This is a genomic window from Psychromonas saccharinae (assembly GCF_051201515.1).
Lineage (GTDB): Bacteria > Pseudomonadota > Gammaproteobacteria > Enterobacterales > Psychromonadaceae > Psychromonas.
On the sequence record NZ_CP195153.1, the window covers coordinates 57672 to 115342 of the forward strand.

56 protein-coding genes and 1 pseudogene (2 of these 57 cut by a window edge) are annotated in these 57671 nt (G+C 37.7%); 22 read left to right on the forward strand and 35 right to left on the reverse strand.

All coding sequences use genetic code 11. The features are described 5' to 3' along the window. A protein-coding gene (locus ACR30L_RS00260) for a beta-galactosidase (protein WP_435236058.1) crosses the window boundary here: on the reverse strand, positions 1 to 2844 show its 5' portion. 243 nt of this gene lie to the left of the window's left edge; the window shows 2844 of its 3087 coding nt (coding positions 1-2844); it begins with the start codon at positions 2842 to 2844; the stop codon falls past the left edge of the window. A 321-nt stretch (positions 2845 to 3165) separates the two neighbouring features. On the opposite strand from ACR30L_RS00260, the gene ACR30L_RS00265 reads away from it, so the two are divergent. Both ACR30L_RS00265 and melB read left to right on the forward strand, forming a co-directional pair. Beyond that, complete coding sequence (locus ACR30L_RS00265) at positions 3166 to 5280, forward strand: alpha-galactosidase (protein ID WP_435236059.1); 2115 nt, start codon at positions 3166 to 3168, stop codon at positions 5278 to 5280. 709 nt (positions 5281 to 5989) lie between these two features. Beyond that, positions 5990 to 7354 (forward strand): melibiose:sodium transporter MelB, encoded by a 1365-nt coding sequence (gene melB / locus ACR30L_RS00270; protein ID WP_435236060.1) that lies wholly within the window; start codon positions 5990 to 5992, stop codon positions 7352 to 7354. A gap of 90 nt (positions 7355 to 7444) precedes the next feature. Here the strand turns inward: melB and ACR30L_RS00275 are convergent, their stop codons facing one another. From ACR30L_RS00275 to ACR30L_RS00315, 9 genes are all read right to left on the reverse strand, one after another. Then, the gene (locus ACR30L_RS00275) at positions 7445 to 7984 is read right to left on the reverse strand and encodes an SPOR domain-containing protein (RefSeq protein ID WP_435236061.1); all 540 of its coding nucleotides are present in this window, start codon (positions 7982 to 7984) and stop codon (positions 7445 to 7447) included. A gap of 2 nt (positions 7985 to 7986) precedes the next feature. Further along, positions 7987 to 9735, reverse strand: a complete 1749-nt coding sequence (gene argS, locus ACR30L_RS00280) for an arginine--tRNA ligase (RefSeq protein ID WP_435236062.1) — start codon at positions 9733 to 9735, stop codon at positions 7987 to 7989. 176 nt (positions 9736 to 9911) lie between these two features. Then, positions 9912 to 11246, reverse strand: a complete 1335-nt coding sequence (locus tag ACR30L_RS00285; protein WP_435236063.1) for a sodium-dependent transporter — start codon at positions 11244 to 11246, stop codon at positions 9912 to 9914. A gap of 268 nt (positions 11247 to 11514) precedes the next feature. Then, the gene (locus tag ACR30L_RS00290; protein ID WP_435236064.1) at positions 11515 to 11970 is read right to left on the reverse strand and encodes a hypothetical protein; all 456 of its coding nucleotides are present in this window, start codon (positions 11968 to 11970) and stop codon (positions 11515 to 11517) included. A 188-nt stretch (positions 11971 to 12158) separates the two neighbouring features. Beyond that, the gene (locus ACR30L_RS00295) at positions 12159 to 13007 is read right to left on the reverse strand and encodes a YitT family protein (RefSeq protein WP_435236065.1); all 849 of its coding nucleotides are present in this window, start codon (positions 13005 to 13007) and stop codon (positions 12159 to 12161) included. A gap of 75 nt (positions 13008 to 13082) precedes the next feature. Then, the gene (locus tag ACR30L_RS00300) at positions 13083 to 14276 is read right to left on the reverse strand and encodes an aromatic amino acid transaminase (RefSeq protein WP_435236066.1); all 1194 of its coding nucleotides are present in this window, start codon (positions 14274 to 14276) and stop codon (positions 13083 to 13085) included. Positions 14277 to 14290: 14 nt separating this feature from the next. Beyond that, positions 14291 to 14914, reverse strand: a complete 624-nt coding sequence (locus ACR30L_RS00305; protein WP_435236067.1) for a YitT family protein — start codon at positions 14912 to 14914, stop codon at positions 14291 to 14293. 182 nt (positions 14915 to 15096) lie between these two features. After that, on the reverse strand, positions 15097 to 15552 hold the full coding sequence (locus ACR30L_RS00310; protein ID WP_435236068.1) for an Lrp/AsnC family transcriptional regulator: 456 nt from the start codon (positions 15550 to 15552) through the stop codon (positions 15097 to 15099). Positions 15553 to 15672: 120 nt separating this feature from the next. Then, positions 15673 to 16062 carry a tautomerase family protein gene (locus tag ACR30L_RS00315; RefSeq protein WP_435236069.1) on the reverse strand — a complete coding sequence of 130 codons (390 nt, stop codon included), beginning with the start codon at positions 16060 to 16062 and terminating at the stop codon, positions 15673 to 15675. 111 nt (positions 16063 to 16173) lie between these two features. Here ACR30L_RS00315 and ACR30L_RS00320 point away from each other — a divergent pair, with 111 nt between their 5' ends. Beyond that, positions 16174 to 17094: a LysR family transcriptional regulator gene (locus tag ACR30L_RS00320; RefSeq protein ID WP_435236070.1), complete on the forward strand. Its 921-nt coding sequence runs from the start codon at positions 16174 to 16176 to the stop codon at positions 17092 to 17094. Here ACR30L_RS00320 and ACR30L_RS00325 read toward each other — a convergent pair. After that, entirely contained in the window at positions 17084 to 17995 is a 912-nt protein-coding gene (locus ACR30L_RS00325) for a LysR family transcriptional regulator (RefSeq protein WP_435236071.1), read from the reverse strand. The genes ACR30L_RS00320 and ACR30L_RS00325 overlap by 11 nt on opposite strands. A 118-nt stretch (positions 17996 to 18113) precedes the next feature. On the opposite strand from ACR30L_RS00325, the gene ACR30L_RS00330 reads away from it, so the two are divergent. Beyond that, positions 18114 to 19472, forward strand: a complete 1359-nt coding sequence (locus tag ACR30L_RS00330) for an aspartate aminotransferase family protein (protein WP_435236072.1) — start codon at positions 18114 to 18116, stop codon at positions 19470 to 19472. An 87-nt stretch (positions 19473 to 19559) separates the two neighbouring features. Here ACR30L_RS00330 and ACR30L_RS00335 read toward each other — a convergent pair whose 3' ends face one another. The 3 genes and pseudogenes from ACR30L_RS00335 to ACR30L_RS00345 all read right to left on the reverse strand — a co-directional run. Continuing rightward, positions 19560 to 20465, reverse strand: a complete 906-nt coding sequence (locus ACR30L_RS00335; protein WP_435236073.1) for a tetratricopeptide repeat protein — start codon at positions 20463 to 20465, stop codon at positions 19560 to 19562. Further along, complete coding sequence (locus ACR30L_RS00340) at positions 20413 to 20952, reverse strand: tetratricopeptide repeat protein (RefSeq protein ID WP_435236074.1); 540 nt, start codon at positions 20950 to 20952, stop codon at positions 20413 to 20415. Before ACR30L_RS00340 ends, ACR30L_RS00335 begins: the two co-directional genes overlap by 53 nt. Before the next feature lie 78 nt (positions 20953 to 21030). Then, positions 21031 to 21144: pseudogene (locus tag ACR30L_RS00345) on the reverse strand (hypothetical protein); the annotation flags it as partial. A gap of 143 nt (positions 21145 to 21287) precedes the next feature. Between ACR30L_RS00345 and ACR30L_RS00350 the strand changes: the two are divergent. Next, the gene (locus tag ACR30L_RS00350; protein ID WP_435235549.1) at positions 21288 to 22898 is read left to right on the forward strand and encodes an IS1634 family transposase; all 1611 of its coding nucleotides are present in this window, start codon (positions 21288 to 21290) and stop codon (positions 22896 to 22898) included. Positions 22899 to 22913: 15 nt separating this feature from the next. Here ACR30L_RS00350 and ACR30L_RS00355 read toward each other — a convergent pair whose 3' ends face one another. Beyond that, positions 22914 to 23159 (reverse strand): hypothetical protein, encoded by a 246-nt coding sequence (locus tag ACR30L_RS00355; protein WP_435236075.1) that lies wholly within the window; start codon positions 23157 to 23159, stop codon positions 22914 to 22916. 339 nt (positions 23160 to 23498) lie between these two features. Between ACR30L_RS00355 and ACR30L_RS00360 the strand changes: the two genes are divergently transcribed. The 4 genes from ACR30L_RS00360 to ACR30L_RS00375 all read left to right on the forward strand — a co-directional run bounded on the left by ACR30L_RS00360 (position 23499) and on the right by ACR30L_RS00375 (position 26399). Further along, positions 23499 to 24416: a cache domain-containing protein gene (locus ACR30L_RS00360; protein WP_435236076.1), complete on the forward strand. Its 918-nt coding sequence runs from the start codon at positions 23499 to 23501 to the stop codon at positions 24414 to 24416. A gap of 133 nt (positions 24417 to 24549) precedes the next feature. Then, complete coding sequence (locus ACR30L_RS00365) at positions 24550 to 25548, forward strand: acyltransferase family protein (protein WP_435236077.1); 999 nt, start codon at positions 24550 to 24552, stop codon at positions 25546 to 25548. A 271-nt stretch (positions 25549 to 25819) separates the two neighbouring features. Then, complete coding sequence (locus tag ACR30L_RS00370) at positions 25820 to 26119, forward strand: type II toxin-antitoxin system RelE/ParE family toxin (RefSeq protein WP_435236078.1); 300 nt, start codon at positions 25820 to 25822, stop codon at positions 26117 to 26119. 1 nt (position 26120) lies between these two features. Next, on the forward strand, positions 26121 to 26399 hold the full coding sequence (locus ACR30L_RS00375; protein ID WP_435236079.1) for an addiction module antidote protein: 279 nt from the start codon (positions 26121 to 26123) through the stop codon (positions 26397 to 26399). A gap of 213 nt (positions 26400 to 26612) precedes the next feature. Here ACR30L_RS00375 and ACR30L_RS00380 read toward each other — a convergent pair whose 3' ends face one another. From ACR30L_RS00380 to ACR30L_RS00415, 8 genes are all read right to left on the reverse strand, one after another. Beyond that, entirely contained in the window at positions 26613 to 28199 is a 1587-nt protein-coding gene (locus tag ACR30L_RS00380; protein WP_435236080.1) for a 3'-5' exonuclease, read from the reverse strand. A 644-nt stretch (positions 28200 to 28843) separates the two neighbouring features. After that, positions 28844 to 29323, reverse strand: coding sequence for a hypothetical protein (locus ACR30L_RS00385; RefSeq protein ID WP_435236081.1), 480 nt, complete (start codon positions 29321 to 29323; stop codon positions 28844 to 28846). A 407-nt stretch (positions 29324 to 29730) separates the two neighbouring features. After that, positions 29731 to 31902, reverse strand: coding sequence for a DNA helicase II (gene uvrD / locus ACR30L_RS00390; protein WP_435236082.1), 2172 nt, complete (start codon positions 31900 to 31902; stop codon positions 29731 to 29733). Between the two features lie 17 nt (positions 31903 to 31919). Beyond that, a complete protein-coding gene (locus tag ACR30L_RS00395; protein ID WP_435236083.1) occupies positions 31920 to 32645 on the reverse strand; it encodes an HAD-IA family hydrolase in 726 nt (241 codons plus the stop codon). Positions 32646 to 32666: 21 nt separating this feature from the next. After that, positions 32667 to 33566 (reverse strand): tyrosine recombinase XerC, encoded by a 900-nt coding sequence (xerC, locus tag ACR30L_RS00400; RefSeq protein WP_435236084.1) that lies wholly within the window; start codon positions 33564 to 33566, stop codon positions 32667 to 32669. A gap of 83 nt (positions 33567 to 33649) precedes the next feature. Beyond that, positions 33650 to 34477 (reverse strand): diaminopimelate epimerase, encoded by an 828-nt coding sequence (gene dapF, locus ACR30L_RS00405; RefSeq protein WP_435236085.1) that lies wholly within the window; start codon positions 34475 to 34477, stop codon positions 33650 to 33652. A gap of 80 nt (positions 34478 to 34557) precedes the next feature. After that, positions 34558 to 35820 carry a diaminopimelate decarboxylase gene (gene lysA, locus ACR30L_RS00410; protein ID WP_435236086.1) on the reverse strand — a complete coding sequence of 421 codons (1263 nt, stop codon included), beginning with the start codon at positions 35818 to 35820 and terminating at the stop codon, positions 34558 to 34560. 50 nt (positions 35821 to 35870) lie between these two features. Next, complete coding sequence (locus tag ACR30L_RS00415; RefSeq protein ID WP_435236087.1) at positions 35871 to 36629, reverse strand: SPOR domain-containing protein; 759 nt, start codon at positions 36627 to 36629, stop codon at positions 35871 to 35873. Positions 36630 to 36844: 215 nt separating this feature from the next. Between ACR30L_RS00415 and cyaY the strand changes: the two genes are divergently transcribed. The 3 genes from cyaY (at position 36845) to coaD (ending at position 38283) form a co-directional block, all read left to right on the forward strand. Further along, positions 36845 to 37159 (forward strand): iron donor protein CyaY, encoded by a 315-nt coding sequence (gene cyaY, locus ACR30L_RS00420; protein ID WP_435236088.1) that lies wholly within the window; start codon positions 36845 to 36847, stop codon positions 37157 to 37159. Between the two features lie 413 nt (positions 37160 to 37572). Then, a complete protein-coding gene (locus ACR30L_RS00425; RefSeq protein ID WP_435236089.1) occupies positions 37573 to 37806 on the forward strand; it encodes a hypothetical protein in 234 nt (77 codons plus the stop codon). Continuing rightward, positions 37807 to 38283, forward strand: coding sequence for a pantetheine-phosphate adenylyltransferase (coaD, locus tag ACR30L_RS00430; protein WP_435236090.1), 477 nt, complete (start codon positions 37807 to 37809; stop codon positions 38281 to 38283). It begins immediately after the preceding gene. A gap of 26 nt (positions 38284 to 38309) precedes the next feature. Here coaD and ACR30L_RS00435 read toward each other — a convergent pair whose 3' ends face one another. After that, entirely contained in the window at positions 38310 to 39794 is a 1485-nt protein-coding gene (locus tag ACR30L_RS00435; protein WP_435236091.1) for a PLP-dependent aminotransferase family protein, read from the reverse strand. Positions 39795 to 39963: 169 nt separating this feature from the next. On the opposite strand from ACR30L_RS00435, the gene ACR30L_RS00440 reads away from it, so the two are divergent. The 3 genes from ACR30L_RS00440 to cobU all read left to right on the forward strand — a co-directional run bounded on the left by ACR30L_RS00440 (position 39964) and on the right by cobU (position 43035). After that, a complete protein-coding gene (locus tag ACR30L_RS00440) occupies positions 39964 to 41334 on the forward strand; it encodes an aspartate aminotransferase family protein (RefSeq protein ID WP_435236092.1) in 1371 nt (456 codons plus the stop codon). Between the two features lie 150 nt (positions 41335 to 41484). Next, positions 41485 to 42516, forward strand: coding sequence for a threonine-phosphate decarboxylase CobD (gene cobD, locus ACR30L_RS00445; RefSeq protein WP_435236093.1), 1032 nt, complete (start codon positions 41485 to 41487; stop codon positions 42514 to 42516). Next, complete coding sequence (gene cobU / locus ACR30L_RS00450; protein WP_435236094.1) at positions 42517 to 43035, forward strand: bifunctional adenosylcobinamide kinase/adenosylcobinamide-phosphate guanylyltransferase; 519 nt, start codon at positions 42517 to 42519, stop codon at positions 43033 to 43035. 12 nt (positions 43036 to 43047) lie between these two features. Here the strand turns inward: cobU and ACR30L_RS00455 are convergent, their stop codons facing one another. The 7 genes from ACR30L_RS00455 to radC all read right to left on the reverse strand — a co-directional run bounded on the left by ACR30L_RS00455 (position 43048) and on the right by radC (position 47944). Further along, positions 43048 to 44433 carry a cobyric acid synthase gene (locus ACR30L_RS00455; RefSeq protein ID WP_435236095.1) on the reverse strand — a complete coding sequence of 462 codons (1386 nt, stop codon included), beginning with the start codon at positions 44431 to 44433 and terminating at the stop codon, positions 43048 to 43050. A gap of 112 nt (positions 44434 to 44545) precedes the next feature. Continuing rightward, positions 44546 to 45193 carry a LysE family translocator gene (locus ACR30L_RS00460; protein WP_435236096.1) on the reverse strand — a complete coding sequence of 216 codons (648 nt, stop codon included), beginning with the start codon at positions 45191 to 45193 and terminating at the stop codon, positions 44546 to 44548. 61 nt (positions 45194 to 45254) lie between these two features. Then, positions 45255 to 46067, reverse strand: a complete 813-nt coding sequence (mutM, locus tag ACR30L_RS00465; protein WP_435236097.1) for a bifunctional DNA-formamidopyrimidine glycosylase/DNA-(apurinic or apyrimidinic site) lyase — start codon at positions 46065 to 46067, stop codon at positions 45255 to 45257. A gap of 144 nt (positions 46068 to 46211) precedes the next feature. Beyond that, on the reverse strand, positions 46212 to 46661 hold the full coding sequence (locus ACR30L_RS00470; protein ID WP_435236098.1) for a hypothetical protein: 450 nt from the start codon (positions 46659 to 46661) through the stop codon (positions 46212 to 46214). Between the two features lie 65 nt (positions 46662 to 46726). Beyond that, positions 46727 to 46882 carry a 50S ribosomal protein L33 gene (gene rpmG, locus ACR30L_RS00475; RefSeq protein WP_435236099.1) on the reverse strand — a complete coding sequence of 52 codons (156 nt, stop codon included), beginning with the start codon at positions 46880 to 46882 and terminating at the stop codon, positions 46727 to 46729. A 12-nt stretch (positions 46883 to 46894) separates the two neighbouring features. Next, on the reverse strand, positions 46895 to 47131 hold the full coding sequence (gene rpmB, locus ACR30L_RS00480; protein ID WP_435236100.1) for a 50S ribosomal protein L28: 237 nt from the start codon (positions 47129 to 47131) through the stop codon (positions 46895 to 46897). 135 nt (positions 47132 to 47266) lie between these two features. After that, complete coding sequence (gene radC, locus ACR30L_RS00485) at positions 47267 to 47944, reverse strand: RadC family protein (protein ID WP_435236101.1); 678 nt, start codon at positions 47942 to 47944, stop codon at positions 47267 to 47269. Positions 47945 to 48146: 202 nt separating this feature from the next. Between radC and coaBC the strand changes: the two genes are divergently transcribed. The 4 genes from coaBC (at position 48147) to mscS (ending at position 51413) form a co-directional block, all read left to right on the forward strand. Next, positions 48147 to 49361: a bifunctional phosphopantothenoylcysteine decarboxylase/phosphopantothenate--cysteine ligase CoaBC gene (gene coaBC, locus ACR30L_RS00490; RefSeq protein ID WP_435236102.1), complete on the forward strand. Its 1215-nt coding sequence runs from the start codon at positions 48147 to 48149 to the stop codon at positions 49359 to 49361. Between the two features lie 71 nt (positions 49362 to 49432). Further along, positions 49433 to 49888 carry a dUTP diphosphatase gene (gene dut / locus ACR30L_RS00495; RefSeq protein WP_435236103.1) on the forward strand — a complete coding sequence of 152 codons (456 nt, stop codon included), beginning with the start codon at positions 49433 to 49435 and terminating at the stop codon, positions 49886 to 49888. A 26-nt stretch (positions 49889 to 49914) separates the two neighbouring features. Then, positions 49915 to 50520, forward strand: coding sequence for a nucleoid occlusion factor SlmA (gene slmA / locus ACR30L_RS00500; protein WP_435236104.1), 606 nt, complete (start codon positions 49915 to 49917; stop codon positions 50518 to 50520). 2 nt (positions 50521 to 50522) lie between these two features. Beyond that, positions 50523 to 51413, forward strand: a complete 891-nt coding sequence (mscS, locus tag ACR30L_RS00505; protein ID WP_435236105.1) for a small-conductance mechanosensitive channel MscS — start codon at positions 50523 to 50525, stop codon at positions 51411 to 51413. Positions 51414 to 51481: 68 nt separating this feature from the next. Here mscS and metJ read toward each other — a convergent pair whose 3' ends face one another. Then, a complete protein-coding gene (gene metJ, locus ACR30L_RS00510) occupies positions 51482 to 51745 on the reverse strand; it encodes a met regulon transcriptional regulator MetJ (protein WP_435236106.1) in 264 nt (87 codons plus the stop codon). Between the two features lie 219 nt (positions 51746 to 51964). Here metJ and metF point away from each other — a divergent pair, with 219 nt between their 5' ends. Continuing rightward, positions 51965 to 52882, forward strand: coding sequence for a methylenetetrahydrofolate reductase (gene metF, locus ACR30L_RS00515; RefSeq protein WP_435236107.1), 918 nt, complete (start codon positions 51965 to 51967; stop codon positions 52880 to 52882). A 20-nt stretch (positions 52883 to 52902) separates the two neighbouring features. Here the strand turns inward: metF and ACR30L_RS00520 are convergent, their stop codons facing one another. Together ACR30L_RS00520 and ygfZ are read right to left on the reverse strand one after the other, a co-directional pair. Further along, positions 52903 to 55386, reverse strand: a complete 2484-nt coding sequence (locus ACR30L_RS00520; protein WP_435236108.1) for a class I adenylate cyclase — start codon at positions 55384 to 55386, stop codon at positions 52903 to 52905. 163 nt (positions 55387 to 55549) lie between these two features. After that, on the reverse strand, positions 55550 to 56521 hold the full coding sequence (gene ygfZ, locus ACR30L_RS00525) for a tRNA-modifying protein YgfZ (protein WP_435236109.1): 972 nt from the start codon (positions 56519 to 56521) through the stop codon (positions 55550 to 55552). 290 nt (positions 56522 to 56811) lie between these two features. Between ygfZ and ACR30L_RS00530 the strand changes: the two genes are divergently transcribed. Together ACR30L_RS00530 and ACR30L_RS00535 are read left to right on the forward strand one after the other, a co-directional pair. Then, the gene (locus ACR30L_RS00530; protein ID WP_435236110.1) at positions 56812 to 57063 is read left to right on the forward strand and encodes a succinate dehydrogenase assembly factor 2; all 252 of its coding nucleotides are present in this window, start codon (positions 56812 to 56814) and stop codon (positions 57061 to 57063) included. After that, positions 57035 to 57478 carry a hypothetical protein gene (locus ACR30L_RS00535; protein WP_435236111.1) on the forward strand — a complete coding sequence of 148 codons (444 nt, stop codon included), beginning with the start codon at positions 57035 to 57037 and terminating at the stop codon, positions 57476 to 57478. Before ACR30L_RS00530 ends, ACR30L_RS00535 begins: the two co-directional genes overlap by 29 nt. A gap of 10 nt (positions 57479 to 57488) precedes the next feature. On the opposite strand, the gene nadB is transcribed toward ACR30L_RS00535, so the two are convergent. Then, positions 57489 to 57671 carry the end of an L-aspartate oxidase gene (gene nadB, locus ACR30L_RS00540; protein ID WP_435236112.1) on the reverse strand. It continues 1443 nt past the right edge of the window, so the window shows 183 of its 1626 coding nt (coding positions 1444-1626); its start codon lies off the right edge, out of view; its stop codon occupies positions 57489 to 57491.

Consider the following 57671-nt stretch of genomic DNA (forward strand, 5'->3'; position numbering starts at 1 on the left):
TTTATGTGTACCACAGCGAAGGCCGTTATCCGTTGGAAAAATATAAGGTGTATAAAGATCGGTTAATGAATGGGTATATTGACCATATCGAGCAGCAGTGAGTCGATCTGGATAGTTTTCAAAGGGACCTAACCCTACCCAATTAATTTGTTCTGAATTATTGAGTTTAGGTAATATTAATTCAACTCCAATACGTGGCATTGGTGGCAAACTATCGGCTAATTTTACACAAATTTCGAGTTGTAACTGCCCTGAGCTATCAACGGTATGCGCCCACTCTGTTATTGCTTGGATGGTACTATTATAACGATAAGCAAAGGTTGATGTGACCTTGATAGTATTGCTTAGTGTGTCGGTTTTACATGCGATACATTCACGTTGCCATTGACCGATACCGGCTGCATCCCAACGACAAGACCAAGCACTTGGATCGATTAAATCGACTTCACTAATACCAATATCGTTATCTAATGGCGCGCGATAAAAATTATCTAATGGCGGGGAGAGTAATTGTTTTTGACCTGACACTGTCCATTCGATAAGCAAACCTGTTTTACTATCCCAGCGCCATTGATTTATTTTATCTTGGCTAATGATTTGTATCTCATCTTGTGCGATGACTAATTCAGGTGCTTTTTTACTATTCATTATTGGTAACGAAAGTGAGCTTGTATTGCAAAGAGAAAATTGTTCAGTCGCAATAATATGCCCTGCATCAGCCCAGGGAGTTTCATTCATTAAAACAATATCAGTATTTAAATGATAAATTGCATCGACTTTAGGTTGCCATTGCATTTCTATATTAATTGTTTGGTGTTCATTTGGTTTGATATCTAAGACTATATAGCCTGAATCAATAATTTTTCCATTTTCCAATAACGTCCAGTTAAGTTGTTCATTATCGGTATGCCTAAATAGATTTTCATTGTGTAATGTTAGTGTGCATTGTTGATTGCTTTGTTTAACGAGTAATGCAGTGATCATTCGTTGACAGTATTTCGCTTCCTCGATAGTTGGGTGAGGCGTGCGATCTGGAAACATTAAGCCATTAATACAGAATTGACGATCGTTAATATGATCTTCAAAATCACCGCCATAGGCCCAAAAATGTTGGTTATTCTGATCGGTTTTACTTAATCCTTGATCAACCCAATCCCAAATAAACCCACCTTGAAGACGAGGGTATTCTCTAAATGCATCCCAATATTCATTAAAGCTACCAAGACTATTTCCCATCGCATGTGCATATTCACATAATATAAGCGGACGTTGCTCATTGATTAGCGATACCCATTTTTTAATGGGCCATTTGGGTACGGCTTCATCTTCAATAACAGTATTTACACGTGCGTACATCGGGCAAATAATATCGGTTGCCGTTGTATTCGCACCTCCGCCTTCATATTGTACTGGACGGGAAGGATCAAATTGCTTTGACCAAGCATGCATTGCATTATGAGTACTGCCATGTCCAGATTCATTACCGAGGGACCAAATAATAATAGATGGATGGTTTTTATCACGTTGTACCATTTGAGTGTAACGACTCATATAAGCGTGTGACCATTGCGGATCCGCCGATAAGCGACTCATCGGCATCATGCCATGGGTTTCTATATTCGCTTCATCGCAAACATATAAACCGTATTGATCACATAATTCATACCAGCGAGGATGATTAGGATAGTGTGCCGTACGGACCGCATTAAAATTGTATTGTTTCATCAAACAAATATCGCGGATCATGTTTTCTTCTGTCATCACATGACCGAGTTCAGGATGGTGTTCGTGACGATTTACACCGCGAATAAGCAATGGCTTACCATTTAAACATAATTGCCCATCAATAATAGCGACCTTGCGAAAACCTATTTGATAAGATTCGCTTTCTATATGCGCTCCGTTTTCATCTAATAAAGAGATTACGCAGCGATAAAGGTTAGGGGTTTCTACTGTCCATTTTTTAGGTTCGCGTAATGATAATGTTTGAAATACCACATCATTATAACTGCCGCGATCATCTATTTTTCGATTATTGGGGTTCGCGATGGCAGGCTCTGTTACAGATTCCTCGTCATCGAATAACTGAACACGTACTTGATAGGTTTCTGGTGCAGATATTTTAGTAACAATAGATAAACTACCATCGCGATAGCAAGCATCGAGATCCGGTGTAATAAATACATCTTCAATGCATTGTTTAGGTTTAGATAATAAAGTGACATCACGGAAAATACCGCTCATCCACCACATATCTTGATCTTCTAAGTAACTACCGTCACTCCAACGGATAACCATGACCGTAATAGTATTGTCACCAGCGTGTACATAGTTGGAAAGATCAAATTCAGCGGGGAGGCGACTATCTTGACTATAACCTACCCATATTCCATTACACCAAAGGTGGAATGCTGAATTAACGCCATCAAAAATGATTCGTTGTGTTTCTGCCAATGCAGCTTCGGTTAGCGTGATATGAGTACGGTAACAACCGGTCGGATTTTCTTTAGGTACAAACGGCGGATTAACGGGAAAAGGATATTTTACGTTGGTATAGATTGGCTTATCGTAACCTTGTAACTGCCAATTAGAGGGAACGGTAATATTATCCCATTGATTATCGTTGAAAGTTGGATTAATAAAATCATCTTCAACCTGTTCTGGAGATGGAAATAATTTAAATTTCCACTGCCCATTTAACGAGGTGTGTTGTGCTTTAATGTTTTGCTGAGCATGAGCAATTTTTCGGTAACTTGCTAGTGGACTGTGGCCATTAAGGCAATGGATATTTACGGATTGCGGATTTTCCCAGTCGCGTCGTTTTATAATTTCTGAAATCGCCATTTGCTTGCCTTCCTCGTTAATGTATTAGTGCTAGTCCCAATTTTATATAAATAATAATGAATGACAGGAAACGTTTCCATGACTGGTGACTGATATTTTTAGTATTTCTATATATTTTTATTTTTGTGTGATCATTGTCTATGTTTAGCTTGTGCAGGTTTTAAGGTGTATTGGGTGTATTAGATATCAGAAATTCAATATGGATTAATCACCAGCTTAATTATTTAATTGGGAAACGTTTCCATGTTATTGAGTTGATCACAGAAACTTTTATGTTTTTCGTTAATATGCACTTAAATAAAATAATAGAGGCTGTCAAATATGGTAGATAACACATTGATTAACCTGATAGGGCATCAAACTCAACTCTTGGTTGAAATGGGAAGCTTTGCTGAAATATTACATTGGGGGCAGGCAATAGAAGGTGACTTAGCCTCTTTTAGACAAGCTCTCCATCGTCCAGTTCCCTATGGTCGATTAGATACTGATATTGCAATGACATTAAGCCCTGAATTAGGTCGTGGAGTATTTAGTAGCCCTGGCATCGAAGGGCATCGTAATGGGTTGGATTGGAGTCCTGTTTTTATTATTAAAGAAATCAATACAGATAAACAAGCCGTTAAAATTACCAGCGAAGATAAACAGGCCGGATTACAATTAATCACAGAGTTATCTATTAACAATAATGATGTTATTCAAACTCGCCATACCTTAACGAATACGAAACAAGACGTTTATCATGTAAATCGGTTTGCAAATACATTACCGCTCCCAGCCCGAGTTAATGAATTAATGACTTACTATGGTCGTTGGGTTAATGAGTTTCAAACGCAACGACAATCATTAATTCAAGGGGGATATCAGCAGGAAAATCGCCGAGGGCGAACCTCTCATGAGCATTTCCCTGCATTAGTTGCTGGGACTGCACACTTTGGTGAACTTGATGGTGATGTGTGGGGATTTCATTTTGCTTGGAGTGGTAATCATCGATTGCGTGTTGATGTTAAAGCCGACGGACGGCGTTTTATGCAGGCAGAAGTGATTTATTTACCCGGTGAAGTGATGTTAAGCCAAGGTGAAAGTATCACGACACCTTGGTTATATGGCAGCTACAGTAACCAAGGCTTAAATGGGATGAGTCAGCAATTTCATGCCTATGTACGAAATTCGATATTGCCTAGTGGGTTTGCCAAACAACCGAGGCCTATTCATCTTAATACTTGGGAAGGCATCTACTTTGACCATGATCCAAAATATATAATGGATATGGCAACGCAGTCCGCAGAAATGGGTGTTGAGCGCTTTATTATTGATGATGGTTGGTTTACGGGACGGAATAATGATAAAGGTGGATTGGGTGATTGGTTTTTAGATGAAAAAAAATATCCAGACGGGCTAAAACCGGTGGTTGATCATGTTAATGCACTCGGCATGGAGTTTGGCTTATGGTTTGAGCCTGAAATGATTAATAAACAATCGCATTTATATCGTCAACACCCTGATTGGTTATTGGCCATCGAAGGGTATGAACAACCGACGGGTAGAAATCAATATGTTATTGATTTACAGAATAAAGATGCTTTTACTTATCTGTTTGAGCGATTAGATTATTTTCTTAGTCAGTACAATATCGCTTATATAAAATGGGATATGAACCGAGAGATCGTACAACCAGGACATTCAGGTTATGCGGCGGCGGCGAAGCAGGTTGAGTTGTATTATCAATTACTTGATATGGTGAGAGAGAAACATCCTAAATTAGAGATTGAGTCCTGTGCTGCTGGTGGCGGGCGAATAGATTTTGAAGTATTAAAGCGTACGCATCGGTTTTGGGCATCTGATAATAACGATGCACTAGCACGGCAATCTATTCAGCGGGGAATGAGTTACTTTTTCCCACCAGAAGTGATGGGGAGTCATATTGGTGCTAGCTATTGCCATAGTACACGACGTCGACATAGCGTTGAATTTAGAGGATTAACCGCCTTATTTGGTCATATGGGGGTAGAGCTTGATCCTGTAAAAGAAAACAAAGAAGAAAAACAAGGGTTTGAACGTTATATTCAATTACATAAAACATATCGAACACTTTTACATAATGGACACACCTGGCGTATTCCCTGTGATGATAAAGCGCAGCAAGTTCATGCAGTTATTTCCGATGATCAATCTGAAGCACTTGTTTTGATTTCACAGTTAGCAATGCCGACATATGCGCTCAGTGGAATGTTACGCATCCCTGGATTGAATGATTTGGCGCTATATCGTATCTCTGTTATTGATAAACCTGGAAATTATAATGATATTGTGAATTATCAACCTCCTTGGACACTGCATGAAAGTCAATTGTCAGGAGTATGGTGTAGGGAAATAGGGTTAACGATGCCTATTTTGGATCCTGAAAGTGCAATACTTATTAGGTTACAACGAATTTAAAATATTATATCTTTCATTATTTTTTACTGTATAGGGTTGTTTTTACTGGAATAAAGTATGAGCAACCTATTTTACTCATCCCTCTTTAATTTCCTTTATTAACCTTTTATACCCGTTACCATTCAATATGCAGAAATCAGCAAGACGAGAGGTGAACAGATTCTAGGCATAAAGGTGAAGATCTAACGGGTTAAATCGAGACTTTATAACAACGAAGATGTTTGCCTCTCGTCTTGCCCTGCGGGTCACTAGCTCGTTTCTTATAAACCATGGCAATACTGCGTTATAACATTCGATAAGGACTAGCCATTAAAGATGTAAAGTCTTGTTTTTACATCTACCGATAGAGGATTAACGCAGTTAATCGCTCGAAAGGTCTTCATGTTACGCCTTGCCTTGGTATCCGAGCTAGTGACTGATAAACGCAATCTTGATTGGTAACGGGTATATACGGCGATGGAATCGTTTTCACTTAAAATCATTAAAAAACATACTTTTCAATCAAAAAACAGGTGTTTTTTATCTTGAAAGTACTTTTGTTGTGATCGCTATCAGTTTTTTAATGTTATTTGTGGAAACGTTTACACAAATGGTTGTTGATCACAGAACTATTTTTATTCAGCACGTAATATTCAATGCATAAATTAATCAATCAAGTGAGACCTACTGATTCTAATTCGAGAACTGTAACTTGCTAGAAGGAAAATACATGTCTGATAATATTACGCTAAAAACCAAAATGTCCTATGGTGTTGGTGCGTTAGGCAAAGACTTTGCTTGCGCACCTATCTATATCTTTTTAATGTTTTATTTTACCGACGTCGCAGGTCTACCAGCGGCATTTGTAGGTACTATTTTTCTGGCTGCGCGTATTATTGATGCAGTTACCGATCCTATGATGGGAGTTATCGTTGATAATACACGTTCTAAACTAGGTAAGTTTCGACCTTGGATATTAATTGGTACATTTTTAAATGCCGGTGTCTTAGTTGCGCTCTTTTGTACGCATTACTTTGAAGGCACTGCGTTATATATCTATGCAACTGCAATGTATATTCTATGGGGATTGACCTATACGATTATGGATATTCCATATTGGTCATTAATTCCTGCATTATCGAGTTCTCGTGCTGAACGTGAAAAATTGGTTGTTTGGCCACGTCTTTTCGCTAGCTTAGCGTGGTTTATTACCGGTTCATACGGCTTATATATCGTTGGTGTGTTAGGTGATGGCGATCAAGGTGAAGGTTTCTTTAAAGTATCAATGATCATTGCGGTGTTATTTATTTTAAGTGCATTATTAATTGCACGTAATGTAAAAGAAAAAACCGCAGAAGTGACTGCGAAACCAGCACAAAAATTTGGTTTTAAAGATGTATTAACCATTATTGGTAAAAACGACCAATTAAAAGCATTAATTGGTACCATTATGTCTTTCCAAGTGGCTAACTTATTAGTTGGTGGTTTTGCTATTTATTATTTTTCCTACGCATTAGGTAACCCTGAGTTATTCCCAATTTACATGATGGTTGCCGGGGCAGCTGAAGTTTCTGGGGTCTTTTTATTCCCACGTTTAGCGGCATTTCTTCCGCGTAAAAACCTGTGGTTAATCGCCTGTGGTTTCCCTATCTTATCTTGCTTCGTTTTGCTTGCAATGGGTATTATCACCCCTGGAAATGTGTTTTTAATTGGGTTGTCGGGCGCTGCTATCAAATTTGGTATTGGGATTGCCAATGCGTTACAAACCGTTATGTTAGCTGATGTTGTTGATTATGGAGAACATAAAACAGGGCATCGCAGTGAGAGTGTTATTTTCTCTGTGCAAACAATGCTGGTTAAATTTGCCGGTGCTGCTGGTGCGTTTATTGTAGGTGTTGGTTTGTCTATGGTGGGTTATATTCCGAATGTAGAGCAGTCTAGTGATACGATTATGGGAATTGAAGTGATGATGATTGGTTTGCCGATTATACTTATGACGTTAAGCGCAATCATTTATAAACGTTACTACCGTCTACACGAAGGTTTTAATAAAGAAGAAGAGATAGTATTTGAAGGGACGTTAGCGAAAGCATAGGGATTATACCCATGACCACTCGGTTTATTATGAATGGTCATGGATAAATAAAAGCAGCTTTTACTATTAGTAATAGCTGCTTTTATATTGTTAACGCCAATACCAAATTTGGCAGCCATTAATTTTAGCGCGTTGTAATTGATGACGTTGTTTTTCCGCTAATCTTTTTCGTTCGTAAGGACCCAAAATAACGCGGTACCAGTTACCAGTATGTTTCACAATACTATTTAAACCTTGAAAAGCAATTTTTGCCTTTAAGGATTCAGCATCATCTTTATTACGAAATGAACCACATTGCATTTGATAAGGACGAGTCGATTTTTTTTCCTCTGGAATATCAACAACAACCTCTTTCGTTTTGAGCATACTTTCGTATTCCCATTTTGGCTGAGGCTTTTCTGGTAATTCATCTTCTGATTTTACAGGCGTCTGTTTTGTGGCAACAACAGGTGTTTCTTCTGGTTTATCAACGGCAAACATAAAGTAACCGATAAAACCCATTAATAAAATAGCGCCAAAAACAGCTAAAAAAGGAAATCCCTTTTTAGGTTGATTACGTTTACCTGCTTGGCTTCTACGTGCAGGCTTTCTTTTCGTAGTGGTTGGTTTTCGTTTATTAACAGGTGCCATGTTTACATGCGTTCCAATGTATTAATACCAAGTAGTGATAAGCCTTGTTTGAGTGTTTTTGCTGTTAATGCAGCTAATTTTAAGCGGCTTAGCTTTTGTGACTCTGTCTCTGCACTTAAGATTGGGCAAGCTTCATAGAAACTAGAAAATAGACCAGCAAGTTCAAATAGATATGAACATAAGACATGTGGCATGCCTTGTTTAGCAACTTGGCTAATAATTTCATTAAATTGAATGAGTTTATTAGCTAGGTCGATCTCTTTTTCTTCCGTTAAAGAGACGGGTGCGGTAATACTGTCAATTTCAATACCCGCTTTATTAAATATACTGCTAACACGTGTGTAAGCATATAATAAATAAGGTGCTGTATTGCCTTCGAAACTTAACATGCTATTGAAACTAAAAGTGTAATCACTTGTACGATTTTTAGAAAGGTCAGCATATTTAACGGAAGAGATACCAACCACAGAGGCAATATGACGAAGCTCACCTTCGGACATGTCTTGGTTTTTCTCTTTTACCAATTCATAGGCGCGTTCTTCAGCTTCCGTTAATAAATCCGATAATTTAGGTGTTGAACCTGCACGGGTTTTAAACGGTTTACCGTCTTCCCCCATAACGGTACCAAAGGGCATATGTTCAAGTGACGTTTCTGGTTTTACGAAGCCAGCTATACGTGCTACTTCAAATACCTGTTGGAAATGTAATCCTTGACGAGCATCGACGAAATACAGGACGCGATCGGCACCTAACGTATTTTGACGGTAACGCATGGCGGCAAGATCTGATGTTGCATATAAGAAACCACCATCTTTCTTTTGAATAATAACGGGTAATGGTTCGCCGTCTTTATTTTTAAAGCTGTCTAAGAATACACACTTCGCACCTTGGCTTTCTTTCAATAATCCTTTGGCATCTAAATCACTGACCACAACTGCTAAGTCTTTATTATATGCGCTTTCGCCGCGTACATCGTCGACGGTTAAGCTAACACCTAAACGCTCATAAGCTGCTTGGCAATGTGCAATACTGATATCTTTAAATTCTTTCCACAATGTTAAACATTGTTGATCACCACTTTGTAATGCAACCACTAAGTCACGGGCACGGTTTGCAAAGGTTTCTGATTCATCAAAACGACCCTTTGCAGCGCGGTAAAAAACTTCAAGATTAGCAAGGTTTTTATTAATCTCTTCGCCTTTTGCTCGTAGCTCTTCCATATAGGCGAGTAGCATGCCAAATTGCGTTCCCCAATCGCCAACATGATTTTGACGAATAACGCGATGTCCTTGAAACTCTAGGGTTCGCGTAACGGAATCACCAATAATTGTTGAACGAAGGTGTCCAACATGCATTTCTTTTGCAAGGTTAGGTGATGAATAATCAATCACAACGGTTTGTGGTGTTGCTGTTAATTCAACATTTAAACGCGTATCCGAAAAAGCATTATCTATTTGTTTTTCCAAGAAATTTGGATTAATAAAAAAGTTAATAAAACCAGGGCCTGCAATTTCAGTTTTACTCACTAAGTCAGAGGCTGGTAAGTGTTGAGTAATCAACTCTGCTAATGCACGTGGATTTTGTTTCGCTGGTTTCGCAAGCATTAATGCAAGGTTGTTGGCAAAATCGCCGTGAGATTTATCTTTAGTGCGATCAATAACAATGCGCGGTTGAATATCTTCAGGAAGTATATTTTGAGATTGTAGAGAAACAATTGCTTGTTCAAGTAGTTGCTGAATATGCGCTTTCATAGATAAATCACCAATAGGGACAGACGAATAAATATGCGCAATTCTACAGTTTATAAGCGGGGAAGACTAGTTTCGTGATAATAAAAAAATGTAAATTGATTTTCTGTTTAGCGTGGAAAGAAATTCTGATAAAAGGGGAAGTTGGTCATGGATTACATAACCAACCTTATTGATTTTTATGCAAAAAATACTAATAACATGAAAATAGGGCAAACAACACGAACGTAAACAGGCCAAATTTTCCAGAATAAACTCGTTTCTAGTTCAGGGTAGCCTTGCTTAATTTCTTCCAGTAATTTATTACGATTCCAGACCCAGCCAACCAATAAGGCTAAAAATAGACCTAAAATAGGTTGCCCGTATACCGTGGTAACCTTAATGACTAAGCCAAATAAAGCACCAAAATTAAACACAATAATAGCGGCGATAAGTGTAATCAGACCACCGATAGACAAAACGGCAGTAGTACGTTTACATTTAAATGCTTCGATTGCACTGGCAACCGGTACCTCTAACATAGATATTGAAGAGGTTAATGCTGCAATGACCATTAATAGAAAGAATATTAAACTAACGACTAATCCCGTTTCTCCCATTGTATCGAACATAGCTGGCAATACAGTAAAGACTAAGGTATCTGAACTGAGTAATTCGCCTGCCTCTGAGAATATTTGTACACCGTGCTCCTTCGCAACGAACATTGCAGGTAAAATTAATAAACCGGCACCAATTGCAACAACCGTATCAATCGCAGCCACTTGCGCCGCTGTTTTGGGAATATTGATGTCTTTACTTAAATAAGAGCCGTATACCATAATGGTGCCGCAACCTAGAGATAACGAGAAGAAGGCTTGTCCCATTGCGCTGACGAACAATTCAGGGCTGAAATGCGCAAAGTTAGGAACAAGGTACATTTCTAAACCTTGCATTGCCCCATTCTGAGTGAATATATAAATAATCAACACGAAAAATAGCAAAAATAATACCGGCATTAGGCGTGTCGACCAACGTTCAATACCATCATGGACACCATTTTTAACCACGTGCATGGTGGTTAACATGAAAATAACCATCAGCAATAAATTGCGAGTCAATCCAAAGCTATTCACCCATTCTGCGGTTTTTTGTAATCCTACAATTTCAAATGCACTGCCTGCAAAGGCGCCCACTAACCACCCTGCAACAATAGCGTAAAAACTTAGAATAAACGAAGCCGTAAGCATTGCGGCAAGACCAAGTAATACGGCACCTTTTTTACCTTTAGGCCAAATTGCTTTGATTGAACCAATAGGATCCGATTGACCATAACGGCCAATGGTTAATTCTGCTACTAACATCGGAAAAGCCAGCAAACACACCATGGCGATGTAAACAAATAAAAATACAGCACCACCATTACTCGCTGCTTGCGTTGGGAAGCCCCAAATATTGCCTAATCCAACGGCAGATCCTGCTGCTGCCATGATAAAGCCGAATTTGGATGAGAATTGGGCTCTCGAAGTGCTCGTCATTATAAGTATTCCATTGATTGGTTTTAAAAGTAGTTATGCGAAATATATAGAGAAAATTAAAATATATTGGTTATCTCGAGTGATAGCGCCTATAGGTAATTATCCCGTAAAAATAAAGTTTGCTAGTATATATTTTGTAATATAAAAAGTATGGAAAAGATCAATGAAAGGAAGGTTTTTTCTGTTTTTTTAGATCAAAAACGCTGGTCGGATGAATTTTTGATAATGAAGCCTTAGTTGAGTGATAACAAAGGCTAATGATAAGCATTTACATGTATTCAAACTCACTACGTGCCATGATGACTTGATGCAATGTTTGTTGTTCTTGTGTCGTTATACTTTGTAATGCTTGCTGGGATGCTACCGTTGGTGATTTATAGGCAGAATCTTGAAGTAATTCAATTAATTGTGAGTCAAAGGTCATGGCTAATCCGATGACATCATCGATGCTTATATTGGCTTGCAGTCGAAGTTGTTGGCAACGTAATGGAAAACTTTTATCAAAAATATTGTCGACCCAAGTTTCAAGGATATAAGGGGGCGCTTGTTGTACGTAATCATGGATATATTGATAGGATAATTGTTCTTTATTCTCTAAAAAATAAAGTAGTAATCTAACCTTGTCGTCGTTAGATTCCACACTTAGGCGTTTGTATAGCTCAACGAGTGCGATGTGGCATTCTTCTATGTAACCTAAAAATTCACGAATTGATTTAAAGTGCATAATAGACTCCTTGGCATATTCATCCTCTATGTGGTTTAAGTTTAGCCAATATCAGAATAAATGCCTAAAAAAAGCGCTATTAGTTGTGTTTTATCATTATACTGTTAGATGTTGATTGCCATTCAGTCTGATGTAGCTAGAGCTTGAATGGCACTCTGGGCTTATATGGGCGTGATAATAATTATTTATTAATGTCCTCGTCCTAATATCTCAGAGGCTTCCATGACTAACAGAAAGGCTTGATCATCTGTTTGCTCGATAATTTCCTTTAGACGTGGGATCTTTTTAATATCCATAACCAAAAAGATAACTTTTTTTTCTTCCTTATTTTTAAGTCCTTCTCCTCTTAAAATGGTGCCTTTTTCTTCTAAGTTATCAAAAATAGCAGCACTTAATTCTTCTGCGTTGTCGGTTGTGATATGAATGACTTTAGTGGTTAAGGTACCCGTTAAGATAATATCAATCGCTTTTGATGTAGCATAAATACTAATTATGCTCCAAAGCGCTTTTTCTACATCTTTAAAAATAAAAATAGAGCAAATGATAATTAACATATCAATAATTAGAATGACGTTGGCGGGCTTTATATTGGATGTTTTTTTAGCGACAATCGCTATAATGGTTGAGCCACCAGCACTCGAATTACCTTTGATTATTAAGCCTACACCGATCCCCATAAATACACCGCCAAATAACGACGCAAGCAATATATTTTGAGTGATAGCCAGATCAATAAAAATTTGACCGAAAAACTTAATAAATAAAGACATAAAAAGAATTGTAACAATTGTTTTTACCGCAAATCTTTTGCCAATGTATTTTGCTCCCCAAATTAACAGTGGCGCATTAATCACAATAACTAATGTACTAATTGATAACCCTGTTAAATGATGGAGGAGGATTGCCATACCCGGCGTTCCACCCGTTGTAAAATTATTGGGGAGAAAAAATAACACAACGGATAACGCGATGATTAAAGAGCCAATAATAAGGAAAAGATAATCTTTTAATTCATTCGATCGCAGTATTTTAGGCATAAATAATCCTATTGATATGATTTATAAAAAATAAAACCGCTTGCTGGAAAAGCGGTTTTGTAGAAAAGAGATATTTTATAGTGCAGCAAAAGCCTGGGCGACTTTATTAATGTTAGACGGGTTTAAACCGGCCAAACACATGCGGCCACTGGCAATTAAATATATACCGTGGTTTTCTCGAAGTTGATCGACCAGCTGGTGGCTAAAACCAGTGTAACTAAACATGCCTTTTTGCTCGATTAAAAAGTTAAAGTCTTTCTGCGGTGCTATGGATTTTAATTGTTGATGTAAGTGCTGACGCATTGAATCAATACGTGTTCGCATGGTTTCAACTTCACCTAACCACTGTTGATTTAAGGTGTCATCATTGAGAATGTTCGAAACTAAAGATGCTCCATATTTCGCGGGACTTGAATAATTGCGACGTACCGTTGCTTTAAGTTGTCCGAGTACACGTGTTGCGGTCTCGGCATCTTCGCATACGAGTGAAAGCCAGCCAACCCGTTCACCATAAAGCGAAAAGGTTTTTGAGAACGAATTACTGACTAAAAAAGTCATTGAAGTACGCTCAGCCAACGCCGTTATTACATAGGAATCACGCGCCAGATCATCACCAAAACCTTGATAAGCCATATCAAAAAATGGAATTAATTGGCGTTTTTCTAATAGTGCGATGACGGTGTCCCATTGTTCGGTGGTTAAATCAATTCCAGTGGGGTTATGGCAACAAGGATGAAGTAACACAATGTCTTTTTCTGGTAGAGAGTTTAGTTTTTCTAACATACCTTTAAAATTTAAGGTGCAATGGTTTGCGTCATAATAAGGGTAATGGTCTACGTCAAAACCCGCACCACCAAAAATTGCATTATGGTTTTCCCAAGTGGGATCGCTGACCCATACGGTTGAGCTTGGAAAGTAATGCTTTAAAAAGTCAGCCCCAATCATTAATGCACCGGAACCCCCTAATGTTTGAATTGTGGTTATTCTATGTTCAAGCAAGGCTGGGTGATGCTCTCCAAATACTAATGTTTGTACTGCTTGGCGAAAGGGGGCTGCACCTTCCATTGGAAGATATAGGCAAGGCTCGTGGGTGGTTTTACTGTATGTCTTCTCTGCTTGTTGAACACTTTTTAACGTCGGAATGTTACCTGCTTCATCATAGTATAAGCCGATGCTGAGATTGACTTTATCACTTCGGCTATCGGTTATAAATGTTTCCATTAAAGATAAAATAGGGTCGCCGGCATAGGGGGTTACATGGCTAAGCATGGTGTTTTCTCCAGTTAAACGGTATAGCGATCTTGTCGATGATTTAATGCAATTATAAGATTAAGTACTAAACCGCAAAAAATAGATAATATTAATTGATATGTGGATACAATTGATAATGAAATTAGCATGATAGTGATATCAACGCCCATTAATAACCATCCAGCTTTAATTGAAAATCGATCTTGTAAATATAACGCTAGAATATTAAAACCACCCAAGCTTGCTTTATGACGGAATAGAATAATAAAGCCGACACCAAAAATAAAGCCACCAAAAATAGCGGCGTAGAGTGGGTTAAGATCTTGAATGGTAATAAATTTATCATGTAATGATGAAAAGGTGGAGACTAAAAAAACAGCCGTAAAGGTTTTGATTGTAAAGGCCAAACCCATGCGACGAATAGCTAAGTAATAAAAAGGAAGGTTAATCAGAAAAAAGACAATACCGAAGGCAATACCATATTTATAATGTAGTAACAGTGATAATCCTGCTGTTCCACCAGTTAACAAACCTGCATGTTTTAAAAATAGCACCCCAAAAGAAACCAAACTGGTTCCCATTAATAATGCCATTGCATCTTCAAACCAACGGTGTTCCGTTTTCTTCTTTTCTTCCATGAATGTGACATCAGACATTGATTTTCTCTTTTCTTTTTTGGTGCGCAAGTTGTGCGTTATTTATATCACAGTGATGGTTTTGTGCAAGTTTGATGTTATTTTTAATTGGTTTGAGTGAAAGTGAGAGGTTGTTAATGGCGAATGAAACCTAAGTGGCCTTATTAATAGGGGCTATATAATAAAGGTCGAGTCATTTCGGTTTATATCGCGATTCCATTTTCTTTAATGCGATCAAGTACGATTGATGTTTTGATGTGAGAAATTAATTTTGTTTGGAATAAGCGTGAAATCAGATCATTTAAATGGGTTAAATCTTCGACAACCATTTTTAATGAGTAATCAGCCTCACCTGTTGTCTTATAAGCATCAATAATTGTTTGCTCATTGGCGATAAAGGAATGAAATTGAGATGAATTTTCGTCTTCATGACTGGTTAATTTAATTTCGATCATCGCCATTATTTCTTGTTTCAGTGCCTTGGGAGATAAACGGGCGTGATAGCCTAATATTAGTTGCTGTTGCTCTAAACTAATGCGGCGGCGTGAACATTGAGAAGGTGATAATCCGACAATATCACTGAGCTCTTGATTTGTTAAACGACCATTTTCTTGTAATAGCGTTAATATTTTTACATCGTATTCATCAATGTTGGCCATTGCTTTTTCCTTTTATTTTAGTGGCCGATAGTTTAACAAAGAAGGGGAATGAGTGCAGTAGAAGGGGTGATAAAAAGAGTTTGGAATGGTGATGAGTCACACCATTCCAATGAAATAAGCTTATAAAGTACCAGTATAATACTGTGCTTCACCAAAGCCGAAGCTCCAATCATTCCGAGTGTTCGAGAAAAAGGAGATCATCAAGTCATTACCTTTAATGCCACACTTTTCTTCTAATGCGGCAGCCAACTCCTTCATAAATAAAACTTTTTGCTCTTCGGGTCTTGGGCTAGTAAATACACGCAACATAATTAAATCTTTGGTACGAGAGAAACCTAATCCAGTATCTTCGAACACCATATGATTAGGTTTCTTTTCATTAACAATTTGGTAGCGATCACGCACTGGTACTTTAAATACATCTAACACAACTGCGTGGGCAGTATCTAGAACTTCTTTTAACTCTTCGTCTGTACGACCTTCAATAATATCAAACTGTAATAACGGCATAATAGTGCTCCCTGTAATAGTGATAGTTTATTCTTACATTTAAAAATAAAAACAAAAAGTGCTTAATTTAAACTTATTGTTTAATATATTAAACAATAAAGGAGAGATAAGATGGCTCAAAACCTCTGGACACATTTACACTGGTTAATGGTGTTGGATGAACAAAAAAGTTATACCCGTGCTGCCGAGCGTTTAGAAATAAGTAAATCAGCGATTAGTCAGAAAATTAAAGAGTTAGAAAACCGCGCTGGTATTGCTTTAGTGCAGAGAACAACGCGTAATGTCAGGTTAACTGAAGCGGGCAAGGAGTTAGTCAATAATTTAAAACAACCCTTTGAACAGATAGAACAAAGTTTTTTTTCAGTTTGCGATACCGATGGCCCCGTAAGAGGTCTCGTTCGTGTGACTGCGCCAGTTGCCTTTGGCCGTCAGCATTTAGTGCCTAAAATTAGTGAGTTTTTAAAAATTTACCCACAGGTGAGAATTCAACTCGAAGTGTCCGATAATATCGTTTCATTGGCGAGTGATGGCTTTGATCTGGCTATTCGACATAGTGATACCATTCCGGATACTTGTGTCGCTATTCCTCTGTGTACCACGCGAGTGTTATTAGTGGCATCGCCAGAATATCTAAACAAGCGGAGTGAACCGGTTAAACCTTCTGACTTAAATCAACATGATTGTATTTATTACCCAAGAGGGACTGACGTACCAAAATGGACGTTTCAAAAAAAGAAAATAGCAGAAGAGATAGAATCGGTCACCATTAATGGCATTTTTGCAGCTAACAATAGTGAAGCCATTCGAGATGCTGCAATTAATGATTTAGGTATTGCGATGCTGCCTGATTTTAGTGTGCAAGATGCGATACATTCTGGTGAACTGCGAGAAGTATTAAGTGATTGGCAAATCATGAATGAATTTGCCAATAATATCTCTATCGTTCGTCCCTACTCATTAAAAGTACCAAAAGCCGTCACCGAATTTTCGCGTTGGTTACGCGTTCAGTTTTCGTTATCAACTACTCGCTGATAAACGCTAAAAATTGATTAACCAGTTGATTATGTTTGATTCCCTTTTTGCAGACCAAATTAATATCCGAAGTAAAACTAAAGGTTTTAGGTAGCAATGGGCGCATTCTATTTTTGTTAATCCAGGACTTTGCATAGTGCTCGGGTAAAAATCCAATATAAGTTCCTGTCAGTATTAAAAAGGCAACGCCTTCATGGTCGGAAGCTGTGGCAGTACAACGTAGACGCTGGTGCATTTCTATCGCTTCGGGTGTCATTCGATGATTGGTTATAATTGTATTGGTTTCTTTTAAGTCATCGATAAGTACTTTTTTAGCAGAAAAAAATGGGTGGTCATTACTGCAATAAAGAAAATAAGGTTCGCTATAAAGTGGTTGGTATTCTAAACCTGAGCATCGATTGTAGGGAGGAATAGCCCCAAGGTGGAATCGACCGTCGACAATACCTTTTTCGATATCATTGGGTGTCGACATGGTGATATTAATATTAATTTTATCGCTAATTTGGCGTATTTTTCTGAGCGTATTAGTGATTAGCATTTCAGGTTGACTGACTAAGTTGTTAACTAATCCGATATTTAGTTCGCCTCGAAAGTCTTTATTTATCTCATTGACTTCATTACGAAATTCTTCAATCGACGATAATAATATTTCTGCCGATGCCAATACCGCAGTGCCTTCTTCAGTTAACGTTATACCGCCACGTCCTCGATGGCATAACTTCATTTTGAGGCGTTTTTCTAAGTCACTCATTTGCAATGAAATCGCAGATTTAGTGATGCCAAGTACGGATTCTGCCGCTGTATATCCACCACATTCGACAACGGTTTTGAATAACCGCAGAGATTTGATATCAAAGTCGGTAATTTGATTAACTAAAGGCTTCTTTTTTAAGTTTTGCATTTCTATAACCAAAGTAAAGTAAATTTGAATTTAACTTAACTTACACTCGTGAGATAAATGCTGTCAACGTAACTTTCGGCTTTTGTACGCCAGACTCAAATTAAAAGGAATGCCAACAATGAATAATGAAAATTTAGATGACTTAATGGAATTAGACTCAGCACATGTTTGGCATCATATGACGCAGCATGCGCATAAGAAACAAGCCCCGATGTTTGTAAAAGGTGAGGGGAGTTACCTCTGGGATTCAAATGGAAAACGTTTTCTTGATGGGACTTCTGGCGGTGTATGGTGTGTGAATGTCGGTTATGGTCGAGAAACCATTGCTGAAGCAGTTAAACAAAACCTCATTACGCTTAATTATTGTGCTGGCTCATCGGCAACTCCTGTATCGAGTAAATTTGCCGGTAAGTTATTGAGTTTAATGCCAGGCTTGAGTCGTGTTTACTTTTCAAATTCCGGATCTGAAGCCAATGAAAAAGCCTATAAAATGGTGCGTCAGATTTCGGCAAAAGTGTACGGTGCTAAAAAATCAAAAATTCTTTACCGTGATCGTGATTACCATGGCACATCAATTACTTGTTTAAGTTCTTCGGGTCAGGAAGAGCGTAAAAATCAATATGGTCCTTTTACTCCTGGGTTTGTTGAGTTTCCGCACTGTTGTGAGTACCGTAGTCAGTACGGTGAGGTTGATAACTACACCGAATTATCGCTTGAAGCACTTGAAAAAGTGATTTTAGCCGAAGATCCTGAAACGATTGGTGCGATTGTGGTTGAGCCCATTACAGCGGGTGGTGGTGTTATTGTGCCACCAGAAGGTTACTTTAAAGGTGTTGAAACACTATGCCGTAAATACAATATTCTTATGCATGTTGATGAAGTGGTATGCGGATTAGGTAGAACGGGTAAATGGTTTGGTTATCAGCATTTTGATGTACGCCCAGACATTGTCACCATGGCAAAAGGCGTTGCATCGGCTTATGCTGCGATTGCATGTACTGTTGTGACCGAAGATATCTTCGAAAAACTAAACGATCAGCCTGAAGAGCGCGAAAGTTACTTCCGTGATATTAGCACCTTTGGTGGTTGTACTTCAGGTCCTGCTGCTGCGCTGGAAAATCTCGCTATTATCGAAAAAGAAGGTTTAATTGAAAATGCAGAAAAAGTCGGTGGTTATCTGCAAGGTAAATTAGCCTTGTTGATGGATAAGCATGAAATTATCGGTGATGTGCGTGGTAAAGGTTTATTTCTTGGTTTAGAAATAGTTAAAGATAGGGTGACTAAAGAACCAATGGAAGAAACCTTTTTGATGAAGATTGTTGCTCATTGTGCGGAAAATGGCGTATTAATTGGTCGAACTAACCGTTCATTTAAAAAGTACAACAATACATTATGTTTAAGTCCTATGTTAACACTGACAACGGAACAGGCAGATGTGTTAGTCGCTGCGATTGATGATGCGTTAGCGAACGTTTGATTTAACGATAGCCAGATTAAATAACAATATCTGGCTAACATTAGTTAATCAATAATTTGAAAATAACTATGTGTAAATGCTGTTAAATTAATCGCATTTCACATAGTTAGATGCCAAGCAAGCTTTGCCGTCACTTTCTGCCTTTATTATTTGTTCCTGTGTCATTTGGGTTTCCATTATACCCAATGCCTTTTGAGTGTCGGTACCATTGAGTTTCGCGATATAAAACCACATGTAGGATGTTTCAAGATATTTCGGTACGCTTGTGTCTTTTAAAGAAAAAATACCCATTTTAATTTGTGCATCGGTATTACCTTGTACCGCTGATTTGTGGTACCAAATTAATGCTTGTTTCTCATCTACTTCTACACCTTCGCCTTGTTCATGCATTTCGCCTAAATTATATTGCGAGGCAGCATTACCTTGTTGTGCCGCTTTTTTATACCAGATTAGTGCTTGCTGAAAATCTTGCTCTGCACCCTTTCCACGTTTATACATATTACCTAAATTGGATTGTGCGGTAGCGTTATTTTGATCCGCTGATTTTTGATACCAATATGTAGCTTGTTTATAATCTTGAGCAGTTCCTCTGCCATACTCGTACATTACACCGAGGCTTACTTGTGTATTTGCATTGCCTTGGTTTGCACTTTTAATATTCCAATATAATGCTTTCTGATAGTCCTGTGCGACGCCTCTACCATAATTATATATAAGCCCTAGATTTCTTTGCGCTGCATCGTTGCCCTGTTCAGCCGATTTTTGATACCAATATATCGCTTGTTTATAATTTTGATCTACTCCTCTGCCATGATCATACATAAGGCCGAGATTGACCTGTGCATTTGGATCGCCTTGTTCAGCTGCTTTAGTATATAAACTCACTGCTTGTGAATCATTTTGCTCTACACCGATGCCTTCCTTGTACATATTTCCGAGTCTAAATAATGCAAGTGTATTGCCTTGTATTGCCTTGTATTGCAGCCTTTTCATACCATTGAGCTGCTTTCTGATTATCTCGTGATAATCCTCTGCCGTTACGGTACATCATGCCTAAATTAACTTGTCCATTTGCGAAATTTTGCTGGGCTGACTGTTGATACCAATTGACGGCTTCGAGGTCACTTTGAGCAACCCCCTCACCAGATAGGTACATTGAACCTAAACTGTTTTGTGCTTCAGCGTGGCCTTGCTCTGCTGCTTTTCGATACCAGTTTGCCGATAGCTGATCACTTTGCGTTACACCTGTACCATGTTGATACATTATTCCTAAATTGTTTTGTGCTGTTGCATTGCCTTGATTGGCCGCTTGAAGATACCAGTAGACAGCTTGTTCTTCGTCTTTAGTGATACCAATGCCATAATTATACATAAAGCCTAAATTGACCTGACCAAATGGACGCCCCTGTTCTGCCGCTTTTCGGTACCAATTAACAGCCATTTTCTGATCTTTTTCGATACCTTCGCCATAACGATACATTGTGCCAAGGTTTACCTGAGCTTGTGCAAAACCTTGTTCTGCTGCTTTTTGGTACCACTTTACAGCTTCGCTGTTATCTTCTTCTACACCTCTGCCGTGATCGTATTTTATCCCGAGTGTGAACTGTGCGTCGGGGTAGCCTTGTTGTGCTGACTTTTTATACCAAATCAGCGCGTTAGTAGTATCTGTTATTCCGCACCTGAATTTTTATTACTATTGGCTATGAAATGGCTATGAAATCGTGATCTGGCTAGCGAAACATCCAGATATTTCAAAAAATTGTTGACCGGGATCCTCAATTTTGATCTATTACTTTCTTTTCAAAGAGATAAATCATGACTTACCCATACACGAAATCACTTGAACACCATGGATTAGTTGCTGGATTTTGTAAGGAAATCAAGCTTGCCAATATCATCGATCAAGCACTTGGCACAAGTGAACAGCGGAAAATAAGTTTCGGTAACTTATTCATTGCTATGATAATCAATGGGTTGGGATTTACCGGCAGAACACTGCATATGTATCGCGAGTATTTTTCTGATAAACCATTAGACCGTCTGATTGCCCCTGAAGTAAAAGCTGAATACATCAATGATGATGCGTTAGGTCGTTGCCTTGATGCACTATACGAACATGGTGTTTCATCACTATACCAAGATATAGGTGAAGCTGTTATTAAACACTTAGGGCTACCATGCAACTCTGTTCATCTCGACTCAACAAGCTTTCACTACGATGGTATGGAAAAGTTATCCGATGATGAAGATGATCTTAACCCTATTCAAATTACCAAAGGCTATTCACGTGATCATCGTCCTGAACTTAATCAGGTCGTACTCAACCTGATTTGTGAGAACCAATCCGGGATCCCAGTTTATATGAAGCCAGCCAGTGGCAACATTAATGATATGGAAGGATTCAAGGAGATAGTCAAATCCCATATAAAAAGTCTAAAAGCCGCGCAGTCCTGCCGTTATTTAGTGGCAGATGCAGCCTTATATGTGCAAGATACCATTACTGAGTTGGATGAACTAAATCAGTTATTTATCACGCGTGTCCCACATAAATTGAGGGAAGCTAAAGTCCTTATTAATCAGGCTTCTGAACTTGATTTTAAAAATATGGGGAATGGTTACTCAGGAGCTTGGCACCAATCGACTTACAGCGATATAAAGCAGAGGTGGCTATTGATCCGCAGTGAACAAGCGAGAAAGCGTGAAACACATAGTTTAACAAAACGCATGCTGAAGAAAGCAGATGCGGAGCGTAAGACCTTTAAAAAACTCTCACAACAAAGGTTTGCCTGTCAACATGATGCAGAGCAAGCCGTTGAGTTGTGGAGAAAGAAACAAGTTTACTGTGATGTTATTGATGAAACCGTTGAGATCCCTATCTATGGCAAGAAAGGACAACCTAAAAAAGGGCAAGCTCCCGAGCGAGTTGAATACAAAATAACAGGGAATTTATTTACTCCTCTTGATAGAAGGGATAATGCACTTAAACAATTAGGTTTCTTTATTATTGCAACAAATGATCTTGATGAAAGCCTGACAATGGATAAGGTGCTTAAAACTTATAAAGAGCAGCAATCAGTTGAAAAAGGGTTCCGTTTTTTAAAAAGTCCGGATTTCTTAACAAGCTCAATTTTCATCAAAAAGCCAGAGCGAATAGAAGCGCTGTTAATGGTAATGACTTCCTGTTTGATGGTATACGCTTCCTTAGAGCATCTGATCCGCAAAAAGCTAAAGGAAAAAGACCTTTACTTCCCGGATCAAAAGAAAAAGCCTTCCCAGAATCCAACCGCTCGCTGGGTATTTCAATGCTTCCAAGGAGTTACGATAATCTACCTGGAAAGCCAGTCGCCTATGGTAGTAAATTGGCAAGAACGGCAACAAGTTATTGTTGATTGCCTGGGGGATAGATACAGGCAAATTTATTCTTAAAACCGGTGCGGAATATCAGGTAGTATCTTGTTGAATGCCTCGTCCTGTATCAAGCATCATGCCAAGGTAAAATTGTGCCTGAGGATTTCCTTGCTCTGCCGCTGCTAAAATAGACGCGTAATTCGTGATGGAAAATCCTGAATTATTAGCATTAAGGTTAAATTCTTCATGACTTCTATCGTAATTTGCAGAGGGTAAATTAGGTGAGGAGGTACAGGCCCCAAGAAATAATAAATTTATAAGAAGAATATGCTTTTTCATTAAACAGACACCAAAATATAAACATAATATCATATTTTGGGCGGGTTATACTTAACATTTTATAGTAACCTGTTATAACTAAAGTACAAAAATAAAGAACAAAAAGATTGATTTAAATATTTAATCACGCTTTCCTGAACCTACGTATTCATTTCTTGTGTTTTACGTATTGGTTCACCTTAAGCAAGTTGATATAGGGCTATACATAGCGTGTTTGATGGCTATGATTAAACTGCAGTGATGAACTTATGCTGCAGAAATTCAAAATTAAGGGTATTTAAAATTATAGATAAGAAGGCTTTATCATTATTTACACTTATTAATTACAGGAAAGCGATCATGCAAAACGAATACATTCTCCAAGAAATAGCTCAAAGGAAGGAGCCTTTCTTTTCAGTCGTTAGCAAAAAAAATGTGTTATTTAATAAGACGCAGTTTTTGCTGATAGGCATTTTTTTCTGCTTTTTTAACACTTTTTCGATTTCTGAAGCACATGGAGAAGAAAGTGGTCGTACGTTAAAAGAAAAAGCCTTAACGGCAATCGAATTTAAAAGAGAATATCTAGCGCATGTTATTGATCAGCAAGAGCGATTAGTTATGTCGTTAGTTGAAAGCCCGTTAATGAAGGAATACTTGTCTACCAATACCAAACTTAATAAAGATAATCTTGAACAATTATTTTTAACTGTTTCAGGTGTTAATAATGATTATATGCAAGTGCGTTTTATTGATGCATCAGGTAAAGAAAAAATACGAATTGATCATCCTAAAAGTGTAACGGTTCCGACGCTTATAAGCAAAGATGACCTACAAGATAAAAGTAATCGAGGATATTTTAAACAAGTTAAAAAGATAGTTAATGGCGGTCTTTGGCATTCGCCTCTTGATTTAAATGTAGAGCAAGGCGTTATTGAAGAAGTTATCAATCCTACATTCCGGGTTGCCTCACCGGTTTATTTGGATGGTAAATTTTCGGGTATGGTTATTATTAATTTAGAAATGAGTCCGGTGATAAGCCATTTGCTCAATTCAACTGACTTTAAGGTTTATTTAGTGGATGCAGATAATGAATTTCTTGTTCATCCTGATGCGAGTAAAGCGTGGAGTCGATATTTGCCAAAAAGAGGTAAATATCAAGAAACGGAAGACAATAATGCAGATGTTTACATGCATTCATTAGAAGATATTTTTAAAAATGGCGAAGAAATTCGTCTTATTCTAGAACCGATGTCAGAAACTGAGGAACCAACAGAATAGACCATTTATTGTTAGGCGAATGGTTACTTTGAGAAAGCCCTGTCACTGAATAGACAATGAGGATGATATAAAATAAGTGAAATTTAAAATTGACCTGATATATAATAGATCAATTTTATGTAAGATAAATGTAATGAATAAATTTCTGCACTCAATAAATTGGTTTAGAGGAATCGCAATTATTTTTGTGGTGCTTACTCACATGCCACCTTCAAACATGACCAGTAATTACTATATATACTGGCATGAATTTGTTCAAAATGGGACAGCCTTTTTTATTTTTATTGCGGGATATTTGTACTGGCATTTGATTGATAGATTTGATTATAGAAAGTATCTAAACAGTAAAATAAAAAATGTTATCATCCCCTACCTACTTATCCTTACCACCACATTAGCAATAATATATGTGCTTTCCTTATTTTGCGTAAATAGTAAGAATGATTATTATATCGTTGATTTTGAAGTCCCTTTTCAAGAATATGGATTCATATGGCATTACATTAAAGGGGGAGCTTTAAATTTTCCGCTGTGGTTTATACCTATGATTTCAGTTTTTTTTCTATTTTCAAATGTCATTAAAGGGATTGGCAATAATAAGTATTTTTATAGTTTTCTGATTGTCTTTTTATTAATCACATTCACAACGAAAAGAGGGGAATGGGCTCCACACCAATTTATTCATTATTTAGGTGTGTGGTTGTTTGGTATGTGTTGTAAAAAGAATGAGCATTACATCTATAAAAATGCAGTCACTATATCCGTAATAACATTTATTCCTTCATTAATATTTGTTCACTTTAAAGTCCATTATGGATCTTTTTTTATTAATTTTTCCGAAGTTCAAAAAATATTTTCAATACTCTTCTTTTTGTCCTTTTTTATGATGCTTGAAAGCAAAAATGTTAAAATTAAAGTATTAGATGTATTAGCTAAATATTCCTTTGGCGTATTTTTTATACACTATTATTTTTTACTCGCTTCAACAATTCTATTAAAAGAGTTACTAGGGCTTGATAGGATTATTTTATATATATCGACCCTGTTACTTTCTATTTTCGGTAGCCTATTTATCTGTTTTTTAATAAAAACATACCTGCCAAAATATTCTAGAACGTTATTGGGGATTTAGGCGCCATTGTGGGTCGTAAAATGAGCATTTTATGGTTAGGTTAAATGGCTGATTATGTAAAAATACGATCAATTAATTGATCGTATTTAGGAGTGCATGTAATGACGCTTATGTTAGATAGCCTATTATTCTCTCTAAATCGGCTTTCATAATCGAGCTATGAAAGTTTTTAAAAACTTCCCTCATGATTCACTTCCTCTAATAAATATCCTTTCAATTGTGGCTATGGAATAACTTTACACACCGTATCCTGTGGGCTACAATGTGAGTTATGAAATATTCAATTGAAAAAACATTACTTTTTGACAAGTGGTTATCCAAAATAAAGGATAGGGCAGCAAAAAAAGCTATATTAATGCGAATTATGAGGGCTGAAAATGGCAACTTTGGAGATATAAAAAGTGTCGGAACACCGGTACAAGAAATGCGGATTTTTGTTAGCAAAGGTTATCGAATCTATTTCACTGTACGTAATAATAAAATCATTCTTTTATTAAACGGTGGCCATAAAGGAACGCAACAACAAGATATTGAAAAAGCGCATAAACTACTAATAGAACTGGAGGGTTAATATGCCAAATAAAACAAGCCCATTTAATCCTTTTGATTACATGGACACTCAAGATGAAATCAATGATTTTTTACGTGAATGCTTAGAAGATGATGATCCAAATGTTTTTGTTTCAGCATTGGGGCATTTAGTTAAAAGCCATGGTGTTACTGATGTAGCAAAAGTTGCAGGAGTAAGTCGTGAAAGTTTATATAAAACATTCAACGGAAAGACTCAGCCTAAATGGAGCACCATATTTAAAGTAAGCCATGCGATAGGGCTTCATTTAGCAGTGGCTTAATTTCTACCATTTAAAAGTTACAGTGTAATTTTTAAGTCTTTATGTAAAAAAGGCTACCACAGGTAGCCTTTTAGAATGTCGCATAACGGGTGTTATGGTAAATACAGAGAGCCACGTCCATTTGTCGGAGTATTTCACATAACTTATTATTATGAGTTAGCCCATACAATATTTAAACTTGTTATGTGGAGCTACTAATTTTAGACATGTTTTTTATGGAAGAAGCTTGATAAAATAGACGTCAACCTTTGATGCATTTTTATCTGAATTAATAATTTTTACTTCTGCACGATAACCTTTCATTAAAATACCAAAGACTCTAGTCCATGCCTTAGTTACATTCAGCAATCTACCACAGTCTTCCTTTGCTTCATTCATAAATACAACATCACGATAATTAAAGTCCGCAGTGAAAGTCAAAGGGGATAGATATAACGTATCACCATCAGAGTATTTACGTTGGTATAACTTATCTTTAGTCAGAAACAAAGTATTACTATAGCGATTGCTATAATAATACTCCCTGAAAGTTAATCGTAATTTGCCATGCTTCGGTATCTTAGCATTCAATAATTCTTGATTAAAAGAATCTTTGTATGCTTTTATTTCTTGTTCGAATTCCTTTGAAGCTTCCGCTTCACTTTTGGTTATTACTTTAATAATAGGTATAGTGCAATTTCCCTCTAGAAAAAAATCAAAACTACCAAATTTATTTAGTTTATATTTTAATTCTTTACTTAATTCAGCTATTTTCCCACTGCCTCCTGCCGTGCCTTTTAAATACAAAGCCTGCCTTTCACTATCCGTAGATGACCAATACGGAATACTTTCATTTCGTTTGCATTCAATTAAATGCTTAAAATTTATATCTTCGAATTTAGGTAACCATTCTCCAGTGTTATTAACAATCAATTCTAGAAATTTGGTATACAGTCTTTGAAGCATATATGCGTCATTTATTGCGTTGTGTGCCGGTAGTTTTTCTACATCAAATTGCTTACATGCCTCTGTTAAAGAAAGTGGTTTATATAGCTTTAATTTTAACTTTATAGCTGCCATAAGGCATATACTATTTTTTTCTAATTCACTGAAAAAAAAGTTCATTGATGGAGTAGAAAATGTAAATTTTAGTGCTCTAAAATCAAAGTTAGTATTATATGTAACTACCCTTTTATTCTTTAAAATCGTTAAAATGGATTGCAGTTCTGTTTCTGCGGAAGGGCAATTAATTAAGTCATTTTTATTTATACCATGAGCCTTAAAAGCACTTTCATTGATTATATAAGTAGTAGCAAAGCGACTTGAATAAATTACATTTCCATTGAAGTCTACTATTGCTAATTCAATAATACTTGGTTCATCTAAACTAGTCGTTTCACAGTCTAAAAAAAGTAGTTTCTCAACTGGGTATGCACATATATCCTGTAATAACCCAATGTTAACTTCTTCTTTATGTGACTGATAATTAAGATTCTTTTTCGTTAGTGCTTCATTTAATTTAGGTTGTTTTTTAGGCTGAACTTTTTTAACATCAGGTAGAGCACTTAGATCTTTAGTTACCTTTTTTATCGAACTTTTAACAGGTTCTATTTTAGATTTTATATTTTGGTCTTTTTTCTCCACGTGACCTAGATCATTAATTTTCGGCTCTTGGTATATATGACTAACATAACTGTTATAACAACTCTTACATACCTCTTTTTCTTGTCCATCTAATATTTTGAAAAAACTCTTTTGTCTGTGGGGAGATAGGGGGCTGTTACATGCGTTACATGCGTTACATCTTTTGTCCTTTGGCATTATCACAAACATTACTAGGAGTATTACTAATGAAAAAACAAGAAAAATGATACTAGTGGAAGTCATTATTTATATATTCCTATAAATCTCTGTCTGCAAAAACGCAATTTAAAATATCAAGAAGTTGCTAGTAAATGATATTAATAATCGAGTTAGTAACGTCTAGTCTAAGTGTTGGAGGAAGTAAACTGACACTTAGGAAGTATATACACAATAAAAGGCGCTAATTGGTGACCTTTTGGGTAATTCGTTTAACGGGTTGATGTGTTTATTAATTGTAACGATCAATAACTTTATCAAAACCTATTATAAAAAAATATTTATCATTGAAATCAGCCTCCTTTTAATAAACTGAGAGATGCTCTCTTCTTGTTTGTTACTCAACACGTCTAGTTAGTCAATAACATCTTCAATTCATCGCTCAATTCTTTTTCTGCAGGGGCTGAATTATGGCGTTAAAAACTTCTAAAGCGGCACCACTACCCATGGGATAAAAACAATAACAGCACGAATAGAGTGATGCAGTTTGTCGCCAACTGGTTCTGCGATCAGAATATAATTATTTTTATCTAACAATTAACTATCCTCTAGCCTAACACTAACTGTTATGTGTCCAGTTGATTAATTGTTATATGCATTTTTTACTACAAAGACACATAGGTTTCATCAACTACACTTTCGCCATTTGGGTTAATCCATGTCAATCTAGCATTATACGCAGTAGGACTACTTAAATGGATTGCAGCTAACAAACTCAATTCACTTCCTGGAGATAATTTTGGAGCTGGTAATTTAGAAGCAACATCAGAGCTTATAAGAGGGCTCTTTTTTGGGTTATCAATTAACAATTCAAAACCAACATCTTTTGCCTCAACATTGCTAATATTAGAAATTACAAACCTATAAACATTACCTACTTTAATAAGCTCAAGTTTTAAGCGGGCTGATGACTGTATTTTGTCTTCTTTAATCAATATTTCGAGTTGTTTCTTTGCCAGATCAGCAGTTGCTTTTTGCATATCTAAGCTCTCTCTTTGGAGTTTTCTCTGCCCATTCCAAACTATGATACTGATTAGAGCTGCAAAAGCAGAAAGTATTACTGTCAAAATTTCATATTCACTCATAAATTCGCATATCCAAGACATATAAAAGCTTTATAAGTATCAACCCATGCCACATATCCTTTTTTGAAAGGATATATTACTATTTTATTTAGATAAAAAGTTTAAGAATAATTATAGGTGATATTTATCATGTACGTTAACGCAAGTTGTGCATGCACAAAATGACTATTATGTTAAATCACTATTTTTTGTGATGTAAATATACAGTTAATCATTCAATACAAGTGAAACTGTTAAAAACAGTGTTTATAAAATCGAAAGTAGCCTAAAAACTTACATTTCATTTAATAAAAATAGAGTCTGTTCTAGTCGGTTTAAGTTGGTATTCTCATTTGATGGCTTTATTAGGTTGAGATCCCTAAAAATCGATGTTTATGATTTTCCATAAAACCATAAACATATCAGAATTACATCGCTTCGAGTTTTGCATAGGCGGTCATTAACCATTTACTACCGGCTTCTTTAAAATGAACCTGCAGTCGGCTATTTTCACCTTCACCTTCTTGAGCAATGATCACACCCATTCCAAATTTGGCATGCTTGACACCTTGGCCAAGTCGGAACCCTTGAATGTCTTGGCTGATGCCGAGTGAGGTCGGTTTTTTCGGAGCGGGTGATTGGGCGCGACTAACCTGTGTTTTTAGGCGAATGTATTCAATATCTTGTTCAGGCAGTTCGCTAATAAAACGAGAGGGCGCATGGAATTTCTCTTGTCCGTATAAACGACGACTTTCTGCATGACTGATGGTGAGTTTTTGCATTGCTCGGGTCATTGCTACATAACAAAGACGGCGTTCTTCCGCTAGGCGAGTTTCATCGTCTGCGGATTGTTGTCCTGGGAACATGCCTTCTTCAACGCCGACCATAAATACCTGTGGAAACTCGAGTCCTTTAGCGGCATGCATGGTCATTAGTTGTACTGCATCTTCAAATTCGTCGGCTTGATTATCACCAGACTCTAGCGCTGCATAGGCTAAAAAGGCGGTGAGCTCATCCATTTCTTCCTCTTCTTCAGGAACTTTGAATGCCTGAGCTGCTGAAACAAGCTCTTGTAAGTTTTCTATTCGAGTTTGGGATTTTTCACCTTTTTCATTTTCATACATTGCCTGTAAACCAGAGTGGCTATTAATATGATCCACGATTTGAAAAAGTGGGAGCTCTGAGGTTTCGCTAGCAAAACGATTAATCAATTCAATAAACCCGACTAATGAACTTTTGGCACCTGCACTTAATTTTTTCTGTTCGATTAAATATAGGCTTGCTTGCCACATCGTATAACCTTGCTCGCGGGCACAAAAACGAATTTTATCGAGGGTTGTATTACCAATCTTACGTTTAGGTTTATTTACAATACGTTCGAATGCAGCATCGTCCTGATGGTTATTCATTAAACGTAAATAGGCGACGCTGTCTTTGATTTCTAAGCGGTCGAAGAATCGCTGCCCTCCGTAAATATGATAAGGGATTTGATTGGCGGTTAACTCGGTTTCAAACAGTCGGGATTGGGCATTGCTTCGGTATAAAATCGCGCAATCAGATAGTTGATTACCGTGATTTTTCCATGTTTGTAATTGCGAGGTGATATAACGCGTTTCGTCGTAATCATTAAAGGCGCTATAAATGGAAATGGGCTCGCCATCTTCACCGCTAGTCCATAATTCTTTGCCTAAACGATCGCTGTTGTTTTTAATGACTTGGTTTGATGCGTTGAGAATATGCCCTGTAGAGCGGTAATTCTGCTCTAAACAAACGGTCACGGGATTGTTTTTTTCTTTTAGGAAACGTTGAATATTTTCAATGTCAGCACCACGCCAACCATAGATGGACTGATCATCATCGCCGACGATGGTTAAGAAATTTCCATTATCGGTTAATAGATTTAGCCATGCATATTGCAGTTTGTTGGTATCTTGGAACTCGTCTACTAACACATGACGGAAACGTTGTTGGTAGTGTAATAATAGAGCGGGGTTATTGAGGAGCAATTCGTGAGCGCGTAATAATAACTCTGCAAAATCGACTAATCCTGCTAATTGACAGGCAGCTTCATAGGCTTGATAAACCTGTAATCGTTGTTTTTCCTGCATGCTGTAGCCGGGATCGATATGAGCGGCGCGTAGACCTTCATCTTTTTTATCATTGATATACCACTGTAATTCTTTTGCTGGGTAGTATTTTTCATCGAGATGCAGGGTTTTGATAATCCGCTTAATCATCTTTTGTTGATCGTCACTGTCAATAATCTGAAACTGTTCAGGCAGGTCAGCTTCTTTGTAATGCAAACGCAATAGACGGTGGGCGATGCCGTGGAAAGTACCAATCCACATTGAGCCAATATGTTGTGGGCAGATATCGGCAATACGGCTACGCATTTCTTTAGCGGCTTTATTGGTAAAGGTAACCGCAAGGATCCCGTACGTTGGAATATTCTCTACCTGCATTAACCAGGCGATACGATGGGTTAGCACACGTGTTTTACCACTGCCTGCGCCTGCAAGCACAAGCATATTCTGTTCAGGGGCAGAAACAGCTGCGCGCTGGTGGTCGTTTAGTCCATCGATTAAGTAAGAAACATCCATAAAAAGTACCTGTGTTTTTATTCAGTTGTTGGTAATTGTAGCAGTTTGTATAAATTTTCTAAATGATTGATTTCAACTGCGGGTAATAAACTCGCAGCGGTTAATGCTTTTTTATCGGGGTTAAACCAAACTGCTTGTGCACCATTATTTTGGGCGCCATACACATCGGTTATCAAATGGTCGCCGACGTGTAAAATGTCCGATACTTCAATATTTAAACGCCTTGCAGCTTCGATAAATAAGTCGCCAGCAGGTTTAGCCTTTAGCCCATCGCCAGCTTTTAATACAAACTCAAATTTATCATCGAGTTGGATTTGGAATTCATCGACATTACCATTTGTGATGGCGATGATTGGATAATGCTCACGTAGTTTTTTGAGCAATAGCATACTTGATTCGGGTACCTTAAAATCGCTACGTAGTCGTAGAAACTCAGCCAATGCTTGTTTTCCGTATTCAATCGCCTTGTATTCAGGAATACCGTAAATAGTCATAATACGGGTTAACGTTTGTTGTCGGGCACGTGATACATCGCTTTTTAATTCAGGATAATTTTTCAGTTCGAGATTTTTGTAAAGTAACCATTGTTTACTGGTTAATTCAGCAAGTGCCGGAAAGCGCGTATTAAGATAGGTCATAAACGATTGCTCGGCTCGTTTAATAACGGGGTGGTTATCGTACAAGGTATCATCAAGATCGAAACTGATCGCTTTAATGGGCTTGAGTGGTCGATAATACTTCATAGAAAAACTCCAGTATTTAGCTTATTTTTTACGTTTCGCACGAGGGTGGGCTTTATCGTAGACTTCTGATAAATGCTGAAAATCCAAGTGAGTATAAATTTGCGTTGTTGCGAGATCAGCATGACCAAGTAAGGTTTGCACTGCGCGTAAGTTACCACTGGATTCTAGCATGTGGGTTGCAAAGGAATGACGTAACTTGTGTGGGTTGATATGACTTGGTAATGATTGTTTTAATCCCCATTTTTCCATTCTATCTTGTACATTACGCACTGATATTCTATTTTTTTGTTTCGATACAAATAGGGCTTGCTCACCGGGAACACAAAATTCAGGGCGAATTTTAAGCCAGAGTGTAATCGCTGTGACTGCGCTTTCTGTGATGGGTAATAAACGTTGTTTACTGCCTTTACCGGTTACCATTAGCTCCATCGATGAGAGTTTGATATCTTTTAAGTTAATGCCAACTAACTCGCTAAGCCTTAATCCTGAAGAGTACATCAATTCCATCATGGATTGATCGCGAATACTAAGTGGGTCATTCTCATCAATATCGAGTAGTTGAAACATTTCATCGACGGATAAGTTTTTAGGTAAAGGTTTATCGAGTTTCGGAGCAGCGATCCCCTTTGCAGGATTGCTGGTGATGTATTCATATTGTACAAGGTAACTTAAAAAGGAACGCAAAGCAGATAGCTTGGTCGCGATAGAACGCGCTTTAATGCCTTTTTGATGGAGCTCTTTGACCATAAAACGAACGGTCTGACTGTCTAAGTCGACCCAATCGATGATCTGCTTTTTGCTTAGTAAATCAATAAATTCAGTTAAATTACGCTGATAGTTTTTAACGGTAACAGGGCTTAAACCACGCTGACTGCTGATATGATTAAGGTATTGATCGATAAGTGGCTGTAGTGAACTCATAGTGTATGTCTGCCAAATAAAAAAGTGTAATTACCGTTTATTAATAAACAATAATTACACTTATTGTAGCAATATTAAGAAAGTTATATTTGAATTTGTCCGTCAAATACAAATTCTGCCGATCCTGACATTCTAACGCTTTGTCCTGGTTGCCAAAAGAAACGCAATTCTCCACCGGGTAGTTTGATTCGACAGTGGGTATCGAGTTTACCTTGAATTTGACCAACAACTGCAGCAGCACAGGCGCCTGTACCGCAAGCAAGTGTTTCACCTACACCACGTTCCCAAACACGTAGGCGTGCAAAATCTCGACTTTGTATTTCTAAAAATCCGACATTTACTTTATTGGGAAAGCGTTCATGGTTCTCTAGTAATGGCCCGAGTGTTTCGACCGGCGCGGTATCAACATCATCAACCAAAACAACACAATGCGGATTGCCCATGGAAACTGCACCACAAATAACGGTGTGGTCTTCAACGCGCAGGATATAGGTTTTTTCTTCTTTCTTAGCCACAAAAGGAATTTTCGCGGGATCTAAAATCGGTTTACCCATATCAACAATAATATTGCCATCTTGCTCTATTTTAAGTTGAATTTTTCCCTTCGCGGTACTGACATTGATCACCCGTTTTGTGGTTAATCCTTTTAATTTAACAAAGCGAGCAAAACAGCGAGCACCATTGCCACATTGTTCAACTTCACTGCCGTCAGCATTAAAAATACGATAGTGAAAATCGAGTTCAGGATCGTAGGGGGCTTCAACCATTAGTAATTGGTCAAAGCCAATGCCAAAGTTACGATCGGCCAAACGGCGGATCGCGTCCTTAGACAGAAACACATTTTGCGTGACGTTATCAATAACCATAAAGTCATTACCTAAGCCATGCATTTTTGAAAATTGAATATTCATTACTTCTCGCTGTTAAATACCTATTAGAGTGAAATTATTGACGATAACAGCCTCGTTTTAGTTATCGTCATTGTGCACATTTACGGTAAAACGTGCTCACCACGCCATAGATCACGATGTTCTTCACGTTCGCGAACAACGAAGGCTTTTTTACCATCAACCATTATTTCTGCTGGGCGACAACGTGAATTGTAGTTAGAGCTCATGGTCGCGCCGTAAGCACCTGCGCTACGAACAAGTAAGTAGTCACCTTCAGCAATGCTTAATTCTCGTTGTTTTCCTAGGAAGTCACCTGTTTCACAAATTGGGCCTACGATATCGTAGACACGTGATGGACGCTCGACCGATGAGTTAAGGTTTTGATCAACGGGAATAATGTTTTGCCAAGCGCTGTATAAAGCCGGACGAATAAGATCGTTCATGGCAGCGTCAACAATCGCAAAGTTTTTATATTCATTGAGTTTTAAGAATTCAACTTTAGTTACCAATGCACCTGCATTCGCCATGATTGCACGACCCGGTTCAAAGATAAGCTTAAGTTTACGATCACCCATTTTGTTGATAATCGCTTTCATGTATTCCGCTGGTTCTGGTGGTGTTTCGCTATCGTAAGGTACACCTAAACCACCACCTAAATCGAGGTGTGAAATAGTAATACCTTGTTCACTAAGATGATCAATTAATGCCAATAGCTTGTCTAATGCTTCAAGAAAGGGAGACAATTCGGTCAATTGTGAACCGATATGACAATCGACCCCTTTAATTTCTAAATGTTCAAGTGAACTGGCGAGTTGATAAACTTCTAACGCACTATCAATATCGATACCAAATTTATTTTCTTTTAAACCCGTTGAAATATAAGGGTGTGTACCTGCATCTATATTCGGGTTAATACGAATTGAGATTGGCGCTTTCATTTCTAGACTGCCCGCAACGAAGTTAATACGTTGTAGTTCAGAAGTGGATTCAACATTAAAGCAGTAAATACCAGCTTGTAATGCAGTAGAAATTTCAACTTCGGTTTTTCCAACTCCGGAGAAAACCACTTTTTTAGGATCGCCACCGGCTTGAATCACACGCAGTAATTCGCCTACGGAAACAATATCAAAACCAGATCCTAAACGTGCCATTAGGTTTAATACACCGAGATTCGAATTTGCTTTGACGGCATAACAAATCAGATGAGGGTGATCTCCTGCTGCTTGGTTAAAGGCATTCCAATGACGTTCAATGGTTGCACGTGAATAGATATAAGCTGGTGTCCCCGCTTTTTCGATGATTTTTTCAATCGGTAGTCCTTCAGCAAAAAGACGACCATCATTTTGATAATTAAAGTGATCCAATGTTTAATCCCTTATATTTTGATTAGCGGTAGATACAGTTAAATTCGTTTTTATTTGTACTTCACAAGTAGTTCTTGGTGAATAAGTTGAAAGCTTTTAACCCAAGTTTCCATATTGGCAAAAGTACCCGGTAAGGACTTACTTGCCATCTTAGCAGATTCACGGCTAGTGTATTGTCCAAAAAGTATGATATATCGAGGTAAATTGTTGTATTCAGTTGCGTAAATAGAAATATCTGGCTGTGGTAAGTTATGAATGCGAATAAAGTTATTTAATGTTTCATTGGAATCTAATGCGGCTAATTGAAGCGCGAATTGTGTTGCGGGAACGGCGAGCAATTTTGATGCGGGTGTAAAAATAGTATTTTGGCTTAAGCTATCTTGAGTCGTTGGCTCATTGATTGCCGCTTGTTGTACGTATGTCGGTGTTGCTCCCGTATTTATAACCGCTGTACCTGTTGATACCGCCTGATTACCCATTGCTAATGCATCATTTGCATTAGACATTGCAGTTGTTTGTGATGCTGTTACATTGGTAGATAGCGTTTTATTCGCAGTGGTCATCGCATCATTTGTATTGGATATTGCACTTGTTGGTACTGTCGTTGTACCTGCAGACACAGTTTGTTCGCCGATAATCACGGTCTCATCGCTGACTGAGGGGGTATTAGTCAAGGGAACTTGTTCAGTTTCTACTGTTGCTGCAATCTGTTTACTATTTTCAGATTGATATAATGGCCCTTTCATTCCACAACCCGCTAATATACTCGAGAAAAGAAATGTAACGGTCAATAATTTGATGTTTTTCATATTTCACCTTAGTTTATAAATTAATAGTGATAATAATAACATGTTGTAACTATGTTAATGTAAATGTTGTGTTTATGGTGTGAGTTCGAAGATTAGAAAAAGGCACATTATAGGGCTTTCCGACTTGTATCTTGTAAGTATCACTAGCATATACATTTGTAATTAGTTTAAGTATATAATCTCATTTCATTGTTCAAAAGCAAAGGGCAACCAACATGAATGATAGTGAATTCCAACAATTAGCTGATCTTCTTTATCAAAATATCGAGGATAAGATTGAAGAATCGGGGGCAGATGTCGATTATGATCAAAATGGTGGGTTATTAACCTTGGAATTCAATGATCGCAGTAAATTCATTATTAACCGTCAGCAACCATTGCATCAAATCTGGTTAGCAACGCATGAAAATGGTCACCATTATGATTATAAGAATGAACAATGGATTGATGATCGAAGTGGTAATGAATTTTTAACGTTTTTGTCTGCGGCGATTCTAAAACATGCGAAGGAAGAGGTGGTTTTTAATTAACCACCATTTGGGGTTTATTTTGAAAGAAGCATTCTATATTTGCTAATAACGTAATAACTGATTCCGATGCTACTTAATATTGGCAACATCCAGCTATGATAGTCGCTGTATCCTTGGATTAATAAATCGAACAAGGTAAAAGATGTGATAGTTAAAAAGGTACTTTTTAATATTTCGCTAATGAGTGATGGACTGTGATTCATAACAATTATCTCCCCTAGGTTTATATAATAAAAGTAAATATAGTCTAATAATTATATAAATAAAAGTATTTCCAATGAAAAAAATACGTGTTTGTTTAGGAATCAATAAGTTAAAAAATTTGCTCAAGATTAAAAATTATCGTTAATTATGCTGTTTTTATTTTTTAATTAATGGTACAAACCAGTCGCTGTTATTAAATGGAGTTTGTTATGTTTAAATTGTTTTTTGTTTACCCGTTTATTGCTTTTATCGTATTTTGGCTTGCCAGTGATGTTAACGTTGGTGCGTCGGTTTATACTTTTAAGGACAATTACCTTGCGCTTGAATTTCCTAAAAAACAATTCCGTCCAGATGATCACCCTGAGCCTTATTACACGTTTTATTGGAATGCGACGTCAACAGAAGCAGAGTTAGAAAAAATTAAAGATGCAGTGGTAGAGTAAATGAAGACAGTTGTTTTCCCTGGTTCATTTGATCCGGTTACAAATGGCCATCTTGATCTATTAACTCGTGCAAGTCGATTGGCTGAGCGTGTTGTTGTTGCTGTGGCGGTTAATACGAGCAAGAATCCCATTTTTAATTTACAAGAACGTTGTGATTTACTCGAAAAAGCAACACAAGATATTCCTGGTATTGAAGTGATACCATTTTCGGGGTTACTTGCTGAGTTTGCCGTTGAGCAACAAGCCGATGCTTTAGTTCGCGGTGTACGGGGTGCTATCGATGCTGATTATGAATTGCGTCTCGCGCAGGTTAATAAATCGCTAAATCCTCTTTTAGATACCATCTTACTTGCAGCAAGTCCGGAAACGGGATTTATTTCTTCGACCGTTGTCAAAGAGACGTTTAAACACGGTGGAGATATTAGTTCTTTTGCACCAGAGTGTGTGAAGGCAGCATTGCTGAATAAGCTGCGTTAATTATCTTTATCAAATCAGCAAGTAACTTATGTTTTATGTGAGGCTTGCTGTAAATCATTGAGCAGTTTACCTAATATCGCTAACCCCATTAAAATTTTATCTGTATTGATAGCTGAAAAACCTAATCGAATATAGTTTTTTGGGGCATCCTCTTTTAAAAATAAGCTGTCTCCTGATTCAATTAAGATTCCCTTTGCGGCAGCTGCTTTTAATAATAAATCACTGTTTACCTCCTTCGGTAAACCTATCCAGAAACAGAAACTACCCGGTGTTGCATTTATTTCACATTGGTTTAAATGTTGTTTAAGTCCTTGTTTCATCAATAGCCATTTTGCTTCGTAGGATTGGCGCATACGACGGACATGACTGTCGTAGAATCCCTGGCCGATAAAGAGTGCAATAATACGTTGATTATTGGCAGGGGGATGTCGGTAATGTAGGTTACGCAATTGTCGTAATTCTTTAATCAGTTTTTTATCTGCAACAAGATAACCAATGCGAACACCCGGTGAAAGTGATTTGGATAAACTGCCTAAATAGATAACACGACCATGTTGATCGAAACTTTTTAGTGCAGGTAAGGGTTTTTCAATAAAGTTAACTTCGCTTTCGTAATCATCTTCAATAACGACAAAGTTATCCGTTCTAGCTTGCTCTAGTAGCGCCTTACGACGTGCCACCGACATGGTGACCGTGGTGGGGTATTGATGGCTAGGGGTGACACAAACATACTGACAATCTTTAAGTTGCTGACCAACTTGGATGCCTTCTGAATCCAGATTAAGCGGTTTTACTTGGCTATGGCATAGCGAAATAATATGTCTTAAATCAGCATGGCCAGGTTCTTCAACGCCAAAGGTAATATGTTTTCCCGCCAATAAATTAGCAATTAAAAATAGTGAGTTTTGTGTGCCAAGCGTAATAAGAATTTCATCTTCCTGTGCGACTATGCCGCGTTTTGATAAAATTTGTTGTCGAATTTGGGTGACGAGTTCGGGATCGTCAATATTAATAAAGCCTTCTACCCATTCGTGTACCTTGCCGCGACTTTCGGCAATTCGTGAGCATTCACGCCATTGGTAGACGGGAAATTCCTTGGCATCGATTTGCCCATAAATAAACGGGTAGGGATATTTTATCCAATCTTTATCTTTATTAAGTGAGGTAAATTGGCTGGGGTGTTTTTGTAAGCGTTTGTCCCAATTGGGAGTCTGGGAGTTGGTTAATAGATCGCTCGGTTGTGTGGATAAACTGGGTTCAAGGAGTAAGTCAGGATGTATAAAAACCCCGCTGCGCTCTCGTGAAATAAGATAACCCTCGTCGACAAGGCTTTCATAGACCAAAATGATGGTGTTTCTTGATACGCCAATCAGTTCCGCGAGTTTACGGCTTGAGGGCAAGGCTTTATCGCCAAAAGCTTGCTGTTTAATTAGATTAACTAATTTTTCTCTGATTTGTTGCTGATAACTGCTGTTGTTATGTAATTCAATATTTAATAAAAAATCAGCCACGGCGGTACCTTCAGTAATAAGCGATTAATTCAGTATACCTATAAAAATAAAAACTAAAATAAGGCAATTATCTTGGATCTATTTTTTTAAATGGCTGGAACTAGGGAAAGGTTCATTGCTTCAGTTAATGTGTCTGCATAGCAAAAACAAGTCTTATTGGGAGAGAGTTATGCAAAGCAATGAATCATCAATGGCATCGACAATAGAAAAAGATCGTAATCATGTTTGGCATCATTTAGGGCAGCATAGTGTCTTAACCAAACAAGATCCTCTCGTTATGGTGAAGGGGGAAGGTTCCCGAGTTTGGGATGCAAAGGGCAATCGTTATTTAGATGCGTCTTCTGGCGGTGTTTGGTGTGTTAATGTTGGGTATGGGCGTGCAGAAATTGCCGATGCGATTCGTGATCAGGTGATGGAGTTAAACTTTTTTGCCAGTACTGCGGGCACGGCACCAGGTGCAGAGTTTGCTGAGAAATTATTACAAAAAATGCCGGGTATGAGTCGTGTTTATTATGCAAGTTCCGGTTCAGAAGCGAATGAAAAGGCTTTTAAAATAGTGCGCCAAATTGCGCATCAGAAGTATGGTGGTAAAAAACATAAAATATTATATCGTGAACGTGATTATCACGGTACAACTATTGCTGCTTTGAGTGCAACAGGTCAAGAAGAACGGCGTAAACATTACGGACCCTTTGCGCCTGGCTTTGTGGAGTTTCCTCATTGTTGTGAATACCGCAGCCAATTTGGTGACGTCGATAACTATGGCATATTAGCGGCTCAGGAACTTGAAAAAGTAATTTTGCGTGAAGGGCCTGAAACCGTTGGAGCCGTCGTGTTTGAACCTATTACAGCTGGTGGCGGGGTGATCACGCCACCTGAAGGTTATTGGCCTGCCGTTATGGAAATTTGTAAAAGGCACAATGTCTTAATTCATATAGATGAAGTCGTTTGTGGGATGGGACGCACGGGGAAATGGTTTGGTTATCAGCATTATGGTATTAAACCCGATATTGTTACTTTGGCGAAAGGTATTGCATCAAGTTATGCTCCCATTTCTTGTACCGTGACGACAGAAGAAATTTTTGATGAGTTTATTGCAGATAGTAGCGATAGAGATGCTTATTTTCGAGATGTCAGTACCTATGCCGGTTGCACGGTCGGGCCTGCTGCTGCACTTGCTAATTTGGAAATATTAGAGCGTGAAAACTTAGTAAAGAATAGTGCTGAAATGGGGGACTATTTATTTGCTGAATTAACCACATTAAAAGCGAAGCATGAGATTATTGGCGATGTCCGTGGTAAAGGGTTGATACTAGGAATTGAATTAGTCAGTGATCGACAAACAAAAGCACCGGTTGCTGAGCAAGTCGCGATAAAAGTCGCTGGGTTGTGTATGCAAAAAGGGTTAATAATCGGTAGAACTAACCGGTCTTTTGCTAAGTTTAACAATACATTGTGTTTGTGCCCTGTATTGACGATCACTAAAGAAGAGGCTGATTTTATTGTTGCGACATTAGATGAAGCTTTTAGTGAACTATAGTCCGCAATAGTGATCAACGATTAAAAAGCACACGCCCCTAACACAGTCCGATCAAATTTATTTGATCGGACTGTTCCTTATTTATGCCTGTATTGTACAAAATACGCGTCATGATAGTATTCAGTTATAAATAATATCAAGGGTTTAAAAATGGCGATGAGACATGGTGGAAATTTACTGCAAATGGCTGCTCATTATCAAAGTGATGTGCAGGATTGGGTTGATTTATCCACTGGAGTAAGTCCTTTTATTTATCCTATTGGTATGATCCCCGAATGCGTTTGGAATCAACTTCCGCAGGCTGACGACGGTTTAGAGCTCGCTGCCAAGCATTATTATCAAGCATCGGCTCAGCCTATTGCAGTTGCAGGATCTCAGGCTGCTATTATGGCTTTGCCGGGGGTATTAAATAAGCAATTAGGTCGATGTGGTACGGTGGCATTACCGCGTGTTGGTTATAAAGAGCATGAGCATGCATGGCGTCATTTTTGTCAGAATAATCAACAATGGTCGATTGTTTTTTATGATGATTTACCAACCCATGAGCAGATAATCCAATGCGATGTGGTATTGGTGATTAATCCGAATAATCCCAACGGTAATGTTTATTCTCGTGAACGCTTATTAACACTTCATTCAGAACTTCTTGCACATAAAGGAACGTTGATCGTCGACGAAGCTTTTGTTGATATGACGCCTAATAACTCGGTATTAAGTGCTTCAGTACAGTTAGCTAACTTAATTGTATTACGGTCTGTCGGTAAATTTTTTGGTTTAGCGGGGGCAAGAGTCGGGTTTGTTTTTGCAGAACCAATCATCTTAAATTTACTCGAAGAGGAGATTGGTCCTTGGGGCGTATCGGGGCCAAGTCGTTGGGCTGTTAAACAAGCGTTGTCTGATCACCAATGGCAACATAATAACCGTAAACGCATTAAGTCAGCATCGGACCGGTTAGATCGATTATTAACGCGTTATTTGCCGTTAAAAACCGTGGGAACGGCGCTATTTAAAACGGTTTATATTGAAAATGCGCCTGTTTTCCATGAATTACTTTGCCAAGCACAAATCTTAACTCGACTCTGTGATGAAAAAAATGCAATCCGTTTTGGTTTACCGGGTAATGAGGCACAATGGCAAAAGCTTGAAGCTGCACTGCATAAATTACAGAAAAAGGAGGGGTAGATGATTGAATTAGTACTTGGTGGGGCTCGATCAGGGAAAAGTCGTTATGCAGAAAGTGTTGCTAAAGTATCTAATAAACCGGTTATTTATATTGCCACCAGCGAAGTAAGAGATGATGAAATGGCGCAACGGGTGGCGATTCATCAATCACAAAGACCGACGGAATGGCAGGTGATTGAAGAACCCTTTGCGTTAGCTAATATGTTGCATTTACATAGTCATGTTGATAACTGTATTCTTGTTGATTGTTTAACCCTGTGGCTCAGTAATTGTTTATTTGGGCAGACTCAAACGCCTTGGGAGGATTATAAACAACAATTATTATCTACCTTAAAGACATTACCTGGACAGGTTATTTTAGTGAGTAATGAAGTTGGTTGCGGTATTGTCCCGTTAGGTGAAATGAGTCGTCAATTTGTTGATCAAGCGGGGTGGTTGCATCAGGCTATCGCCGCGCAAGTGCCAAAAGTGACGTTGGTCACTGCGGGTATCCCAATGCATATTAAAGATATTTCATAAGGGGATGAAGCTTTATCCAAGTAGCGCTTGTTCAATTTTATTCATATCAATATGTTGATCTATATGTTCTGCATAGTCCCTAATTGATGAGGCTTTAAATTGTTTGAAGTTATAGCCTTGGTAATCCGGATTAATTGTTGAAAAAATAAGTTTTCTGATTTGGTCATTATCAAAAATACCGTGAATAAAGGTGCCATAAAGATTGGTGCTAATCATGCTTTTTTCCTGTGTCACACCATTGTGAATTTCATAGCCCTCGGCTTTGCAGTTAAATATGTGGTAGTGTCCTTTGCAGACTATTTTTTCCTTTGCGAAGGTGACATCGCCTTTTAATCGTGCAAAGCCTTTAGTAACTTCACAATCTGATTCTACTTTTTCTGGATCGTGTATATTTTCAAACATCATTTCATAGCCACCACAAATAGCGATGACTTTTTGCTGTTTTGATTGCAGTATCTCGCTAAAACCCCTTATTTTTAGCCAATTAAGATCATCGACTACCCGTTTGCTACCGGGGAGTACGATAATATTGCAGTTGGCAACATCACCTGCATTGGCAATAAAAGAAAGTTCAATTTCTTTATCGACGATAAGTGGTTCAAAGTCTGTAAAGTTACTGATATGAGGTAACTTTACAACACCAACTTTGAGTTTTGCATCTTTAGTCTCTTGTACGTAGTTCATAATCGATGCGCTGTCTTCAAAACCAAGATTAAAGGGTTTGAAGGGAATGACCCCGAGAACGGGAATGGTAAATCTTTCTTCGATGATCTTTACACCCTCATCAAAGAGCGACATATCCCCTTGGAATTTATTAACAATGACACCGATGACATTTTTTTTCAGTTTTTCTGGTAGTAAATGATATACACCGTAAATAGAGGCAAATACACCACCGCGCTCAATATCCGCAACTAATATAATTTTAGTATTAAACTCATCGGCAATGTAAATATTAGATAAATCCTTGTCCATTAAATTAAGTTCGACAGGACTACCTGCGCCTTCTGCAACGATACACTCATAATTTTTTTGTAAGGCTAAGAATGCCCGTTTAACGTGGGGTTTGAGTGTATCGATATCACGATAATAGCCCCAGACATCTTTATCTCCCATGCTTTTACCATTGATGATCATGTGTGCCTTCGACTTTCCACCGGACTTCAATAAAACAGGATTCATATGGGGGGTAGTTTTTAGACCAATCGCTTCTGCAGCGAAGTGTTGCGGTATTGCTATTTCTCCACCAATATCGGTAACTTGTGAATTATTGGATACATTTTGTGCTTTAAAAGGCGCAACGGAAATGCCTCTTGCATTCAATAAATAGGTAATCGCAAAAGAGATTGTTGATTTCCCTGCATCGCTACTGGTACCGAATATACTCAAGGAGTGCATTATTTTTTATCCTGTTTTTTTATTAGGGGAGATTGAATATAAAAGAATATGGGGAGCATCCAAAGTGACTCTTTTTCTCAAGGGGACAGTGTTATATCGAGTAATATTGTCATTATAGCTTTTTACTCATTCCCGTTGAGATTGCTAATGTGCTGCCAAGGATAATAAATAAACTGCCCACGGTACGATTAACTAATATCCTAGTTTTGGCCTGTGATAACCAAGGACTAATTTTGGCTCCTAGCCCTGCGTACATAAACATGGAAGTACAGTCGAGGATAAACCAAGTGCATGCAAGTACTATATATTGTTCCGTTTGTGGTAAAGCCGCATTCATAAAACTTGGAAATAATGCGATGAAAAAAATTAAATCCTTTGGATTACTAATACCTACCATAAAGCCTTTTCGGAGTAATGAGAAAAAGGAGTAATTAATAAAAGAAGAGCTATTCTCGGGTGTTATTTCAACTTTAATACTGCCTTCTTTCCACGTCGTCCAGCCTAAATAGATGAGATAAAATCCTCCGATCAGTTTGATTATAAAAAATAATTTTTCAGAGGCAATCAAAATAGCGCCAAGTCCCGCAGCTGAAATGGACATTAATACCAAAGCTGCTAACGCGCCACCAATAATGGTTGGAATGGTTTTCTTATTACCATATTTTAAACCGTCTGAAACACACAGCAAAGCGGAAGGTCCGGGACTAAAGATTAATATGCCAATGACACTGATATAAAGTAACCAAGTATTTAATTCCATAGCGTTCCCTTCATTTTAATTAAGGCTAGATTATGCGAAGGTTCAAACTCCTTCTTATTTTTTATTTCTGGCATTGTGGGCAATAAACCGTGGTTCTTGCTGCTAACTTAACGGTTTTTAATGCAGTTTCGCAATTCGGACATTCTTCACCTGCTTTACCGTAAACATGTAAAGTCTGTTGAAAGTAGCCGGGTTTCCCATCGCTACCCACAAAATCTTTAAGCGTTGTACCACCTTGTTTTATTGCTTGTGTCAGAATTTCTTTAATTGCTTCAACGAGTAATTGATATCGTTTTAGAGAAATATTGCCAGCGCTACGTGTTGGATTGATACCAACCATAAACAACGCCTCTGTTGCATAAATATTGCCGACACCGGTCACCACCTTCTGATCCATTATAAATTGCTTAACGGGGATTTTTCGCCCCTTTGCTAGGGTATATAAGTATCGACTATTGAATTTATCATCAAGTGGTTCCGGTCCGAGCTTATTTAACAGGGAAGATGATTCGGGATGTCGTCCAAGCCAGAGAATGGCACCAAAGCGGCGAGGGTCTGTAAAACGTAATAAACAATGAGTGAAAATAAAGTCGGCATGGTCATGCTTTTGTGGTGCAGAGTTTAATGGGCAAATACGTAAATTGCCGGACATGCCTAAGTGAATAAGCAGTGTTCCTGTTGAAAAATTAATGAGGATATATTTAGCACGTCGCTCAAGGGATATTACCTTTTCATTTTGTATGTGTGTCAGTAAATCCTGAGGAATAGGCCAGCGAAGTTTCGTGTGGCGAAGAATAACATCACAGACGGGTTGATTGATAATATGCGGAGTGATACCGCGTTTACTGGTTTCTACTTCGGGTAATTCAGGCATTTGATTCTATCACCATTGAGGATTCTTAGATTAGTTTATCAGTGATACTCGTTAGTCACCAAATCTATAACGAGTAATTTATGTCGTCAGTTTATTAAACATAAGTGTGTTCTAGTAAATAGCAGATCTATATTTATTTTGCTGTTATCGACCAAGCAATAGCGGCAGTTGATTCGCTTCTAACAATAGAGACATATCTGAATCTGTTTGTAGTAAGTAGTTTTCACCGTATTGATAAAGTTGAACGATGATCGGTTGATCTTGGTCGGCAATGTAAACCTGTATGGTATAAGGCGCTGCGTTTTCACTTACAGGGTCTTGTGTTGTGAGCTTTAAGTGTTGCCAATTGTCGACTACTGTATTGAGCTGCTGTTCCGATAACCCAAGTGTAGGCTCGCTTTGCCAACTGCGGCCAAGACGGGTGATTTGATAATCGGGTGTTTTGATTTCCACAATGGTAACACTTTCAGGAATAACTGAGCGCTGGTGGACTTTCGGTGAAAGGGTTAATTTTTGACTAAAGTTAAATACAAAGATAATTAATAAAACAGAAAAAATAAGTACGTTGTTCCAACCCTTGCGCGATAAGTGCATATTATTTTCCTTCAGGCATAAAAAAACCCAGTATAAACTGGGTTTTGCTTAAGGTTAAATCAGAATTACTTGATTTTGCCTTCTTTGTACACAACGTGCTTGCGTACTACAGGATCAAACTTTTTGATCTCAAATTTTTCAGGCATAGTCTTTTTATTTTTATCAGTAGTATAAAAATGGCCAGTACCAGCACTTGAATTTAAACGAATTTTATCACGCATTTTTTAAGCTCCTTAAACTTTTTCACCATTGGCACGGATATCAGCTAATACTGAATCAATACCTTTTTTATCGATGATACGCATACCTTTAGTAGTTAAACGTAGTTTTACAAAACGGTTTTCACTTTCTACCCAAAAACGGTGAGTTTGTAGGTTCGGTAAAAAACGACGTCGTGTGTGGTTCTTTGCGTGTGATACATTGTTACCAGTAGCTGGACGCTTACCTGTAACTTGACATACTCTAGACATGTCGAAATTCTCCAAAATAATTGTTTTACTCGAGCAAAATAGTCGAACACCTTTTTTAGCCGTCGCCAAAGGCGTCGAGGGCGCATTTTATACATGAATGCGTATCAAAGATCAACAAAAGTCTTAAAAATTGCCTTAAATCCACCCATTTTCAGCAAAAGATGTACATTTATCGTGCCCAATGATGAAATGGTCCAAAACGCGGACATCAATTAATTGCATCGCAGAAATGATTTTTTCGGTGATTTTTTTGTCTGCAATACTGGCCGTCGGATCGCCTGAAGGATGATTATGAACAAGAATAATTGCTGCTGCATTTTCGGCTAATACTTTTTGAGCAATTACTCTTGGATGAACCGTTGCACTATCAATGGAACCAAAGAAAAATTCATGGAAGCGGATCACTCGATGTTGTGTGTCTAATAATAGAGCGGCGAATACTTCATAGGGTAAATGATGCATTTTGGCACTTAAGAAGGCTTTTGTTTGAGAGGCACTCGTTAAAGCCTGGCCTTTTTTAAGCGGTTCTTGTAAGTAACGACGAGACATTTCAAGGACGGCTTGGAGTTGTACATATTTTGCTTCTCCTAATCCTTTCTTTTTACAAAATTGGGTTTGTGATGCTGCAAATAATGCGTGTAGAGAGCCAAACTCATGCATAAGTTGACGAGAAAGGGTGACAACATCAATACCTTTGCAACCCGTTCGTAAAAAAATAGCCAATAATTCACTATCTGATAAAGCATCGGGTCCATGCAATAACAGTTTTTCACGTGGTTTTTCTTGTGCTGGCCAATCTTTTAATACAGTCATAACGTCGCCATTTTGTTAACCATGAGTGAATAAATTTAGTCGATTATGTTAAATCCTGCTTGTGAGATTTCTTTATTGAGTTTTTTTAGTCTAAAAAGTTACTTATTTTGGGTAGGGCAAACATAACAAAGCGGCAATATTTTATGCTATATTCTGTGGCTCTTTTTTAAATTAAACCTGTCTGGTTCACTGAGAGTTTATTATGACTGTTAATCATGCTTTAACTGGGAAAAAGATATTATTGGGTATTTCCGGTGGTATTGCTGCTTATAAATGCGCCGAATTAACGCGTCGTTTAAAAGATCAAGGAGCAGAAGTCCGCATTGTGATGACTGCTGCCGCAAAGGAATTTATTACCCCCTTAACTATGCAGGCGGTCTCTGGCCATGAAGTTGCCGATAATCTATTGGACCCGAGTGCACAATCGAGCATGGGGCATATCGAACTTGGTAAGTGGGCTGATCTTGTATTGCTTGCACCAGCAACTGCCCATTTAATTGCGCGTTTACGGGCTGGATTTGGCGATGAGTTATTGACTACGTTGTGTCTTGCGACTACCGCTCCGATTGCGGTTTCTCCTGCGATGAATATGGAAATGTATCTCTCGCCAGCAACGCAGGAAAATATTAGTGTCTTAGCACAGCGTGGTACGTTGATTTGGGGGCCAGGAAAAGGACCACAGGCTTGTGGTGATATCGGTCCTGGTCGAATGCTTGAGCCCGATGATTTGGTCCAACGTGTGATTGCTTTCTTTAACCCAGAAAAAGCGATTTTTGAAGGGATTAATATTACGATTACTGCAGGACCAACCCAAGAAGCATTAGACCCCGTTCGTTATATCAGTAATCATAGCTCTGGAAAAATGGGCTTTTCATTAGCAGAAATGGCTCAGAAAATGGGCGCGAATGTCACTTTGATTAGCGGTCCCGTTAATTTACCGACTCCGACGAATGTTAATCGTATAAATATCAAAAGTGCTTTACAAATGCATGCTGCAAGCATCGACTCCTTAGCACATTGTGATATTTTTATTGCCTGTGCTGCTGTTGCTGATTATCGTGCTGAAGACATTGCTTCACATAAGATAAAAAAACAGAAAGAAATTGATGATTTAACGATTAAATTAGTTAAAAATCCCGATATTATTGCGGATGTCGCTAGCCATGCCAATCGCCCTTTTTGCGTAGGTTTTGCAGCAGAAACACAGGATGTTGAGCATTACGCAGCCGATAAGTTAAAACGGAAAAACTTAGATTTAATCGCTGCTAATAATGTTGCAATGGCAGGGCAAGGTTTTAATAGTGAGCAAAATGCATTAACGGTATTTTCTGCAAATCAACGCGTTGATATTTCTCTAGCAGATAAAAAAGTGGTTGCATTTCAGCTGCTTGAAATTATACGCCAGCATTATAAATAAACAGTTTTGGACGTTTATTTTCAGCATTGGCAATAGTAAATATATTTTTTTAGAAATCACGGATAATAATTATGAAACAAATAGCACTTAAAATTCTTGACCCACGTATTGGTAAAGAATTTCCTTTACCAGAACATGCAACTCCTGGATCTGCGGGGATGGACTTACGTGCGTGTATTGATCAACCTATGGTTATTGCACCAGGGGAAACGCAGTTAATTCCAACGGGGATTGCTATTCATATTGCCGATCCTAGTTTAGCGGCTACGATTTTACCGCGTTCAGGTTTAGGCCATAAGCACGGTATTGTTTTAGGGAATTTAGTTGGCTTAATTGATTCAGATTATCAGGGACCATTGATGGTCTCTTGTTGGAATCGCGGTACAGATGCTTTTACGCTGGAGCCTGGTGAGCGTTTGGCACAGTTAGTTTTTGTACCGGTTGTACAGGCAACCTTTGAAATTGTGGATAGTTTTGAAAATAGTGTAAGAGGTGAGGGTGGTTTTGGACACTCAGGGACGAATTAATTTTATTAACAAAGGAATAGTTAATTATGGTTACAAAAACGGTTAAAAAGAAAGTAAACCGCAAGGATGATATTTTACGGGCATTAGCGATAATGCTTGAGGGGAAGCCAGGGCAACGTATCACCACTGCAAGTTTAGCGGCTCAGGTTGGTGTTTCTGAGGCTGCATTATACCGCCACTTTCCGAGTAAGGCGCGTATGTTTGAAGGGTTAATTGATTTTATTGAGTCTGCTATTTTTACTCAAATCAACCTTATTAAAGAGCAGCAGAAACAAACATTACCTCGAATAGAGCATCTCTTATATTTTTTACTTGGTTTTGCTGAACAAAATCCTGGTTTAACACGTATTTTAATGGGCGATGCCTTATTGGGTGAAAATGAACGTTTACAAACGCGCATTAGTCATCTTTTTTCAAAGTTAGAATCTCAAATTAAACAGATTTTAAGAGAGCGTCCCATGCTCGGTGGCGAGAAGTTTAGTTATGACGAAGCGGTGCTTGCGAATCTTCTGCTTGCCTTTGCTGAGGGACGTATGAGTCAATTTGTACGTAGCCAATTCCAACAGAAACCAACGGATAACTTTAAGGCGCAATGGGCATTTTTTTATAATGAGCTTAATAAAGGAGTTTAATCATGGCCGATAATATTTCAGATTCACCGGAAAATGCAGTTAATGTTGTTAGCGATCAACTAGGTAATAGCGTTGATGCTGTGAGCAATAGTTTAAAATGGGTACTCGATAATCAGGCATTATTACTTGAGTATGCAATTAATATTGGGGCGGCGATATTAACCCTGATTGTTGGTTTGTTTGTTGCGCGTTTAATCTCTTCAGGTTTCCATAAAATGATGAGTAAGCGTAAGTTAGATCCAACTATCGTTGATTTCGTTTCTCATATGGTACGTTATGTCATTATTGCCTTCGTTGTGATTGCAGCACTTGGACGAATTGGCGTACAAACAACATCGTTTATCGCATTACTTGGTGCAGCAGGTTTAGCCGTTGGTTTAGCGTTACAAGGTTCACTATCGAACTTTGCTTCAGGTGTGTTAATTATCGTATTACGTCCTTTTAAAGCGGGTGAATATATTGAAGCAGCTGGCACAGCCGGAAGTGTTACTTCGGTACAAATCTTCGCAACAACGTTAACAACACCTGACAATAAAGTTGTCGTTGTTCCAAATTCATCGGTTTTAGATGGTAATATTATCAACTATTCACGCATGCCAACACGTCGGATTGATTTATTAATTGGCGTTAGTTATGCCGCTGATTTGGCGAAAACAAGACAGGTTTTAGAAAACGTTGTTAAAGCGAATAGCAAGGTATTAGCAACGCCAGAGCCACAAGTTGCAGTTGCAGAACTTGGCGATTCAAGTGTTAACTTAGTGGTGCGTCCTTGGGTAAACGGAACAGATTACTGGCCCGTACGTTTTGAGTTGATGGAAGCGATTAAAAATGCGCTTGATGAAGCGGGTATTGAGATCCCATTCCCACAAATGGATGTGCATATGGATAAGTAATTAATTATTTAATTGCATCAAAAAAGCCCTAGTGCGTTACACACTAGGGCTTTTTTATTTGGGGTGAATTACATTAATTTTTCGGGGCCATTCTTGTCAAGATCTTCATCTTCAGGAAGAGGCTGGCCTGTATAAGCATGTAAAAAAGCTTCACATAATAGTTCACTATTGGTTGCATGGCGTAGGTTTTTAACTTGGCGACGCGTACGTTCATCGGTTAATATTTTCAATACTTTAGTCGGAATTGAAACCGTTACTTTTTTAACCTGTTCACTTTTCTTTCCATGCTCAGCATAAGGGCTGATATATTCACCATTCCACTCTTTAGACATATTTTTACCCCTTATTTTTTGAACGGATATTTTAACCTGAGTTGTATAGGTTAGCAATCTACACATCGGGATGTCTGGAAGTCTGATTAATTTTATTGTGTAGTAAATTCATAATCATGGTTAGTTATTTTCATCTTAATTAAAATATGTTGACAAATATTCATATTAATTTAAATTAATCGTAATTAAAGACGTTTAGATGGCTAAAAGGGAAGAAGTATGAGTGTTATAGAAAAAGTTGATAGTTATTTTTCTGCGCAATATTTAGAAAAATTAAATCAGCATGTTGCTGATATTACGCAGAATGTAGGTGTTTCTTTTGAATTCTTCCCCCCTGCGACGGAAACGATGGAACAAACTTTATGGGGATCGATTGAACGATTGAAAACGTTAAAGCCAAAGTTTGTCTCGGTTACCTATGGCGCAAACTCTGGAACGCGTGATCGCACTCATCAAATTATTAAGGATATTAAAAATAAAACCGGCATGATTGCTGCGCCACATTTGACCTGTATTGATGCTGATAAAGATGAATTGCGTCAAATTGCACGGGATTATTGGAATAACGATATTCGTAGTATTGTGGCTTTACGCGGTGATATTCCTAACGATAGCGTTAAACCCCATATGTATGCAGCTGATTTGGTGTCATTATTAAAGGAAGAAGGTGATTTTGATATCTCCGTGGCTGCTTATCCGGAAAAACACCCAGAAGCCAGAGATCAACAGTTCGATTTGGATGTTTTAAAAAATAAATTTGATGCGGGTGCAAATCGTGCGATTACACAATTCTTTTTTGATGCAGAAACATTCTTACGTTTTCGAGATAAATGTGTAAAACAAGGTATCGATGGTGAATTAGTGCCCGGTATACTGCCCGTTTCTAACTATAAAACATTGGTTAAATTCGCAGGACTGACTAATGTTAATGTGCCTGATTGGATGCATAAACTCTATCATGGTACGGATAATGATCCGATGACTCGCAATTTAATTGGTGCGACGATTGCGATGGATATGGTTAAAGTATTAAGTCAGGAAGGGGTTAAAGATTTTCATTTTTATACGCTAAATCGTAGTGATTTAAGTTATGCAATTTGTCATTCTTTAGGGCTACGACCAGATAGTGAGTGCTAACAAGACAGTTCTTTTTGGTCTTAAATTTTGGGATTGCTTTTGAAGGGAAATAAAGCGACTTGATCATTAGTAATTGACTGAATTTCGTAAAATTGCGGTAGATTGAAATTGATTTGCGCGTCTGTACTATTGGGGGCGCTATTTGTGGACGCATAAAAGCGATTAACATTTTGCACTAAATCATCTTTACTGCCTGAGAAATTTTGGAAGGTTTCAACTTCATTATCTGCATTTGCAATATAAACATTAAAACCTTCAGGATGATTTTCAAAAAAGAATTGTATTAAGCCTTCACTAATATGTGATTTGATTATTTCTGCTGTCTGCAAATAATGTGTGTTTTTTAAGTTAATGACACTCGTTGATAGTTTTAGATTCGAAATATGACTATAGATATCAACTGTATTTTCAAGGTGCTGTAATGAAACACCTGTTCGCTCAAAGTAGAACCCAAATTTCTTTCCGCCAGTCCAAATCGTTTGAATGGCCCTTTGAGAAAAAGAGTCTAAACGTAATTGTATGTATTTATTGAGCACCTCACCAAATGCTTGTTTTATCTGTTCGCTAAAGCCATTACTGTAGCTGAATATATCGATATTTTCAGGTGGTCGCGCATCCTGATGCATCTTGCCTAAAATTGTTGTCAACGCATCGACAACGGCATATTCATTACTGAAATTAAGTGTCCGTATTTCATTCCATGAGTTTCTGTAAATCAAGTCGATACTACCAATGAGGCATTCCTTATGCTCGCCATAGGAAAAAATATCACCGATCGCATTGGTGTCACTTTCTGCTGTATTTTGCCAATGCCTTGTTGGATCGTTCTCAACATTAATAAAAATGGTGAGATGTTTGATTTCACAGGGTTGTGTTAGTGCTTGATTACTCGCTTTTGGGAACTCTATTGGAAACACTTCGTGGAGGTCTTGCATAAATTGATTCAATTTAGGATCAACTAACGCTGAGCCTTGGTTAAATAAATGCAATTTTGTTTGGTCTTTATATAACCCATTGATATGGCACCAAGCGATCAATTTAGATATGTATTTTGAGTACATTAATATTGGCTTACTAATCAATGAATAGGGATCAAGTGAGCAATTATATAAATACCAACCCGCTTTATTCGTCCTGTTTTCTGGGACTTGAATAAAACTTAAATCGGGTTCTGAAAGGTCGGGAGATATATTCGGATTAATTAGATCTACTTTACCGGGTAACGTATCGTGTGCGGCATAAAGCTTACGCGATAATATACCAATGTCTTCGGCATTAATTGATTCAGTAATATTATTGTCACGTGCAAAACTTAATAATTTACGATAACTGCTCATTAATGTATCGAGTAATACATCTTTAGCACGTGTGACTTCATTGACTTTCCAGTGCCGACGATTGTCTAAATCTAAAATTTGTTGTTCACTCCAATTCCACTTTTTGACAAATTTACTTAAAATCATATGTCGCCAAGCGGTATTTTCATTAGAGCAGGGATGAGATAGGTTTTGTTCTGTTTTTAAGTAGAAACACGCACGAACCACTTCTAAGCGTTTATGATCATTGATGGTGGTTAAGTAATTGGTTACTTTATCAAGCATCAAACAGTAGGGGTCGAGGTTTTCGTTATAATAATTTTGTTCTTGAAAGCTTTTTTTATAAGCGACGGCAATTAATTCAGTATTAGGGTATTCCCAAGAATAAGCTTCCATTAAAATGGTTTTTAATACGGCTTTGTACGGATTGTCTATCCCTTTATAAAGTTGCCATAGTGTTGCACCAAAATATTCTTCTGCGGGGATACAGTGGAATCCGCCTAAATCTAACCAATCATCGGGATCTAATACACCTTTATCATACAGGCTTTGCACATATTCATCATAATTAGACTCGAATTGATAGGGAATTTGTCGCCATAATATTTTTTTCCCCGCAATATGTAGTGAAGTCCGGTAAAACTCATCAAGTAATAACATATGTTGTGCAGAACCACATGCATCTTTAGTCATGCCCGAATTATTACCAACGCGGAATTTATTGTCAGGGATAAGAAAGAAATTAAGTTCTACATCAAGCTCTTCAGCCCAAAGAGTAATAAGTTGTGCTTTTTTATCTAATAGTTCGACGCGATCTTTTTCTAGCTGATGTGGGTAACAAATCCAAATATCGAAATCGCTTTCGCTACTTTGACCAACGGAAGATGTGCTGCCCATTGCATGTAAACCAAGTAAATCGGGAGGTTGATTATTAGGGGCTGGTTGTTTTACATGAAAGAAGTCGTTAAATAGTTGTTCATGTTTTTCTGTGATTTGATATTTCTGAATACCAAGGGGAACATTGCCATCAATATAGCCAGGTAAGGTCGGATGATTGAAGTGGAATAACAGTGGAAATGCTTGAAATACATTCACTTCGTTTTCATTCATCAAAATTTGTGCAGACTGAATCCGTAAGCGGGTAAATTGCTCTGCCTTAATGCATAGTCTTTTGATTTCTTGGTTCAATCCTAAACCTACTTACGTAAAACGCGGTAAAATAATAACGGCTATAAATATAAAAGTGGAATCAGTATAGCATTCTTTCACTAGACAGGGGAATATACCGATTTATCCCCTGATTATTCATTATTTAAAAATTAAATGCTAAAAATATAACTATCTGATTTTATTATTCTTCTAATGAGTAAGGTAAGGGCAAAATAGTGAGTCTAGAATCGTTAATATCTTGTATTTGGTATATATTTTCACTATGGCTATCTTTAGGTAAAACAGCAAGCACTTGGATATGACTTCCTGCATATTGGCATGAAGAAACAATGGTGCCGACTCGCTTCCAGTTTCCATTTAATTGGATTTGAATATTATCACCAACTTGAGGTGTTGCGGTGGCGTTGCCAGAAAGCAAAAATAAAGCGCGTTTATTGATCCCCCGAGATTTTGTTCTAGCAATTGTTTCCTGTCCGAGATAACAGCCTTTTTTAAAGCTTATTCCATTAAGGGCTTGTAAATTAACCATTTGAGGAACAAATAGTGCTGCCGTTTGTTTTTCGATAAAAGTAATACCCGCTTCAATATTAAGTGCATTCCATAGACTATCGTCAAAGAGTTTTACTTTATCGGTTAAATTCTGGATAAAACTCTCTGCTTGTTGCGTTTTTAATATGATCAAATAACGTAATGAAGGATAAGGATGCTTAATAACGATGCCGTCTTCAATTAAGCTTGCAGGACCGGCCATAGCCGTAGTATTGAATTTTTGTTCTATATATTGATCTGATTCAATTCCTGTTAAGCCAAGCGCTTGATATTCAGTTTCTTTCTTTATTTCAACCTTAGAAAATACGGCATATTTTTGTAATTCGGGCAGTTGTACTTCGGTCACTGAGCTAGGTTGAAGTAATAATATTTTATCTTCAAGTACGATTAAACGAAAAATACTCCAAGCTTTTCCTTGAGGTGTGCATTGTGCAGCAAGTGTTTGCTGACCGGGTTTTAATGTTGTCACGTCACAGGTTAATTGGCTTTGTAAAAATTTCACACGATCTTCACCAGCCACACTGATTAAATCCCAGTTATCGAGCTTACATAAAGCTAAATCAGGTAATTCACTGAGATTGTTAAGTTGATTAAGTGTAAGCATGTTGGCCTCTTTATCGGACTAAGTAAAAGTTGAACAGTATTAATGTTAGCTCGTCATTATTAATCAGTTAATTACTAAATGATATACTTAAATTGATTGAATATTGGGTTAATAAAAAATGTAAGACGTTGTTATTCTACATAAACTAATTTCAGGAAATGACGAAAGGAAAGATGTATTTGCTCACATTTTGGAGTTTGTCGTTGTTTAGTTCGACAGAATCATTATGTTATAAGGGGTTCTAGGCTTAAGCTAGATAAATAATAACTATTTTATTAAGGAATGAAAAAATGAGTGATACGGTTAATAAATCTCGTCTACTGTGGGCTTGTCGCCGAGGAATGCTAGAGTTAGATACGTTATTTATGCCCTTTGTGACAAATGTATATGACACTTTGTCTGAACTTGATAAAAATACGTTTGAACGATTACTTGAGTGTGAAGATCCGTTACTTTTTAATTGGTTTATGGGGCATAAAGAGTGTCACGATCCTGAATTAGCGAAAATGATTAATGCTATCCGCGACAACGTTAACACATAGCTTCGACGTTAAACCTTCGATTTATGCAGGTATCGTTGTTATCGGACTGTATAGTCTCGCTATTTTAATTTTATTATTGTTTACGGGTATTACTTGGTTGACCTTTCCCTTGTTTATTCTTTTATGTGGGATTGCATTTTACGGTGCTAAGAAAGCGTATCTGCAAACTAGCTTATTAAAGGTGAACGATGCGGGTTATGTTGAGGTCGAAATAAATGGAGAAGTAAAAAGCGGACTGATTAGTCGTGCTTCTTATTATAATGGTCTGTTTATTTCTTTAAATATAGAGCCTAATAAAGATGATTTTATGCAGGTAACCAACGGTAAGTCATTTTTTATTGTGATTTATCGAGATGCAGTACGTGAGTTTGAATATAGATTTCTCGCCCGAATGATTAATTTCGGACGAGATTAGCTATTAGTATTTAATATTTCGGACTTAAAATAGTCGGCTGCGGGTTTTCAAGTTGTTCTGGATAATCAAGGTTATAATGCAGTCCACGGCTTTCTTTACGATCCATTGCACTTCTTATGATAATTTCAGCAACTTGGACTAAATTTCTTAATTCAAGTAAGTTATTGCTTACTTTGAAGTTACTGTAATATTC

Bases quoted from the DNA above. Each gene is read 5' to 3' on its own strand.
- ACR30L_RS00275 (WP_435236061.1), bottom strand. From the start codon at position 7,984: ATGGCACCTGTTAATAAACGAAAACCAACCACTACGAAAAGAAAGCCT.
- ACR30L_RS00425 (WP_435236089.1), top strand. From the start codon at position 37,573: ATGTTTAAATTGTTTTTTGTTTACCCGTTTATTGCTTTTATCGTATTT.
- ACR30L_RS00325 (WP_435236071.1), bottom strand. From the start codon at position 17,995: ATGCAAAACTTAAAAAAGAAGCCTTTAGTTAATCAAATTACCGACTTT.
- radC (WP_435236101.1), bottom strand. From the start codon at position 47,944: ATGACTGTATTAAAAGATTGGCCAGCACAAGAAAAACCACGTGAAAAA.
- ACR30L_RS00365 (WP_435236077.1), top strand. From the start codon at position 24,550: ATGAATAAATTTCTGCACTCAATAAATTGGTTTAGAGGAATCGCAATT.
- ACR30L_RS00320 (WP_435236070.1), top strand. From the start codon at position 16,174: ATGGCTCAAAACCTCTGGACACATTTACACTGGTTAATGGTGTTGGAT.
- ACR30L_RS00295 (WP_435236065.1), bottom strand. From the start codon at position 13,007: ATGCCTAAAATACTGCGATCGAATGAATTAAAAGATTATCTTTTCCTT.
- dut (WP_435236103.1), top strand. From the start codon at position 49,433: ATGAAACAAATAGCACTTAAAATTCTTGACCCACGTATTGGTAAAGAA.
- ACR30L_RS00290 (WP_435236064.1), bottom strand. From the start codon at position 11,970: ATGCACTTTAAATCAATTCGTGAATTTTTAGGTTACATAGAAGAATGC.
- ACR30L_RS00310 (WP_435236068.1), bottom strand. From the start codon at position 15,552: ATGGCCAACATTGATGAATACGATGTAAAAATATTAACGCTATTACAA.
- cobD (WP_435236093.1), top strand. From the start codon at position 41,485: ATGGCGATGAGACATGGTGGAAATTTACTGCAAATGGCTGCTCATTAT.
- metF (WP_435236107.1), top strand. From the start codon at position 51,965: ATGAGTGTTATAGAAAAAGTTGATAGTTATTTTTCTGCGCAATATTTA.
- ACR30L_RS00305 (WP_435236067.1), bottom strand. From the start codon at position 14,914: ATGTCTGATGTCACATTCATGGAAGAAAAGAAGAAAACGGAACACCGT.
- ACR30L_RS00315 (WP_435236069.1), bottom strand. From the start codon at position 16,062: ATGCCGTTATTACAGTTTGATATTATTGAAGGTCGTACAGACGAAGAG.
- argS (WP_435236062.1), bottom strand. From the start codon at position 9,735: ATGAAAGCGCATATTCAGCAACTACTTGAACAAGCAATTGTTTCTCTA.
- ACR30L_RS00300 (WP_435236066.1), bottom strand. From the start codon at position 14,276: ATGCTTAGCCATGTAACCCCCTATGCCGGCGACCCTATTTTATCTTTA.
- uvrD (WP_435236082.1), bottom strand. From the start codon at position 31,902: ATGGATGTTTCTTACTTAATCGATGGACTAAACGACCACCAGCGCGCA.
- ACR30L_RS00440 (WP_435236092.1), top strand. From the start codon at position 39,964: ATGCAAAGCAATGAATCATCAATGGCATCGACAATAGAAAAAGATCGT.
- ACR30L_RS00340 (WP_435236074.1), bottom strand. From the start codon at position 20,952: ATGTATCGTTATGGCGAAGGTATCGAAAAAGATCAGAAAATGGCTGTT.
- ACR30L_RS00415 (WP_435236087.1), bottom strand. From the start codon at position 36,629: ATGAAAAACATCAAATTATTGACCGTTACATTTCTTTTCTCGAGTATA.
- ACR30L_RS00530 (WP_435236110.1), top strand. From the start codon at position 56,812: ATGAGTGATACGGTTAATAAATCTCGTCTACTGTGGGCTTGTCGCCGA.
- ACR30L_RS00460 (WP_435236096.1), bottom strand. From the start codon at position 45,193: ATGGAATTAAATACTTGGTTACTTTATATCAGTGTCATTGGCATATTA.
- ACR30L_RS00395 (WP_435236083.1), bottom strand. From the start codon at position 32,645: ATGAAGTATTATCGACCACTCAAGCCCATTAAAGCGATCAGTTTCGAT.
- mscS (WP_435236105.1), top strand. From the start codon at position 50,523: ATGGCCGATAATATTTCAGATTCACCGGAAAATGCAGTTAATGTTGTT.
- ACR30L_RS00350 (WP_435235549.1), top strand. From the start codon at position 21,288: ATGACTTACCCATACACGAAATCACTTGAACACCATGGATTAGTTGCT.
- cyaY (WP_435236088.1), top strand. From the start codon at position 36,845: ATGAATGATAGTGAATTCCAACAATTAGCTGATCTTCTTTATCAAAAT.
- ACR30L_RS00385 (WP_435236081.1), bottom strand. From the start codon at position 29,323: ATGAGTGAATATGAAATTTTGACAGTAATACTTTCTGCTTTTGCAGCT.
- ygfZ (WP_435236109.1), bottom strand. From the start codon at position 56,521: ATGCTTACACTTAATCAACTTAACAATCTCAGTGAATTACCTGATTTA.
- ACR30L_RS00355 (WP_435236075.1), bottom strand. From the start codon at position 23,159: ATGAAAAAGCATATTCTTCTTATAAATTTATTATTTCTTGGGGCCTGT.
- ACR30L_RS00335 (WP_435236073.1), bottom strand. From the start codon at position 20,465: ATGAAAAGGCTGCAATACAAGGCAATACAAGGCAATACACTTGCATTA.
- mutM (WP_435236097.1), bottom strand. From the start codon at position 46,067: ATGCCTGAATTACCCGAAGTAGAAACCAGTAAACGCGGTATCACTCCG.
- dapF (WP_435236085.1), bottom strand. From the start codon at position 34,477: ATGAATATTCAATTTTCAAAAATGCATGGCTTAGGTAATGACTTTATG.
- ACR30L_RS00535 (WP_435236111.1), top strand. From the start codon at position 57,035: ATGCTATCCGCGACAACGTTAACACATAGCTTCGACGTTAAACCTTCG.
- slmA (WP_435236104.1), top strand. From the start codon at position 49,915: ATGGTTACAAAAACGGTTAAAAAGAAAGTAAACCGCAAGGATGATATT.
- coaBC (WP_435236102.1), top strand. From the start codon at position 48,147: ATGACTGTTAATCATGCTTTAACTGGGAAAAAGATATTATTGGGTATT.
- cobU (WP_435236094.1), top strand. From the start codon at position 42,517: ATGATTGAATTAGTACTTGGTGGGGCTCGATCAGGGAAAAGTCGTTAT.
- melB (WP_435236060.1), top strand. From the start codon at position 5,990: ATGTCTGATAATATTACGCTAAAAACCAAAATGTCCTATGGTGTTGGT.
- ACR30L_RS00360 (WP_435236076.1), top strand. From the start codon at position 23,499: ATGCAAAACGAATACATTCTCCAAGAAATAGCTCAAAGGAAGGAGCCT.
- metJ (WP_435236106.1), bottom strand. From the start codon at position 51,745: ATGTCTAAAGAGTGGAATGGTGAATATATCAGCCCTTATGCTGAGCAT.
- ACR30L_RS00370 (WP_435236078.1), top strand. From the start codon at position 25,820: ATGAAATATTCAATTGAAAAAACATTACTTTTTGACAAGTGGTTATCC.
- xerC (WP_435236084.1), bottom strand. From the start codon at position 33,566: ATGAGTTCACTACAGCCACTTATCGATCAATACCTTAATCATATCAGC.
- ACR30L_RS00285 (WP_435236063.1), bottom strand. From the start codon at position 11,246: ATGACGAGCACTTCGAGAGCCCAATTCTCATCCAAATTCGGCTTTATC.
- ACR30L_RS00330 (WP_435236072.1), top strand. From the start codon at position 18,114: ATGAATAATGAAAATTTAGATGACTTAATGGAATTAGACTCAGCACAT.
- ACR30L_RS00455 (WP_435236095.1), bottom strand. From the start codon at position 44,433: ATGCACTCCTTGAGTATATTCGGTACCAGTAGCGATGCAGGGAAATCA.
- rpmG (WP_435236099.1), bottom strand. From the start codon at position 46,882: ATGCGTGATAAAATTCGTTTAAATTCAAGTGCTGGTACTGGCCATTTT.
- ACR30L_RS00265 (WP_435236059.1), top strand. From the start codon at position 3,166: ATGGTAGATAACACATTGATTAACCTGATAGGGCATCAAACTCAACTC.
- ACR30L_RS00375 (WP_435236079.1), top strand. From the start codon at position 26,121: ATGCCAAATAAAACAAGCCCATTTAATCCTTTTGATTACATGGACACT.
- rpmB (WP_435236100.1), bottom strand. From the start codon at position 47,131: ATGTCTAGAGTATGTCAAGTTACAGGTAAGCGTCCAGCTACTGGTAAC.
- ACR30L_RS00380 (WP_435236080.1), bottom strand. From the start codon at position 28,199: ATGCCAAAGGACAAAAGATGTAACGCATGTAACGCATGTAACAGCCCC.
- ACR30L_RS00470 (WP_435236098.1), bottom strand. From the start codon at position 46,661: ATGCACTTATCGCGCAAGGGTTGGAACAACGTACTTATTTTTTCTGTT.
- coaD (WP_435236090.1), top strand. From the start codon at position 37,807: ATGAAGACAGTTGTTTTCCCTGGTTCATTTGATCCGGTTACAAATGGC.